We start from the raw sequence: 56106 nt of genomic DNA on the forward strand, positions 1-56106 counted from the left end.
GGAGCGCTTCTTGCGCTTGTCCAGGAAGGCCGACCACGACACCACCTCGGGGTGCTCCTTGAGCAATGCCCTGCGCTGCCGTTCGGTCATGCCACCCCAGACGCCGAACTCGACGCGGTTGTCCAGGGCGTCGGCACCGCACTGCTGCAGGACGGGGCAGTGCCGGCACATGGCGGCGGCCTGGCGCTGCGCGGCACCGGTGACGAACAGCTCATCAGGGTCTTTGGTCCGGCACAAAGCCTGCGACACCCAGGCCCGATCGCCGTCATCCTGCGCACTGCTCACCGCGACAAGGTTCAGCCGCCGCGCGGCCGGACGTGTTCCTGACACGAATGGTCCCCTTTTTAACTCCCAGCCGCGATGCGCGGCCGCCTCCCGTGGTGCTGGTCGAGTGGTCTGTGTTTCGTAGCCCGTCTCGTCACACGTGACCTGAATCTCACCGTGCTTAATAAATTAAGGGTCGAGGGGGCAATTGCGCAACAGTTCAACACGGTATTTTTGGGACTGATGTACCATCTTTTCGGTATGGTCTCGGCTGGGCTGTCTTAACCCTCGGTTTGTCCGTTCGTGCAGCGTAGGGCGGTGATGCGCGCCGGCTCAGGGGCACCAGGGCGGGATCGGGCAGAAGTTGAGACCCGGCGGCCACGGCGGGGGAGCCGGCGGATTCTCCCCGTCCCAGATGTTCTGCGCCACGTTCCCCTGGCCCGAGTAGACGTAGTAGTAGGTATGACAGACGGTCTCGTCCCACACCACCGGGTTCACCCGGAGGTTGCCGGTCTGGACCGGAGGGTCGCCCGGGCACCAGCGGCACGGGCCTTCCGGGTGGTCTTCGGGACAGCCGGGCCAGGAGCCCAGCGGCACCGGGGCCACGGGTGCGGCCCCAGCGGCGCCCGCGCCGGTCACCGCGGCGACGTCACCCGCCATCAGCACGATCACTGCCAAACCCACGATCAGTCTTCTCATGAGGACTCGCCGATCTGTTGCCGTTACCCGACGAGCGCGACGTTAGTGCGCGGGACTTGCGAAAATCTTGCGCCGGAGCCCCCGGTCAACCCACTCGGTGCGCCAATGCCGTCACCCGTCCCACCAGCCGATCCAGAAACGTCATGGGATCGACGTGAACTCCGATATGCGCGTTGGGGTTTCGAGTCCCGGTCCAATCGGTCGTGATCGCGCCGTCGGGTTCGACCTGCACCGTCGCGGCCCGGGTCGAGATCAGCTCCGGGTCCAACGCCACCGCCGCGGCCAGCGGGTCGTGCATGTACGCCAGATAGCCGTCGCCGCGTTCGCGGTGCACCTCGAAGTAGAACCGCAACGCGTCCTGGACGAATCGGAAGATCCGGGACGGCCCGGACAGCCTGGCCAGGATCTCCGGGGTCATCGCGACCTGGCGGGTCAAGTTCAGCCCGCACACCACGGGAGGGCGGTCTGCAAACGCGGCGAAGACGTCGACGGCTGCTTTCGGGTCCACCCTGATGTTCCATTCGGGCTGCGGCTGCTCGTCGTATGAGCCGCCCATCATCACCAGGCGCCGCAGCAGCATCGGCAGCTGCGGCTCCAGACGCAGTGCCAGCGCCAGATTGGTCAGCGGCGCGGTCACCAGTCCGACCAACTCGCCGGGGTGGGCGCGAGCGGCGCGCACCCATGCCGTCGCGGCGTCGTACTCGGTGACCGGATGGCCGGGGGCCGACAGCTCGGCATACCCTAAACCCTTGAGGCCGTGACCATCTCGCCGAAACGGAACCGGGCCGGTCAGTGGTTGGTCGACACCCCGGGACACCGGTATCCCGGCGGCGCCGCACAGTTGGAGCAGACCGAGGTTGTTCGCGCACACCTGGTCGACCGGAATGTTGCCGCAGGTCGAGCCGATCCCGATCAAGTCGGCCTCTGGACTGGCCAGCAGATAGATCAAGGCGATCGCGTCGTCGATGCCGGTGTCCACGTCGGCAAAGACCGCGTTCACCGACGTAACGATACGCTGGCCTGATGTCCGAACCGCCCGAAGACGCCCTGGCGCCGCACTTCGACGACGTCCAAGCCCATTACGACCTGTCCGACGACTTCTTCCGGCTCTTTCTCGACCCCACCCAGACCTACAGTTGCGCGTACTTCGAGCGCGAGGACATGACGCTGGAACAGGCGCAGATCGCCAAGATCGACCTGGCGTTGGGCAAGCTCGGGCTGCAGCCCGGGATGACGCTGCTCGACGTCGGCTGCGGGTGGGGCGCCACCATGATGCGTGCGGTGCAGAAGTACGACGTCGACGTCGTCGGCCTCACCTTGAGCAAGAATCAGGCCGATCACGTCGAGCGCCTGTTCGCGGCTTCGGACAGTCCGCGCGCCAAGCGGGTTCTGTTGCAGGGCTGGGAGCAGTTCGACGAACCCGTCGACCGCATCGTCAGCATCGGGGCCTTCGAGCACTTCGGGCACGAGCGCTACGACGCGTTCTTCACCCTCGCCCACCGCATCCTGCCCGACGACGGAATCATGCTGCTGCACACCATCACCGGGCTGCATCCGTTGGAAATGAAGGAACGCGGGTTGCCGTTGACCTTCGAGTTCGCCCGGTTCGTGAAATTCATTGTCACCGAGATCTTTCCGGGTGGACGGCTGCCCTCCATCCCGATGGTGCAGGAGCGCGCCACCGCCAACGGCTTCGACGTGACCCGGGTGCAGTCCCTGCAGCCGCACTACGCCAGGACTCTCGACATCTGGTCGGCGGCGCTGCAAGCCCACCGGGATCAGGCGATCGCGCTGCAGTCCGAAGAAGTCTACGAGCGCTACGTCAAATACCTGACCGGCTGCGCCGAGATGTTCCGGATCGGCTACATCGACGTCAACCAATTCACCTGCGAGAAGTAAGCTCACCGCGAATCGAAGGTGACCCCCAGGATGGCGCTGGGCCGCGGCGTACCGCGGTGGCGTGCGGCTAAACGTGCGCCGGCGACATGGGTCTACCAGTGCACCCCGGGCACCAACCGCACCAGTCGCCTGACCGGGCGGGGCACTCCCACCGCTCGGACCACGGACCGGGACGGGCGCTGCGGGCGTCGCGAAATGGATTGCGCCGCAATCGGTTCAGCCACGCCGCGAGCGGCACGCGAATCGGGATAACCCAGATACAGCTGATGCAGAATGCGCCGCGCGGTTCTCGGCGCGAAGTAGTTGCCGGCTTCGGCCAGAGTGCCCAACGGGGTGTCGATGCGCACCGGCTTGTCGACCAGCCCTCGGACCACCATCGCCGCGGCGCGCTCGGCGCTGATGGCCGGCACCGGGTTGAGCCGCTTCGACGGCACGATCATCGGGGTGGACACCAGCGGCATGTGGATGTTGGTGAAGGTGATGTGGTCGGACAGCGTCTCGGAGGAGACCACGTCGGAGAACGCGTCCAACGCCGCCTTGGTGGGCAGGTAGGAACTGTATTTCGGGTTGCGGGCCAGCACGCCGGCGCTGGACACGTTGACGACGTGACCGAACCGCCGCTCCCGCCAGTGCGGCAGCAACGCCAACACCATCCGCACCGCACCGAAGTAGTTGACCGACATCACCCGTTCGTAGTCGTGGAGGCGATCGGTGGAGTTGACCACCGACCGGCGGATCGACCGGCCTGCGTTGTTGACCAGATAGTCGACGTGGTCGAAGCGGCCCAGGATGTCCTTGACGGTGTGCTCCACCGACGCGGAATCGGTGACGTCGCAGGTGAAAGCGTGAGCCTTGCCCCCGTTGGCGCGGATGTCGGCGACCAGTTGGTCGAGGGCGTCTCCGTTGCGGGCTAGCGCGAAAACCGTTGCGCCGCGGTCTGCGACGGCGATCGCCGAGGCCCGGCCGATCCCGCTGGACGCGCCGGTGATGATGACGTGCCGGCCCACCAGCGGACCTCGCGGATCGTCGCGCCGGGCCCGGTCGGGATCCAGGTGCTCGGCCCAGTACCGCCACAACCCGGGTGCGTAGGAGGCGAACGGAGGGACTTCGATCCCGCTGTCGTGCAACACTTTCCGTGTCTCGTCGCTGACGAAGGTGGGCGCCAGGTCGACGACGTCGAGCACCTCGGCGGGAATTCCCAGCTGGGTGGCCGCCATGTTGCGCAGCACCTTGGCACGGCCGCTGGCCCTGAGTACCGAGGTGGCCGTCGAGCGGGGCAGCGACCCCCGCAGTGGCGGCAATCCGGCCTCCCGCGCGATCCCCCGGTAGATGCCACGCAGGCCGATCGTGGTGGGTGCGGTCAGGTGGAACGTCTGTTGATCCCGTCCCTCGGCGTGGATGAGTGCGACCAGCGCGTCGGCCACGTAGTCGACCGGGACGATGTTGGTGCGCCCGGTGTCGGGCAGCATCAACGGGGTGAACCGCGGCAACACGGCCAGCTTGCGCAACACGCCGAAGAAGTAGTACGGCCCGTCGACCTTGTCCATCTCACCGGTGCGCGAATCGCCCACCACCACCGCGGGCCGGTACACCCGGTACCGCAAACCGGGGGCGGCCCGCACCAGCGCCTCGGCCTCGAACTTCGTCTGGTGATACGGGGTCGGCAACTGCTGTCCGACGTCGAAGTCGTCCTCGGTGTACTCGCCACGGAAGTCGCCCGCCACCGCGATCGACGACACGTGATGCAGGGTGGCGTCGAGTCGCTGCGCCAGCGCGATCACCGCGCGGGTGCCTTCGACGTTGGTGGCGCGCTGCTCGGCATCGCCGGCGGTGATGTCGTAGATCGCCGCGCAGTGCACGACATGGTCGACCGTGCCGAGTTCGGCGATGATCTGGTCGGTCAGCTGCAATTCGGGCAGCTCGCCGACCAGCGGCCGCACCCGCTCATCCCACTGCAGGGCGAGGCGCTCGAAGCGCCCCAGCGACTGCCGGCGGACCAGCACCCAGACCTGCGCATCGGGTTGTCGGTCCAACAGCCGGGACACGACTCGGCGCCCGATAAACCCGGTACCGCCGGTAACGACATACCGCATGCAGCCCATCGTGGCGGCACGCGCTGCCCGCGTCAACAGTGGGTCAGGTGAAGCTGCGCACGCCGTCCCAGTCCACCAGCTTCCAGCCGGTGACCGGGTTGCCCGATATGACCACCCGCCCGACATTGGGCAGAGGGTGGCTGTTCAGCAGCGACGTCTTGGGGTTTTTGACGTTCATCAGGGTCCACACCATGATCGCCGTCCCCTGGGAGAACACGACGGGCTTGTTGTGGCCACTGTCGTAGATCTTGCGAATCGCACCGGTGAACTGGGAATTGAAATCGGTGCCGCTCAGCGAGCCCGGGATGCTGGTGTCGATATCGCCGTCGAGCCAGCGGACCGGCGCCAGCAGGTAGGTCGAACTGGCCATCGCCTCCGGCTTGCCGTTGAACCAGCCGGCGTTGATGGCCTGCAGGCCCTTCACGATCTCGGCGTGCTTACCCAGTTCGCTGGCCAACGGCGCCGCGGTCTGCTGGTCGGCGGCCATGGGCGAGGTGTAAATCCAGTCGAAGTCGCTGCGTCCCACCTGACGGGCCAGCTGTTGTGCCTGTGTCTGGCCTTCGGTGGTGAGGCTGGGACCCGGCTCCACGGTGTCGATGACACCGTCGGCGTTGGCCTGCGATTGCGCGTTCCGGATGAAGGTCAACGTGATGCTGCGTGCCTGCGGGGTGCTGCCGCCGCATGCCCCGACGAGGACCGCCGCGACGAGCACTACTGAGACAGTGAGGGCCTTCCCGATCCTGGTGCGCTTCGCCATGGCGATAGCCTGCCCTGCCGACACCGTCGGTGGGAAGGGTTTGCGATGGTTACTTCGGAGAAAGTGCCGATTTTGGAATCTGGAGGAGACTCGTATGCCGATTGACCCCAGTGCCGTAGGCGCAGTGACCGAGCCGCAGCTGTTCGAATGGACAGACCGGGACACTCTGCTCTACGCGCTCGGTGTCGGCGCCGGCATCGACGACCTGCCGTTCACCACCGAGAACAGTCACGACGTTCCGCAGCAGGTGCTGCCGACCTACGCGGTGATCTGCTGCCCGGCCTTCGGTGCGGCCGGCAAGGTGGGCAGCTTCAACTGGGCGATGCTGCTGCACGGCTCGCAGTCCGTCCGGTTGCACGCGCCGCTGCCGCCGGCCGGGAAGCTGTCCGTGGTCAGCGAGGTGGTCGACATCCAGGACAAGGGCGAGGGCAAGAACGCCGTGCTGATGCTGCGCGGCCAAGGCAAGGATCCCGACAGCGGGACGCTGATCGCCGAGACACTGACCAACCTGGTCATCCGCGGTGAGGGCGGCTTCGGCGGCGAGAAGGGGGAGCGCCCGGCAGCCCCGGAGTTTCCCGACCGCGAGCCCGACGCGCGGGTCGACCTACCGACGCGCGAGGACCAGGCGCTGATCTACCGGCTGTCCGGGGACCGCAACCCGCTGCACAGCGATCCCTGGTTCGCCACCAATCTGGCCGGGTTCCCCCGCCCGATCCTGCACGGGCTGTGCACCTACGGGGTGTCGGGTCGCGCCCTGGTCGCCGAACTCGGCGGTGGTGTGGCCGCCAACATCACCTCGATCGCCGCGCGGTTCACCAAGCCGGTGTTCCCCGGCGAGACGTTGTCGACGTTGATCTGGAAAACCGAACCGGGCAAAGCGCTGTTCCGCACCGAAGCATCCGGCGCCGAGGGACTCGGGCCCCGGCTGGTGCTCGACGACGGTGAGGTCGACTACGTCGAGCCCTGACGGTCGAGGGTCCGGTAGTAGTGCGCATAGGCGGCCGCGGGCACCACGACGAACGTGAGCACGATCAACACGATCGAGAAGTAATTCGCGCCGCCCTGCCGGGTGAGCAGCAGCGGCCGGTAGTCGAACGACACCGCCAGCGCCACCGAGATCACCACGGCCGCAACCGGTAACACCTTGTCGGTGAACCGGTTTCGTTTCACCTTCGGATGTCTGGTGGTGTCGCGCGCCAACGCGATCAGCGCGATCGGGACGATGATGAACTGGACGAACCGGGCGATCACCGCGAGACCGGTCAGGTTCTCGATGTCGAAGCGCAGCGCCAGTGGGAACGCCAGGGCCAGTGCCGCCGTGATGGCGAACGCGAGCATCGGGACGCCGAAGCGGTTCTTCCGCGACAGTCGTGCCGGCAGAGTTCTGGTGGCAGACAACGCAGTCCACAGGCGCGGCGCGCCGAACGATGCCGCGACGTTGATGCCGAACATCGACACCAGGGCGCCGAAGACCACGACGGTGCGGAAGGCGTCGTTGCCGATGGCCGCGGCGAGTTTGACCGTGTCGGTGGAATGCACGACCCGGTCGGCACCCAGCAGCATCGCCACGGTGACCGCGAGCACGTAGACGGTGGCGACGGCCAGAATCGATATCGGTATGGCGCGCGGCAGATTTCGTTCCGGCGCGTGCATCTCCTCGGCGGCGTTGGCGATCGATTCGAAACCGGTGAATGCGTACAACGCGGCCACCGTGGCCAGTACCAATCCCGATGCGCTGCTCTGGCCGAGGTGGACGAACCCGAATAACGCGTAGGGCGCGGGCGAGAAGACCTCGGGCGAACTCGCGGCGGCGTAGTCGTTGACGTGTCGCGCGACGATGATCCACAACCCGCCCAGGATGAACAGCGAAAGCGCGAATATCTTTCCCACGGTGGAGATTCCGTTGGCCCACTCGATCACCCGGTTGCCGAACAGGTTGATCACCAGCAACACCGCGACGAAGAGCAGGAACGTCAACGTCTTCACACTGATCAACTGGGTGTCATTGGCCCAATTCTCATGCGGGAAGACGACTTTGAGAAAAGTCGCCACGAAGATCGAGGCCAGCACCCCCCAGGCGATGGATGCCACGACGGCGTGGGTGACGCCGACGTAGATACCGATCCGTTGGCCGAACGCCGCCGTCGTGTAGGCGTAGGACGCGCCGTTGGTCTTGACGTAGCGGGCGGCGGTGGCGAAGACGGTTCCGACGATGCCCGCGAAGGCGGCGGCCAGCACGTAGGCCAACGGCGCCAGTGGCCCGGCGAGCCTGATCACCGCGCCCGGGGTCAGGAAGATGCCCGCCCCGATGATCGCGTTGATCCCGAGCATGACGATGCTCCAGAAGCCGAGCTTGCTGATCGCACGCCCTCCTAGCCGCATCCGGCCCAGGATCAGGGCTGGTTAGTACACGTTCGTACCACGGGCGCTGAACAGCCAAACTTGGGTGCGGGCTATGCTCCGTCGGCGCCGTTGGCGCCCGGTGTTCCGAACCAGGATCCTCCGGCGCCACCGAGGGCGCCGGCCCCGCCGGCTCCAGGTGCGGCGCCAGTTCCGCCGTCACCGCCCCCGCCGCCGTCGCCGCCGTTTCCGATGATCTGGGCGTTCCCGCCGGCTCCGCCCGGCCCGCCGTTGCCCCCGTTGCCGATGCTGCCGTTGCCGGAGGGAGCCACACCGAGGCCGGCGTTGCCGCCGTCGCCTCCGGTTCCGCCGCCGCCCCCGGCACCGGCGTTGCCGAATAGCAGCCCACCCTTGGCGCCAGTACCGCCGCTGCCGCCGCTGCCACCGTCCCCGCCATTGCCGCCGATGCCGCCGCCGGCACCGGACGTGCTACCGCCTCGGCCACCCTTGCCGCCGTTGCCGGCGTCACCGCCGGCGCCGGCGTTGCCGCCGTTGCCGGTCAGCTGTCCGCCGTGGCCGCCGCTGCCGCCGTTGCCGCCGTTACCTCCGCCGCCCCCGGTGCCTCCGGTGCCCCCCAGAACGGTGGCGGTGCCGTCGGTCCCGATCTGGGCGACGCCGCCGTTTCCGCCGGTGCCGCCGCCGCCGGCGTCGCCACCGTTGCCGAACAACCCGGCGGTGCCGCCGTTTCCGCCGTCCCCGCCCCGGCCGCCGGCGCCGCCGGCGACGCCATTGTGCGCGCTGCCGCTGGAAGTCTGGGTGTTGCTGCCGCCGGTGCCGCCGCTGCCGCCGGCCCCGGCGTCGCCGAACAGCAATCCGCCGTTCCCGCCGACGCCACCGTTGCCACCGGCGCCTCCGACCGCCCCGCTTTCCCTACCGACGGTGCCGCCACCGGCACCGCCGTCGCCGCCGTGGCCGCCGGCGCCGATCAGCCCGGCGCTGCCGCCGGCACCACCGTGACCGGCCACCCCTCCGGCGGAGTTGGTGCCGCCGGCTTTGTTGGACCCGCCGGCGCCGCCGCCACCACCGTCTCCGCCGTTGCCGTACAGCCACCCCCCGGTGCCACCGGCGCCGCCGCTCCCGGCAGCCGCTCCGGAACCCTGGCCGCCGGTCTGGTCCCCGCCGCCCCCGCCGGCCCCCCCGTGGCCGCCGTTGCCGAACATGCCGGCGCTACCCCCGACGCCGCCGCCGGCACCGGTACCGCCCATCCCGGCCGAGGTGTTCTGCCCACCATGCCCACCGGCGCCACCGGCGCCGCCACTGCCGAACATGCGTGCCCCGGCCCCGCCGGAGCCGCCGAACCCGCCGAGGCCGCCGGTAGCCCCACCACCCTTATTCGTTCCACCGCCTCCGCCCGCGCCTCCGGTGCCACCGTCGCCGTACAGCAACCCGGCTGCGCCGCCGACTCCGCCGACTCCGCCCGCGCCGCTGGTCATGCCGCTCGGGGGCGATCCGGCTGAGTTGTCACCGCCGGCCCCGCCGGCCCCGCCCGCGCCGCCGTTACCGGTGAGGTAGCCTCCGCCGCCGCCGGCCCCGCCCGCGCCGCCGGCGCCGCCGGAGGCGTTTGTCAGAGCAACGTTGTTAGTACCGCCGTCTCCGCCGGTCCCTCCGCCCCCTCCGGCACCGAACAGACCCGCGTGACCACCGGCGCCGCCGGCCCCGCCAGCTGAAGTGGCCGCGGAATTCTGGCCGCTGCCGCCGTCGGCGCCGTTACCGCCGGCACCGGCGCCACCCCAGAGCAGTCCGGCATCGCCGCCGGCACCGCCTGCCCCACCTGCCCCACCTGCGGTACCCGCATTGCCGTTGGCGCCATTCGCCCCTGCACCGCCGGCCCCACCCGTACCCAGCAGCCATGCGTTGCCGCCCGCCCCGCCGGCCCCGCCCGCCGCTCCCAGCGCGGTGGCCGCACCGCCGGCGCCGCCCCGTCCGCCATCGCCGTAGAGCCAGCCGCCGGAGCCGCCGGCACCGCCGGCCGCTCCGGCGCCACCACTGCCGCCGAGTCCGCCGTTGCCGATCAGTCCGGCGGCACCCCCGGCCCCACCGGGGCTGCCGGCCGACGTCTGCGAGAAACCGTTGCCGCCGTTGCCGTACAACAACCCGCCGGCTCCGCCGTTCGGGGCGGCGGCGGTCCCGTCTGCACCGTTGCCGATCAACGGGCGCCCCAGCAGTGTCTGGGTGGGCGCATTGATCGCGTTGAGCAGAAGTTGCTCGGCACTGGCCGTTTCCGCCGCGCCATAAGCGCTGCCGGCATTGGCCAACGCTTGGACGAACCGTTGGTGAAACGCTGTCGCCTGCGTGCTGAGCGCTTGATACGCCTGACCGTGCGCGCCGAATATCACTGACAGGGCAGTGGATATCTCGTCGGCGGCGGCGGCCTGCAGTTGTGTTGTCGGGATCGATGCCGCGGCACCCGCGGCGCTGATCGCCGCTCTGATGGCGGCCAAGTCCGTTGCCGTCGAGGTGATGTATTCCGGATTCGCGAGCACAAACGACATGACAGTCCTCCCGATAGACTGCCGCGCAGCTTACGCCGATCGCGCAGGGGTGGGCACAATTTTGCGCGATTGGTTGCGTTGTGCCGGATTGTGAAGCGGCAAGCGTTAATTCACGTCAGCGTCAGCTAATTCACGGGCCAGCCGGGCGGTGAAGTCGGCGACGTGGACCGGACTGTCCAGCGCGAACAGCGCGGCGGTGGCCCTGTCGCCGTCGTCGTTGTGCCGCACCACAATTGGGATCCCATCGTGGTGCACCGCATCGAAGGCGTCCTCGTCGGTGATGTCATCGCCGAGATAGATCGGCACCAGCGGTACCGACCCGCCGTCGGTCAAGTGCTCGATCACCCATCGCAGTGTCTTGCCCTTGTCCCAGTCGAGATCCGGACGCAGCTCGATGACTTCGCGCCCGGTCGTCACCCGCAACGCGTCGCGCCGGCCGGCCGTGCGCACCGCCGCAGCCACCTCCCCGACCCGGTCGCGGGCCGCGTTGCGATAGTGCACTGCCACGCCAAAACGCTTGTGTTCCACCACGACACCATCGATGGAGCCGAGTCGCTCGCGCAGCTGCCCCGCGGCTTCTTCGAGCACCGGGATGGCCGCCGCGGCGTCTTCGTTCTGATGATGAGTGCCGTCGGGTGCGGTCAGTTCGAATCCATGGCTGCCGGCGTACCAGATTCCGGGCAGACCCACTCGCTCGACGACGTCGGTCAGGTCGCGCCCGCTGAGCACCGCGACCGGGCACCGCGTCGCCAGTTCCCGCAGCGCCTCTGTCGTACCGGGCGCCGGCCGGGCCGCGTCGGGATCGTTGACGATGTCCGAGAGGGTCCCGTCGAAGTCGAAGAACACCGCGGGCCGCCGGACCGAGAAGTCGTCGGCCAGGCTGACGGACTGCAATGCATCCGGCAACTCCGACATCCGCCGGTCGCCGGTGCGCGCGTCGATCTCGTCGACGCCGGAGATGACCGCGTCTGCATCGTCGGACGCGGCGCCGACGGCGATCACCAGCGCGAAACCGGCGGCGCGGGCGGCCGTGACGCCGGACTCGCCCGCTGCGACGACGGCACAACGGCCCGAGCGCACCCCCAACCGTTGGGCGGCTTCGATCGCGGCGTCACCATTGGATGTGAAGACGCCGGTGCGCACGTGGATGTCGTGCAGACGGTCCGACACGGTGTCGGTGCCGGGCAGTGTGGCGTCGAACAAGACGGCATCGATGCGTCGCGGGTCGATGGTGACCGACATGCACCCACCTTCTCACGGTGGACCGCCGAGGGGTCAGCGGCGGCGCGCTCGCACCGGCACCGCCGAGGGCCGCGGCACCCGGCGCGCCGGCACCCGGCCCGGACGCTTGCGCCGACGGTCGAAAGGCAGCACCGAGTCCTGACCGAGCGCAAGCAGCCGCGCCATGCCCAGTTCGATCCCGCCGGCAAGCCGCGCGAGGTCGGCTGCGGTGTGGTAGTCGGCGATGAGACCGAACACCAGCTCGTCGGCGTAGCCGATCACCGAGATCCTGGTGCTGAACTCGGGTGCGGTCGGCGGGATCGGCAACAATCGCTCCAGTTGTCGGCCCATCAACCGCAGCCGTTCCCGCGGTCCGAAGGCATGGATGGCCAGCGTGACGGTGTGTTGTCCGGGCGGCCGTATCAAGGACTGAACAGCCTTGGCGCACAACTTGAATGGCGAGGGGAACGGCTGGCTGGCCCGGTTCGGTTCCGGGCGCACTGCCCGCAGTTGCCGCAACGGGTCCTCGTGGTCGACCGGCAGGAAGGGCAAGACTGCACCGACCGTGCGCACCGAGTCCGAGCGGGGCTGGTGGCCGTGCTGGACCAGCACGCCGCGAAAGCCCTCGGTGATGGCCGCGACCGCGACCTCGTCGGCGCTCACCCCGAACTTGCGGGCCATCCGGTCCACGGCGGCGCGAGGAACCCGCACCGCGCGGTAATGCCGAAGGGTGTTCACCGGGCCGGCCGGTTCGGGCCACGTCATCACCGTGGCCGCGGCGCTGACGGCGGCTTTCGCGATGTCCAGTGGGGTCTGCATCAGGGTGTGCACCCAGCTTGGCCTATCGGCGCCAGGGTCCGAATCCCGTTGTCCGGCAACGGTATCGGCGAATGCTTCGCTGTCAGCCTCGTCACAGAGCCGCGCCAGCAGGTGGGCCGGCGGGATGGCGTGGGCGATGCTGTGGTCGACCTTCATCAAGATCGCCCATCGATTGCCCTCGAGGCGTTCGATGACCCAGCACTCCCAGCGCGGTCCGTTCACGTCGAGGGGACGCTCGAGCGCGTGGGCGATGGCCCGGAACAGTGCTGCGTCGTCACCGGGCTGCGGCAGGGCTACCCGGTGGACCTGCCCGGGCCCGTCGAAGCCCAGCTGGATCCGTTCGGCCAGCAAATTCCTGATCAACTCGTGGCCGGGTTTGGATCCGGCGATGACGGCAACCGCACCGGTTGCCATGCCTGCGTGTCGGTCGCGTTCTGGAGTCCTGAAGGACCCCGCCTCCGAAGTCGTCGTTCCTGCCATGCCCAGTCCCCACCGTGTTTGTTCAAGTTGTACCAGTATCCGGGTGGGTCATGCGCATCGACAGAACGGTCAGGTTAAGAGTGTGTTGTCCAGTTGAAGATGCGTTTAACTGCGACGATGTGCCGCTGAGGCTATTGGCCGCAAATTGTTTCAATAGCGTTCCGAAGCTGTTCCGATGACGAACACAGACCGGTGGGTGCGCGTTCGCACATCGAACAGACGTTCGATACACTGGCGTCATGGGGTGGCACAACGGCCCGCCGAGTTGGGCCGAAATGGAGCGGGTTCTCGATAGCAAGCCGCGTCATGCCGGGATGCCCGCTCCGTTCGGTCCTCCCGAAGATGGTCCGCTGTCGCTCAAACGGGAAGCGTATTCAGCAAAAACACACGGACAACGACACCGTTCCTCCGTGGCGTACGCCGAGTTGCATGCGCATTCTGCATACAGCTTTCTGGACGGGGCCAGCACCCCGGAGGAACTGGCCGAGGAGGCCGCCCGGCTGGACCTGCGCGCGCTGGCGCTGACCGACCACGACGGGCTGTACGGGGCGGTGCGGTTCGCCGAAGCCGCGGGTGAACTCGGTGTGCGCACGGTATTCGGCGCCGAGCTGTCGCTGTCGTCGGTGGCGCGCACCGAGCGACCGGACCCGGCCGGCCCGCATCTGTTGGTGCTGGCACGGGGACCCGAAGGGTACCGGCGGTTGTCCCGGCAACTTGCCGTCGCGCATCTGGCCGGTGGTGAGAAAGGCAAACTGCGCTACGATTTCGACGCACTGACCGAGGCGGCCGGCGGGCACTGGCATATTCTGACCGGCTGCCGCAAAGGGCATGTGCGACAGGCGCTTTCCGAAGGTGGCCCGGAATCGGCGCGGCGGGCGCTGGCCGATCTGGTGGATCGGTTCGGCGCCGGCCGGGTCAGCATCGAGCTGACCCATCACGGTCAACCGCTCGACGACGAACGCAACGCGATGCTGGCCGGACTGGCGCCGCATTTCGGCGTCGGCGTCGTCGCCACCACCGGGGCGCACTTCGCCCATCCATCCCGTCGGCGATTGGCCATGGCCATGGGTGCGATCCGGGCCCGGCAGTCTCTGGACGCGGCCGCCGGCTGGCTGGCTCCGCTCGGTGGTTCGCATCTGCGCTCGGGTGAGGAGATGGCGCGGCTTTTCGCGCAGTGCCCCGAGGCGGTGACCGCGGCCGCCGAACTCGGCGAGCAGTGTGCGTTCGGCCTCGCGCTGATCGCACCGCAGCTGCCGCCGTTCGACGTCCCCGACGGGCACACCGAGGACAGCTGGTTGCGTGCGTTGACCATGGTGGGCGCGACCGACCGCTACGGGCCGGCCGGGCGGGCGGCGAAAGCCTACGACCAGATCGAGCACGAACTCAAAGTCATTGCCCAGCTGCGGTTCCCGGGCTACTTCCTGGTGGTCGACGACATCACCCGGTTCTGCCGGCGCAACGACATCCTGTGCCAGGGCAGGGGATCGGCGGCCAATTCCGCGGTGTGCTACGCCCTCGGAGTGACCGCCGTCGACCCGATAGCCAACGACTTGTTGTTCGAACGCTTTCTGTCGCCCGCCCGCGACGGCCCCCCCGACATCGACATCGACATCGAGTCCGACCAGCGCGAGAAAGTCATCCAGTACGTCTACGACAAGTACGGCCGGGACTATGCCGCCCAGGTCGCCAATGTCATCACCTACCGGCCGCGCAGCGCGGTGCGCGACATGGCCCGCGCCCTGGGTTTCTCGCAGGGCCAACAGGACGCGTGGAGTAAGCAGATCAGCCATTGGTCCGGGCAGCCCGTCGACATCGAAGGCATCCCGGAAGGAGTGGTCGACCTGGCCAACCAGATCCGGAACCTGCCTCGGCACATGGGCATTCATTCCGGTGGCATGGTGATCTGTGACCGTCCGATCGCCGACGTGTGCCCGGTGGAGTGGGCGCGCATGGAAAACCGAAGTGTCCTGCAGTGGGACAAAGACGACTGTGCGGCAATAGGTTTGGTCAAGTTCGACCTGCTGGGGCTGGGCATGCTGTCGGCGCTGCACTATGCGCGGGATCTGGTGGCCGAGCACAAAGGCATCGAGGTGGACTTCGCCCGGCTCGACCTCTCCGAGCCGGCGGTCTACGAGATGTTGTCGCGGGCCGATTCGGCGGGGGTGTTCCAGGTGGAGTCTCGGGCACAGATGGCCACGCTGCCGCGGCTGCGGCCCCGGATCTTCTACGACCTGGTGGTGGAGGTGGCGCTGATCCGTCCCGGTCCCATCCAGGGCAATTCGGTGCATCCGTACATCAAGCGCCGCAACGGCATCGAGCCGGTGGTCTACGACCATCCGTCCATGGAGTCGGCATTACGAAAGACGCTGGGAGTGCCGCTCTTTCAAGAACAACTGATGCAGCTGGCGGTCGACTGCGCCGGCTTCACCGCCGCCGAGGCCGACCAGTTGCGGCGCGCCATGGGGTCCAAGCGCTCCACCGAACGCATGCGCCGGCTCCGCGGCCGGTTCTACGACGGCATGCGCACCCTGCACGGCGCCGACGACGAGCTGATCGACCGGATCTACGAGAAACTGGAGGCGTTCGCCAACTTCGGCTTCCCGGAAAGCCACGCGCTGTCGTTTGCGTCGCTGGTGTTCTACTCGTCCTGGTTCAAGCTGCATCACCCGGCGGCGTTCTGCGCGGCGTTGCTGCGTGCCCAGCCGATGGGTTTCTACTCGCCGCAGTCGCTGGTGGCTGATGCGCGACGGCACGGGGTGCTGGTGCACGGCCCGTGTGTCAACGCCAGCCTGGCATTCGCCACGCTGGAGAACGCGGGCATGGAAGTGCGTCTCGGGCTGGGGGCGGTCCGCCATATCGGTGACGAACTGGCCGAAAAGCTGGCCGAGGAGCGAAAGACCAACGGCCCGTTCGCCTCTCTGCTGGACCTGACGTCCCGGTTGCAGTTGAGCGTGCCGCAGACCGAGGCGTTGGCGACGGCGGGGGCGCTGGGTTGCTTCGGGATGTCCCGGCGCGAGGCGCTGTGGGCGGCCGGTGCTGCGGCCACCCAACGGCCGGACCGGCTGCCGGGGGTGGGGTCGTCGTCGCACGTTCCGGCGCTGCCCGGGATGAGCGAGCTGGAACTGGCCGCCGCCGACGTGTGGGCCACCGGGGTCTCCCCGGACAGTTATCCGACGCAGTTCCTGCGGGCCGACCTGGACGCAATGGGGGTGGTGCCGGCGGTGGAGTTGGGATTGGTGCCCGACGGTGACCGGGTGCTGATCGCCGGTGCGGTGACCCACCGGCAGCGCCCCGGGACCGCTCAGGGGGTGACGTTCGTCAACCTCGAAGACGAGACCGGCATGGTCAACGTGTTGTGCACGCCGGGAGTGTGGGCCCGGCACCGCAAACTGGCGCAGACGGCACCGGCGTTGGTGATCCGCGGCCAGGTCCAAAACGCCAGCGGCGCAATCACCGTGGTCGCCGAGCGGATGGGTCGCATCACGCTGGCGGTGGCCTCGAAGTCCCGCGACTTCCGTTGATGCGCTCGCGGGTCAGTGAGCGGGCACGGCGCGGACCACTCTCCGCGCCGAACGTGTAACCACTGCGAAAAATCGCCGAATTTTTCGCAGCCACAACACGTTCGGCGTAGGGTCCGGCCGGCAGGTAGCCTCCAGAGCATGGCCTTGAACCTGACCGTCGATGAAGTCCTCAGCACCACCCGCTCGGTCCGCAAACGCCTCGACTTCGAAAAACCAGTGCCGCCCGAGGTGCTGATGCAATGCCTCGAACTAGCGTTGCAGGCCCCGACCGGTTCCAATTCGCAAGGCTGGCAATGGGTTTTCGTCGAGGACCCGGACAAGAAGAAGGCAATCGCCGACGTCTACCTGGCCAGGGCCCGCGACTACCTCAGCTCCCCGGCCCCCGAATACGACGACACCCGCGGCGAGCGGATGGGGCGGGTGCGCGATTCGGCGCGGTACCTCGCCGAGCACATGCACGAGGCGCCGGTGCTGCTCATCCCGTGCATCGAGGGCCGCGAAGCCAAGTCGCAGCTGGGCGGGGTGTCGTTCTGGGCGTCACTGTTCCCGGCGGTGTGGAGCTTCTGCCTGGCGTTGCGTTCGCGCGGGCTGGGCTCGTGCTGGACCACCCTGCACCTGTTCGACGGCGGCGAACGCGAGGTGGCCGACGTTCTCGGCATCCCCTACGACCAATACAGCCAGGGCGGTTTGTTCCCGATCGCCTACACCAAAGGCACCGACTTCCGGCCGGCCAAGCGTCTTCCTGCCGAGAGCCTGACGCACTGGAACAGCTGGTAGCCCGAACCTAGATCGCCCCGGGGTAACCCTGCTGGCGCCACGCCTCGTAGACGGCGACGGCCGCAGCGTTCGACAGGTTCAGCGAACGCCGTCCGGCCAGCATCGGGATGCGCACCTGCTGGGTGATGTGCGGATCGGCGAGGGTCGCCGCGTCCAGGCCGGTGGGTTCGGGTCCGAACATCAGCACGTCGCCGGGCCGGTAGTCGACGCCGGCGAACGGCGACGTCGCTTGCGCGGTGAAGGCGAACACCCGCTCCGGTGCCAACGCCTCCCACGCCCACTCGAGCGAAGCGTGGACCGTGACCGAGGCCAGGTCGTGGTAGTCCAGCCCGGCGCGCCGCAGTTTGGGTTCGGACAGGTCGAAACCCAGCGGCTCGACCAGATGCAGTTCGCAGCCTGTCGCGGCCGCCGTCCGGATGGCATTGCCCGTATTCGGGGCAATACGAGGCGAATAGAACAGCAGCCGGAACATGGGGTCGATCATGGCAAAGTCCGCGAGCGGCCCGGCCGAAAATCCTGTCGTTTCCGCATTCCCTCCAATTGGGTAAACAACGCCTGTCAATCGGGTTCTTAGGTGAAAGGGCGGCAAATGGCTCATGAGGGCGGGCGTTGGGACGTAGGTGCCAAAAAGGGCGAGGTGTACATCGCTCGCATCTCCGAAGAAGACGAGGCGCTGTTCGAAGATCTGATAGCACCCGACGAGGCTCGCAATCTGGTCGACCTGCTGACGAAGTACGCCGACAAGGCCGATGAGTATGACGAAGACGATGACGACGACGACGATGACGATGACGACGATGACGATGATGACGAAGACGATGACAAGGACTCCAAGGACGACTGATCGCGACGACCAGTCACACCGGCGACAGTTCTGCCCGCAGCCCGGCGACGCGTTCCTGCGCGCGCCGGGCAACCGCGGGACGTAATAAGGCACGAGCGGTCAGAATGACCGCCTTCGGCAGCTGGGCCACCACCAGCAGCGATCAGGAACAAAGCCGGTCCGCCGACCCTGGTGCGCGGAGGCGGAACGATGCCGTCTCGAGCGGCTGAACGCGCGTCCGGTTCGGTCACCTGAGAGGTTTCCAAGAAGTCTTTTAGAACTCTTCAAGCCCCCTGCAGAAATCTCGGTACCAGCAAGTGGAATGCCGAACCCGGGGGAGCCGAAGATGAGCGTCGAATCCGTGCAAGTGACCAACACCTACCCGCACGCCGACAGCCGCTACGAGAACGTCGAAGCGACCGTCACCTTCGCCGTCGACCCGACCCACCTGGCCAACCAGCGCATCGTCGACCTCGAGCTGGCTCCCCGCGACGCCGACGGCCTGGTCCGCTACGAAGCCGACCTGCGCCTGATCCGCCCGGTGAACGGCGGCAACGGCAAGTTGCTGTTCGTCGTCCCCAACCGTGGTCTGCCGACCAACGCCCCCTGGTTGAAGGGCGGCTTCCTGCTCGACCGCGGCTGGACCATCGCCTCGTGCGGCTGGCAGTGGGACGTGCAGCGCGGGCCGGCCGTCCTGGGCCTGACCGCCCCCCAAGCCGAAGTCGAGCCCGGCTTCATGCGCCTGGAATGGCGCTCGGACACTACGAAAGACGACCACGTGCTGAGCTTCACCGCACCCGAGATCGAGTCGATCCCCGGCGCCGACGTGCTGTTCAAGTTCACCGACTACCCGACCGTCGACGTCGACGACCCCGAGGCCGTGCTGACCGTGCGCACCGCACCCGACGCCGAGCCGACCGTCGTCCCCCGGGACACCTGGCGCTTCACCGACCAGACCCACGTCGCCGTGGACGGCGGCTTCCAGCCCTTCCACTGGTACGAGCTGACCTACCGGACCGCGCTGGCTCCGGTCGCCGGCACCGGTCTGCTGGCCATTCGGGATATCGTCTCCCACCTGCGCGCCGACGGCATCGAGCACACCTTCGCCTACGGCGTCTCCCAGGCCGGCCGGCTGCTGCGCCAGTTCGTCTCCGACGGCCTCAACGTCGACGAGGCCGGACTGCCGGTCTTCGACGGCATCTTCAGCGACTTCGCCAGCGCCGCCCGCGGCCAGTTCAACCAGCGTTACGCGCAGCCGTCGACCCCCGGCGGCAGCGGGCGCGGCACCGCCGACCCATTCGGCAACGCCGACCTGCTCGCCGTGCAGCGCCAACTCGGCGGGGTGCCGAAGACCATCTTCACCAACAGCGCCACCGAGTACTGGCAGGGCGACGGCGCACTGGTCCACGTCGACCCGCACACCGGCCAGGACCTGCCCGAGGACCCCGACGTCCGCACCTACCTGCTGGCCGGCACCGACCACTTCGGCAGCAGCAAGATCAAGAACGCGCTGCCCGCCGCCAACCCGGTGCACCAGCTCGACGTCACCCCGGTCACCCGGGCACTGCTCGTCGCACTGGAGAACTGGGTCGTCGACGGCATCGAGCCTCCCGCCAGCGCCGTGCCGCGGACCAGCGACGGCACCGCCGTCGCCCGCAAGGACGTGCTGTCGCACTTCGGGTACGCCAACGTCCCTTCGCCGGCCTGGTTGCCGTCGGCGCGTCGCGGCCAGTCCCACGTCGACCTGGTGTCGGCGGTCGACGCGGACGGCAACGAGGTGGCCGGGATCCGGCTGCCGGCCGTCGCCGCGCCGCTCGCGGTCTACACCGGTTGGAATGCCCGCCGGTACACCGAGGAGCTGCCCGACGTGCTCTACGAGCGGATCGGCAGCAAGCTGGCCTTCGCGCCGGGACGGCCGTCGGTCGCCGAGCGCTACCCGACCAGCGGCGACTATGCCACCGCAGTCCGCGCCGCCGCGGAAGACCTTGTGGTGCAACGGTTCTTGCTGTCCGAGGAGGTTGACTCGGTGGTCAAGAAAGCGGTGTCCGGTTACCCCGTCGGCTGATGGACAGCTAACTACTGCGTAACGATTGTGGAGACCTCGGCTGCAGGCTGCCATACTCGTCGGATCGCCACGCATCACGTTCGCGGCTATCTGTCGGCGAATAAGCAGCAGGAAGTTCGATGACTCTCTCGTTTCACGCGACGCCGCTTGAAGGCGCGATCACGTGACCATGTTCGCCCGCCCGACTCACCCGGTCGCGGCGGCACCCGCCACCCCGGCGCCGGCCAGACGGCCGGGGGCTTGGTCGCTGCGCAACTGGCCGGTGCGGTGGAAGGTGTTCGCGATCGCCCTGGTGCCGCTGCTGTTGGCGACGGTGTTCGGGGCGCTGCGGGTCGAGAGCGCCCTTTCCCGCTCCAGCGGCCTGCGGCTGGCCGCGGCCCGGGCCGACGTGATCCCGACGATCACCAAGTACATGTCCGCGCTCGACGTCGCGCTGCTGGCCGGTTCTACCGGACGCGACGTGGAAGGGGCGAAGAAGAACTTCGCCTCGCGTAAGAACGAGTTGCAGACCCGCCTGGCCGGCACCGACGTTCTCCCCGACGTCCGCACCGCGGTCGACACGCTGCTCAACAGTGGGCAGACACTGCTGGACAAGACACTGGACAACAGCATCAGCCTGCGCGACCGGATCACCACCTACGCCCCGCTGCTGCTGACCGCCGAGGACGCCATCAACGCCTCGGTCCGCGCGGACAGCGAGCAGATCCGGTCGCAGGTGCAGGGCCTGAGCCGGGCCGTGGGCGCCCGCGGCCAGATGACTCTGCAGCAGATCCTGGTGACCCGCGGCGCCGACCTGCCCGAACCTCAGCTGCGCACCGCGATGATCACGCTGGCCGGCACCGAGCCGTCGACCCTGTTCGGGATGAGCGAGGTGCTCGGCGCCGGCTCTCCGGACGCCAAGAACCTGCAGCAGCAGATGGTCACCCGGATGGCGATGCTGTCCGACCCGGCCAGCGAACTCGTCGACAATCAGGACCTGCTGCGCTCGATACAGACCACGCAGGGAATCGCCGAACAGATCATCACCAACACCACCGCCGAGGTGACGAAGTCGGTGCAGGCCCAGGCCGACGACCGGCGCGCGACGGCGGTCCGTGACGCCGTGCTGGTGCTGGCCGCCATCGCGATCGCGCTGCTGGTCGTGCTGCTGATGGCGCGGGCGCTGGTCAAGCCGCTGCGGTTGCTGCGCGATGGCGCGCTGAAGGTCGCCCACACCGACCTCGAAGGCGAGATCGAGCGGGTCCGCGCCGGCGGTGAACCGATCCCCGAACCGCTGGCGGTGTACACCACCGAGGAGATCGGCCAGGTTGCGCACGCGGTCGACGAACTGCACACCCAGGCGCTGCTGCTGGCCGGTGACGAGGCCCGGCTGCGGTTGCTGGTCAACGACATGTTCGAGACGATGTCGCGCCGCAGCCGCTCCCTGGTCGACCAGCAGCTGGCGCTGATCGACCGGCTGGAACGCGACGAAGAGGACCCCGAGCGGCTCGACAACCTGTTCCGGCTGGATCACCTGGCCGCCCGGCTGCGCCGCAACAGCGCCAACCTGCTGGTCCTGGCCGACGCGCAGATCACCCGCGACCAGCGCGACCCGGTGCCGCTGTCGACGGTGATCAACGCCGCGGTGTCCGAGGTCGAGGACTACCGCCGGGTCGAGACGGGCGCCGTGCCGGACTGCACGGTGCTCGGCACCGCCGCCGGCGGCGTCATCCATTTGCTCGCCGAGCTGATCGACAACGCGCTGCGTTACTCGCCGCCGAACACACCGGTCAAGGTGTCTGCCGTGCGGGGCAGCGAGGGCGGTGTGCTGCTGCGTATCGCCGACTCCGGGCTGGGGATGACGGACTCCGACCGGCGGATGGCGAACATGCGGTTGCAGCCCGGCGGCACGCCGGAGCCCACCCCGGAGAACGCGCGGCACATGGGCCTGTTCGTGGTGGGCCGGTTGGCCGCCCGGCACGGTGTCCGGGTGGGACTGCGTGGTCCGGCGAGCGGCGAAACGGGCGGCACCACCGCCGAGGTGTATCTGCCGGTGACGGTGCTGGTCGGCGGGCAGCCACCGGAACCGCCGCAGCGGCAATTCTTCAAGGTGAGTCCGCCCCCCGAGCCGGCGGCCCCGGCGGCCTCGCCCGTCCCCGCCGGTGGGCAAGCGGTGACTTCGCTGCCGCGTCGCAGTCCCGGGTCCAGCGGCATCACCGCCGGCGGCCCGGTCGCCACCCCGGAGCCGGAACCCAAGCAGAAGCGTCCGTTGCCGACGCCGTGGTGGGAGAAGGGATCCCAGCCGGCACCGGCCGAGCCGGCACCGCCCACCACGACGGCCTCGGACACCTCGGCGTTCTTCGCCCGGCGTCCCGCACCGCCGGCCGCGTCGCCCCCCAAGCCGGCGCCGCCGGACCTCAAGCCGTCGGGACCCGATGACGACGACGTGATCTACCAGCGGATGCTGTCGGAGATCATGGGCGACCCACACGACCTGGTCCGAAGCCCCGACCTGGATTGGCAGACGGTATGGGACCGCGGCTGGACGGCGGCCGCCGAAGCCGAGGACAAGCCGGTCGAGTCGCGCACCGAGTCCGGGTTGCCGATGCGCACCCCGGGAGCCCGGCTGGTGCCGGGAGCGGCCGACGACGACCAGCCCCGACAACCGGCGTCCAACGGCGGATCGCACCCGGGTCGCGACCCCGACGCGGTCCGGGCCAGCATCGGCAGCCACTTCAGCGGAGTTCGTGCCGGACGAGAGCACGCCCCGGAGGAAGGGGCCGATCCGCAATGACCGTCCAATCCTCCTACAGCCCGCTGGACTGGTTGGTGTCGAAGTTCGTGCGCGAGGTCCCCGGTGTGGCGCACGCGCTGCTGGTGTCCGTCGACGGGCTGCCGCTTGCGGCCAGCGAGCACCTCCCGCGCGAACGGGCCGACCAACTCGCCGCGGTGGCATCGGGACTGGCCAGCCTGGCCACCGGCGCCGCGCAGCTGTTCGAAGGCGGGCAGGTGCTGCAGTCGGTGGTGGAGATGCAGCACGGCTTCCTGCTGTTGATGCGCGTCGGCGACGGCTCGCATCTGGCGACGCTGGCCATGCCGAACTGTGACATCGGCCAGATCGGCTACGAGATGGCCATTCTTGTCGAACAGGTGGGCAACGTCGTGCAGTCCGCCCGCCGCGCCGAGCCCGAGCCGCGATGGACCGACGCGAACCACCGCTGAGCCCGAACCTGGTCCGCCCGTACACTTTGACGGCCGGACGCACCGGCACCGACGTCGACCTTCCGTTGGAGGCGCCGGTGCAGACGGTGCAGGCCGGTGAGGCGTCGCCCTGGGGGGCCGACGATGTGCGCGGCAGGATCATCGGGCTGTGCGCGGGTAGCCCGTCGGTTGCCGAAGTGTCGGCGCGGCTGGATTTGCCGGTCGGTGTTGCGCGCGTCCTGATCGGGGATCTGGTCGGCGCCGGTTACCTTCGGGTGCACAGGACCTTGACCGACCGCTCCACCCGCGATGAACGGCACGAACTCATAGGAAGGACGCTGCGTGGCCTCCGAGCACTCTGAACCGCACGGCACCGCGTCGACGAAGATCGTCATCGCGGGCGGGTTCGGGGCCGGCAAGACCACGTTCGTCGGGTCGGTCTCGGAGATCATGCCGCTGCGGACCGAGGCGATGGTGACCGACGCCTCGGCGGGCGTCGACATGATCGAGGCCACCCCCGACAAACGCACCACCACCGTCGCGATGGATTTCGGTCGCATCACGCTGGCCGAGGACTTGGTGCTGTATTTGTTCGGCACGCCCGGTCAGCGCCGGTTCTGGTTCATGTGGGACGACCTGGTGCGCGGTGCGATCGGGGCGATTGTGCTGGTCGACTGCCGGCGATTGCAGGACAGCTTCGCCGCCGTCGACTTCTTCGAGCACCGGCGGCTGCCGTTCCTGGTCGCGGTCAACGAGTTCGACGGTGCGCCAAGGTATCCCGTGGGTGAGGTGCGCAAGGCGCTGACCCTGCCCGAGCACATCCCGGTGATTTCCGTCGACGCCCGCAACCGCAGGTCGGCCACCGACGCGCTGATCGCGGTGAGCGAGTACGCACTGGCCAGCCTGGCCAGCTGACTGTTGGCCGAGCAGACGCAAAAGCCCCTAAAAAGTGCGGTTTTCGGGGGCTTTTGCGTCTGCTCGCGCAGGGAAAGCTAGCGCAGGGGAAGGCTAGCGCCGCTTGAGGCGGATCCTCCACCACACGATGAAGCTGTAGATGATGCACAGCAGCGCCAGCATCGCCATGTCGAATAGCCAGGTGCCCGGATTGTGTTTCCAGTGCGAGTCCTTCGGCTTGACCGGACCCGGTACCAGCTTCTCGATGTTGACCGTCGACGACGACGCCGAATAACCCCACCGCGCGGGGGTGGCCCACGACAGCTGGTCGAGCAGGAACCGGTCGGTCACCCAGATCATTCCGCCGGAGAACACCAGCTGCGACATGATCGCCAACACCAGCATCGGCATGATCTGGTCTTGCGATTTCGCCAACGCCGACAGCGCCAAGCCCAGAATCGCCGAGGCCACGCAGGTCGCGGCGACCGTCACGAACAGCTCGATGCCGACATTGCCCAGTAGCACAGCGTCGGTGGGCGGATAGCCCCAGCCGACCAGCGTGATGATCGTCGCGATCGCAGCCTGAACGATCGCGAACCCGCTGAACACAGCGATCTTGGCGCCCAGATAGGCCCCCGTGGACAGGCCGACCGCCTGTTCGCGATTGAAGATCGGACGCTCGCCGACCAGGTCGCGGATCGTCAGCGCGACGCCCATGAAAACAGCGCCGACGTTGAGCATCACCAGGATCTGCCCCGGCTGGTCGGGGTTGCTGCTCACCGCCTCGGCAATGCCGAACCCGGTCTCGCCGCGCACGGTCATGGCGAGGATCCCGATCAAGAACGGCAGAACCGCCAGGAAGACCGTGTATCCGCGGTCGGAGATCACCAGCCGCACCTGGCGGCGGGCGATGGTGGAGAACTGGTGCAAGGCACTGGTGTGCACCGGTTCACCCAGGTCGGCCGGGCTGCTCTTGGCGGCCGGTTGCGGCCCCCCCGCGTTTTCGGCAAGGAACCGGCGGTTGGCCTCGTCCGGGTCGGCGCCCACTTTGGTGAAAATGTCGGCCCAGTTAGTGGTGCCCATGGCCGCGCCGATCTGATCGGGCGGGCCCAGGAATGCGGTTTTGCCGCCGGGGGCGAGCAACAGGATCTGATCGCAGACGTCCAGGTAGGAGACCGAGTGCGTGACCACCAGCACCACGCGACCGGCGTCGGCCAGCTGGCGCAGCATCATCATCACCTGGCGGTCCAGCGCCGGGTCCAGACCCGAGGTCGGCTCGTCGAGAATCAGCAGCGACGGTCCGGTGAGCAGCTCCAGCGCCACCGACGCACGCTTGCGCTGACCGCCCGAGAGCTTGTCCACCCGGGTCTCGGCGTGCTTGGTCAACTCGAGCTCCTCGAGGACCTGGGCGACCACCTGCGCGCGGTCACCCTTGCTGGTGTCGGGCGGGAGCCGCAGCTCGGCGGCGTAGCCGAGGGCCTGGTTGACGGTGAGCTGCCGATGCACGACGTCGTCCTGGGGGACCATGCCGACCCGGCTGCGCAACGAGGCGTACTCCCCGTGGACGTCGTGGCCCTCGAAGGTCACGCTGCCGGTGCTGGGGCTGGTGTAGCCGGCGATCACCCGCGACAGCGTGGTCTTGCCGGCGCCGGACCCGCCGATGATGGCGGTCAGCGTGCCGGGGCGGGCGGTCAGCGAGATGTGGTCGAGCAGTTGCTTGCCGCCCTCGACGGTGAACGTGACGGAGTTGACCTCCAGCCCGCCGGACCGGGTGGCCGCTGCGGTGCGGCGTACCAGGGTGCCGCCGGCGAACACCAGGTCGACGTTTCCGATGGTGACCACGTCACCTTCGGACAGGATGGCCGACCCGACCCGCACCCCGTTGACGAACGTGCCGTTGACGCTTTGGTTGTCGCGGATCTCCGCACCCAGCGGAGTCAGGGTCAGGAAGGCGTGCTGCCGGGACGCGAGGACGTCCTGGATGACGATGTCGTTGTCGGTGGAGCGGCCGATGGTGACCGACCCGGCGGGCTTGGCGTGTGACCCCGTCCGCGTCAGCAGGGCCTGGAACATCTTGGTCGCGATGTTGCCGGCGTCGGGCGGCTTGGCGCCGATCGGCGGCCCGGGGCGCGGAGGCGGCTGTCGCGGTGGCGCATGCGGGAAATTCGGCGACGACGGCGGCGGCCCGCTGACCGGGTAGCCGGGCGGGGCCCACGGCTGGCCGCTGCTGGGGTACATGGGCTGCCCCGGCGGCGGGGGAGGGGGCCCACCGGGCTGCGGCCGCGGCGGCGGGGCGCCCCGACTGGGCAGCCGCGAGGTTGGTGGTGCTGCTCCGGAAGGCGGACCCGGCGGTCCGGCCGGCCAGCCCCCGGACGGGCCCGCCACGGCGGGGATGCGCATCGACTCGGTTTGCGGTGGGCGCCCGGCCGGTCCGCGGTGCCGTCCGACCTCGAAGATCAGCAGGGGACCGTCCGGGTTTCCGATGTTGACGCCCTGACCGTCCTGGATGTCCACGACCGGCACTCGGCGGCCGTTGGCGTACGTGCCGTTCAGGGAGTTGTTGTCGATCGCCAGCCAACGGCCCTGGTCGAAGCGCAGCAGCAGGTGGGCGCGCGAGATCAGCGGATGGGTGATGCGCAGGTCGGCGCGCAGATCGCGGCCCACCACCACGTCGTGTCCGGCTGCAAAGGTGCGCTCCGAACCGTCATGACGGACGGTCAGCGCTGGCGGGACGGGCGGAGACATTGGTGACAACCTTAGCCGGTAGGCCCGGAGTCACTCCCTGTCCGGCGCGCCGGTCAGCACACAGCGGGTGCGGGTGTAGATGGTCGGCATGCACTGATTGCAGTGCGTGCATGCGGACCGGACGGCCGCGCCGTCGCGCGCGATCTTGTTGATCAGGTCCGGCTCGGCCAGCAGCGCCCGACCCATCGCGACGAAGTCGAAGCCCTCCGCCATGGCCAGGTCCATGGTGTCCCGGTTGGTGATGCCGCCGAGCAGGATCAGCGGCATCTTCAACTCGGCGCGGAACAGTTTGGCCTCATTGAGCAGATACGCCTCTTTGTACGGATACTCGCGCAGGAACTTCTTGCCGGTCATGCGCATGCCCCAGCGCATCGGCGGCTTGAAGGCGCCGGCGAACTGCTTGATCGGAGCGTCGCCGCGGAACAGGTACATCGGGTTGACCAGCGAACTGCCGGCGGTCAGCTCGATCGCGTCCAGGCCACCGTCTTCTTCGAGCCATTTGGCGGTGGTGACCGCCTCCTCGTTGCTGATCCCGCCGCGGACGCCGTCGGACATGTTGATTTTGGCGGTCACCGCGATCTGCCGCGGACCCTGATCCACCGCACGGCGCACCGCCATCACCACTCCGCGGGCTACCTTGGCTCGGTTGGCCAGCGAGCCACCGAATTCGTCGGTGCGCCGATTGATCAGCGGCGACAGGAACGAACTCGCCAGATAGTTGTGACCCAGATGGATCTCGACCGCGTCGAACCCGGCCTCGACGGCAAACCGCGCGGCCTTGGCGTGGTCGGCGAGCACGTCGTCGATGTCGTCGGCGTTTGCCTTGCGGGCGAATCGCATCCCGATCGGATTGAAGAACCGCACCGGAGCCAGGGCGGTGGCCTGGTTGGACTTGGCGTTGGCGACCGGCCCGGCGTGGCCGATCTGCGCGCTGATCGCGGCTCCTTCAGCGTGAATCGCGTCGGTGAGCTTGCGCAACCCGGGCACCGCCTCGGGACGCATCCACAGGCCGTTGCCTTCGGTGCGTCCGCCGGGGGAGACCGCGCAGTAGGCGACCGTGGTCATGCCGACCCCGCCGGCTGCGGGCAGGCGGTGGTACTCGATCAGGTCGTCGGTCACCAGTGCGTCGGGTGTGCGGGCTTCGAAGGTCGCGGCCTTGATAATGCGGTTGCGCAGCGTCACCGGACCCAGCTTGGCGGGGCTGAACACATCTGGGGCAGCAGACATAGAGGGAGCCTATCGGCGATCGCAAGCGCGGCGAAGCCGGGCGAGGCGGGTCGCCGCCATTGGGCACAGCGGCGATCGCAAGCGCGGCGAAGCCGGGCGAGGCGGGTCGCCGCCATCGGGCACAGCGGCGATCGCAAGCGCGGCGCTGCCGGGCGCCACCGCACCCCGGCGAACGTGCGAGACTGTCAGCCGTGGGCGCAATCACGCTGGACGGCAAGGCCACCCGTGACGAGATCTTGTCCGACCTCACCACGCGAGTGGCGGCTCTGAAATCGTCGGGCCGTACGCCTGGCCTCGGCACCATCCTGGTCGGGGAGGATCCCGGCTCCCAGGCTTACGTGCGTGGCAAGCACACCGACTGTGCCAAGGTGGGCATCACCTCGATCCGCCGCGACCTGCCCGCCGACATCTCCACCGAGACGCTCAACGAGACCATCGACGAGCTGAACGCCAACCCGGACTGCACCGGCTACATAGTGCAGCTGCCACTGCCCAAGCATCTGGACGAGAACGCCGCGCTCGAGCGCGTCGACCCGGACAAGGACGCCGACGGCCTGCACCCCACCAACCTGGGTCGCCTGGTGTTGAACACCCCGGCGTCGCTGCCGTGCACCCCGCGCGGCATCGTGCACCTGCTGCGCCGCTACGACGTCGAGATCGCCGGCGCTCATGTGGTGGTCATCGGCCGCGGCGTGACGGTCGGGCGGCCGTTGGGCCTGCTACTCACCCGCCGTTCCGAGAATGCGACAGTCACGTTGTGCCACACCGGAACCCGTGATCTGGGCGCGCTGACCAGGCAGGCCGACATCATCGTGGCCGGTGTCGGGGTGCCGCATCTGCTGACCGCGGACATGGTGCGTCCCGGCGCGGCCGTCGTCGACGTCGGAGTCAGTCGGGTGGACGGCAAGCTCACCGGCGACGTGCATCCCGACGTCTGGGAAGTGGCCGGTCACGTGTCGCCCAACCCCGGCGGCGTCGGTCCCCTGACCCGAGCGTTCCTGCTGACCAACGTCGTCGAGTCAGCCGAACAGCAATGACCGTCCGGGCCATTCTGGCGCGCGCGGCCCGCGCCCAGTGGCCGATCCTGCTCGTCGGGTTGATCTTCCTGGTGGCGTTCGTGCTGGCGGGGGCGAACTTCTGGCGCCGCGGCGCGCTGCTGATCGGCATCGGCGTCGGGGTGGGCGCCGCGCTGCGGCTGGCGCTGCCCGAGGAACGGGCCGGACTGCTGGTGGTGCGCAGTCGGGGAACCGATTTCCTGACGACCGCGTCGGTCGGTGCCGCGATGGTCTACATCGCGTGGACGATCGACCCGCTGGGTACCGGTTAGCGCAGCAGCTCAGGACCCGGGCAGACCCGGTATGGCGCCCAGACCCGGGATGCCGCCGGCCAGGCCGGGTATCGCCGAGGCGCCCGGAAGCTGTTGCAGCCCAGCCAGATTGCCGCTGGCGACGTCAGCCATCACCGACGGGCAGTACATCTGGATCGCGATGGTGGTGAACATGCTGGCCATCTCCGGCGACATGCCGTTGCTGCCCCGGATGCGCGTGGCGGCCGCGGCGAAGTTGCCGCCCGGTTGAACCAGCATCGGGCAGACCGATTGCCCCAGAGCTTCGGCGTCGATCGGGTCTCCGACGTTGACACCGGCGTTGGTCAACGCGGTGATGAAGGCGTCGTCGACGGGACTTGCCTCGGCCGGTGCGGCGAACGCCGCCGCCGCAGTCAGCATCCCCGCGGCGCCCGTCAACAGACGAACCGACAACGGTTGGTGGCGCAAAGGGTTCATGTGGTCTCCTCTTGGTGTGTCCAGAACCTTTCTCTACGGCGGTCTCATTCGGGACACGATGGCGTAAAGGTTTGGTCCGGTCGGCGTTTCGCGTTCGGTAACAACACGATCGGATCACGCTGTGCCGCGACACGTTGGCGGACAACCACATTGGCTACCGGCGCGACTGACAATGCGGTCCATGATCTCTCGCCAGGCTTTTCTTCGGGGCGCCGCCGGAGCGTTGGCGACCTCCGCGCTGTTCCCGACGAGGGCATGGGCCGAGCCGACGGGCGCGTGGAGCGGGTTGGCCACCTCGATCGGTGGCAGGGTGCTGCTGCCGGCCGACGGTGCCTCCTTCACCACCGGTAAGCAGGTGTTCAACTCCAACTACGACGCCGCGAACCCGGCGGCGGTGGTGGTGGTCACCTCCCAGCAGGACGTCGAGAAGGCGGTCGCGTTCGCGGCGGCCAACAGGCTCAAGGTCGCACCCCGCGGCGGCGGCCACTCCTATATCGGGGCGTCGAACGCGAACGGGGCCATGGTGCTCGACCTGCGCGGCCTGCAGGGCGGAGTGAACGTCGACAACGGCGCCGGCACCGTGACGGTGCCGGCGGGAACCCAGCTCTACGCGATACAGCAGGCTTTGGCCGGCGCGGGCCGGGCGATACCGGCCGGCAGTTGTCCTACCGTCGGGGTGGGGGGTTTGACGTTGGGCGGCGGGATGGGCGCGGATTCCCGCCACGCCGGCCTGACCGCCGATGCATTGCGGTCGGCCACGGTGGTGTTGCCCAACGGGCAGACCGTCACCGCTTCCGCCGAAGACCACCCGGATTTGTTCTGGGCGCTGCGCGGCGGCGGTGGCGGCAATTTCGGGGTGACGACGTCGCTGACGTTCACGATGTTCCCGACCTCCGATTCCGATGTGGTGCGCGTCGACTTCGCGCCGTCGGCCGGCGCGCAGGTGCTCACCGGCTGGCAGACATGGCTTTCCGCTGCCGATCGCAACACCTGGGGCTTGGTCGACCTCTCGGTCAACGGGGCGCAGGGCAATTGTCATGTGCTGGCGACCTGCCCGGCGGGCACCGGCCAGGCCGTTGCCGATGCCATCAAGTCCGCGGTCGGCGCCGCGCCCACGGCGGCCGAGCACAAAACGCTGAGCCACATGGAGCTGGTGACCTATCTGGCCGGTGGCAGCGCGACGAGTTCGCCGCGCGGCTTCGTGGCCGGATCCGACGTGATCGGAACCCTCAATTCGGCTGCGGCGCAGGCAATTGTCGGTGCACTCGGCAAATGGCCGGCCGAAGGCGGTCGTGCCTCGGTGATCGTCGACACGCTGTCCGGAGCCGTGGGCGACGTCGACGCGACGGCGACGGCCTTCCCGTGGCGCAGCGCAGCCGCCGTCGCGCAGTGGTATGTGGAGAACGGGAACGGCCAGACGTCGACGTCCAGTACCTGGGTGGCGACCGCGCACCAAACGGTGAAGCAGTATTCGGTCGGGGGCTACGTCAATTATCTGGAGGCCAACACCTCGGCGTCACGGTATTTCGGGTCGAACCTGGCGCGGCTCAGCGCTGTTCGTCAACAGTACGACCCGAATCACGTCATGTACTCCGGGCTCGACTTTTAACTTCGCGTTTAGCTCCACCCGCTCCGGCCGCCGAGAGTGGATTCCACGACGCGACACGCCGCGGTGGCGTCGCCGGACGCACACTCGCCGGGGAAGGCTGGTCAGGAGATAAGCAGCAGAGTGGCAGTCGCGAGCATGACGGCGGCGGTGAGACCGTGGACGCCCACCGCGATCGACTTGGAGCCGCCGTGGCGGAGCACGATGAGCGCGTCGGCCAACGGAATGATCGTGGCGGCCAGGATCATCCAGCCGAGCAGGTGCGTGGCGCCCGCGGCGATCATGATGAAGACGAAAATCCCCCACGCGATGTCGCGGATCCCCTTGACGCTCAGGTAGGCGTCAGTGGATCGATCGGCTTGCACGCCGTAGCCGGCGGCAGCCACGCGCGGCGCGACGATGAATCGTGCACCGATGAAGACGATGCCCACGCCGATGAGTCCGGCGAGCGTATAGCCGATGGTTGCGGTCATGCCGAGAGCTCCTGCGCCGAAAATAGTGAGTCAAGCAGCACCGATTGGACGTCGACGATCTCCTCGACATCGAACCCGGCCATGTCGGCGGTGAACTCCGGGCTGGCCATGACCTGCCGAGTGAGTTGTTCGGGTTCGGCGCCAGGTGGATAGCGGATCAGCGCGACGAGTCGATTCGCGCCGCCGGTTCGCTCCGACCACACGCCGTGCGTAGTGATGCCGAAAGTCCGGAAGGTGGGCAGGTGCCGAGCCCAGTGAACCGTGGCGTACCGCCGCAGCGCTTCGGGTGAGCGCAGGGTGTAAATCCTCAGTTGCAACATCAGGCCGCCAGCACCACGCACAGAGCGGCCAGCGCCAGACCCTGCAGCACAGCGCGGGCGCCGATGACGCGGTCCCAACTTGCCTGCAGCGCCCGTCCGTTCGTCAGCTGGCGCCCGGCATCGGCTGCCGCGGTGAGCTGCTTGTTCAGCGGTGCGCTCACCCGCAGGTAGACCACCAGCCAGATGGACAGCGACAGTACGGCGGTGGCCGCCGCGATCGCGTGCGTCCAATGTGCGCTTGCTGCCGCCAGCACTGCGCTGACCAGGGCGGCGAGCAGGCCGAGCACTCCAGGTACCGGCATGCGCCGGTCCCCGTAGCGGTGCACGCTCCCCATCACCGTGACCAGGGCGTTGTCGCCGATCGATGCCAACGCCGGGCGCATAACCGTCGCGCAGAACACGTCAGTGCCGTAGACGACGGCGTTAGCCAGCACCGCGATCAGCGCGGCGAAGCGGGTGAGGTCAAGGGCCATGTAGTTACTCCCGTCAGACGAACTGCTAGCAATGCTAACCCCTAACGCGCAGCTGGGGCAATAGCGGTGCTAGAAATTAAAGCAATGCTAGAATGACGACATGGCAATTCAGGACCGACGGGAACGTGAGCGGGCCGCGCGTCGGCGGCTGATAATCGACACGGCCCGTAAGTTGGCCGAAACCGAAGGGTGGGACGCAGTCACCACACGTCGGCTCGCCACCGAGATCGAGTACAGCCAACCGGTGCTGTACAAGCACTTCGCCGGCATGGAACACGTCGCCGAAGCGGTGGCGATCGAGGGCTTCGGCGAACTCGCGGACGTGTGCGCAGCCGCATCAGCAGCCAGCGCCGCGGGCGATGCCCTGACACGAGTCGTGCGCGCCTACCTGGACTTTGCCCGCGACAACCCGGCCGTTTACGACGCGATGTTCACTCGAACCACCACTTTGCGCTTCGCCGCCGAAAGCACGCCGCCGCAACTGCAGGCGGCGTTCGCCCGGTTGCGAGAAGCGGTCGAGGGGACGGCCGCAGAACACGACACAGACACAGACACAGACACGCTCACCGAAGTTTTCTGGGCGGCGTTGCACGGGCTGGTCACCCTCGGCCGGACCGGACGACTACGTCCCGACCACGACTCGCAACGCGTGCAACTACTCGTCGATCAGTTCAGCGTGGCTCGCACGCACACCGTAATGTAGGGCAGCGCAAGGCCATTGGAGTTGGCTAGTGCCGGATGGGTTCTCAACAGTTCGCGCACCTTGTCCAGCGTCCGGGTGCGCACTTCGGCAGGGGAGTTGATGCAGTAGGTGCGGGACGCGACGAGATCGATAAGTGCTTGCGGGGTAAGGTAATTCGTCCACTCGAGCTGATGGCGCTGCGGCTCGGTGAACGGTGCGGGGAACGTGACGTCGAAGCGGCCGCCGTCGTCGTCGCGGCCGATGATCTCACCGAGTTCGCGCACCCAGCCCAGCCGTTCGTCGCGGGTGTTCCACACCAGGCCCAGCCGGCCTCCCGGTCGCAGCACCCGGGCGACCTCCGGAATCGCGCGGGCCGGATCGACCCAGTGCCACGCCTGCGCGACCAGCACGGCGTCAACGCTGTTGTCCGGCAACGGAATCTCCTCCGCGGTACCGAGCAGCGCGCGGGTCTGCGGCAGCGACGCGGACAGCACTTCCAGCATCTCCGGAACCGGGTCGACGGCGACGACGTCCAGGCCGCGTTCAACCAGTCGGGTGGTCAACTTGCCGGTTCCGGCCCCCAGGTCGAGCACCTCGCGGGCGTCGGACGGCAACAGCCAGTCGATGGCCTCCGGCGGATACGACGGGCGACCACGCTCGTAGGCGGCCGCCGCCGAGCCGAACGACAGGGAGCGGTCACGCCGGGATCGGGTCACCTTTGCGACCCTGCACACGTGCCCGCAGCGAGTTCCAGTGTCTCGCGGATCAATTCGCCGACGGCCTCGGTTTCGACCAGGAACCCGTCGTGCCCGCAGACCGACGGCACCACCCGCACGTCGACGCAGCCTGGCAACAGTTCGGCCAGCTCGTCCTGCAACCGCAGCGGATAGAGCCGGTCGGAGGTGATGCCGCCGACCACCACCGGCACCGGGCAACTGGTCAGCGCCGCATGCACGCCGCCCCGGCCCCGTCCGACGTCGTGGCTGTTGAGCGACTCGGTCAGGATCACGTAGCTGCCGGCGTCGAAGCGGGACAACAGTTTGTCGCCCTGATGCTCCAGGTAGCTCTGCACGGCGTAACGGCCGCCGGCCGACGGGTCCTCGCCGGTCTGGGGGTCGTTGCGGAACCGCACGTCCAGCTCGATCTCGCCGCGGTAGGTCAGGTGCGCGAACCGGCGCGCGACCCGCAGCCCGTCCTCGGGTGCGCGGCCGGTGTCGTAATAGTCGCCGCCCTGCCAGTTCGGGTCGGCCTTGATGGCCGCGATCTGAGTGGTCTGGGTGCCGATCTGGTCACCGGTGGCGCGCGCACCCACCGCCAGCAGCAGCCCGGCTCGCACCCGGTCGGGGTGACCGACGATCCACTCCAACGCTCGCGCGCCGCCCATGGATCCGCCAACGACGGCGGCCACCTGAGTTATTCCCAGTGCTTCCAGCGCGGCGATGTCGGCCTGCACCTGGTCGCGCACCGTGACCAGCGGGAACCGGGAGCCGTACGGCTGGCCGTCGCGGGCCAGCGAACTCGGGCCGGTGGAACCCCGGCAACCACCCAGCACGTTGGTGGCCACCGCGCACCAGCGGTCGGTGTCGATGGGTGCGCCGGGCCCGGCCACCCCGTCCCACCAGCCGGGCGTCGGATGCCCGGGTCCGGCGGGTCCGATGACATGCGAATCGCCGGTGAGCGCGTGCAGCACCATCACCACGTTGTCCCGTGCCGGCGACAACTCGCCCCAGCGCTGCACCGCGATGTGCACGTCGGGCAGGACCGCGCCGCTCTCCAGCGTCAGCGACCCGATGTCGACGACACCGATCTCGCCTTCGGCGGGCAACGTCTGAGTTGGCACGTCAGAGATCGTCATGTTCTACGCGGTCCTCAGAAGGCAGCCACGGCCTGCGGGTCGCTGCCGTTGGCCGCGTATACCCCGGCCGCCGCGAATCCAAGCTCCAGGTCGGCCAGGATGTCGTCGATGCCTTCGAGGCCGACGGCCAAGCGCACCAGTCCCGGCGTGACCCCGGTGGCCAGTTGCTCGGCCGCACTGAGTTGGGCGTGCGTGGTGGACGCGGGATGGATCACCAGCGAGCGCACGTCGCCGATGTTGGCGACGTGGCTGTGCAGCTGCAGCGCGTCGACGAACGCCTTCCCGGCCTCGACCCCGCCGGCCAGCTCGAAGGCCAGTACGGCCCCGGTTCCCTTGGGCGCCAGCTTCTTTGCCAGCTCGTGCCACGGCGAACTGGGCAGCCCGGCGTAGTTGACCGACAGGACGTCGTCGCGGCCTTCCAGGTATTCGGCGACCCGCTGGGCGTTGGCGACGTGGCGCTCCACCCGCAGGCTCAGCGTCTCCAGGCCTTGGGCGACCAGGAACGCGTTGAACGGCGAGGCCGCCGAGCCGAGGTCGCGCAGCAACTGCACGCGCGCCTTGAGCGCGAACGCGGGAGGTCCCAGCTCGGCGAACACGACACCGTGGTAGCTGGGGTCGGGCGTGGTGAAGCCGGGAAAGCGGCCCTGCGTCCAATCGAAGGTGCCGCCGTCGACGATCACCCCGGCGATCGCCGAACCGTGCCCGCCGAGGTACTTGGTGGCCGAGTGCACCACGATGTCGGCGCCCTGAGACAGCGGCTGGATCAGATAGGGGGTGGCGATGGTGTTGTCCACGATCAGCGGCACCCCGTTGCGGTGCGCGACCTCGGAAACCCCAGGGGTGTCCAGGATGTCGATCTGCGGGTTGGAGATGGTCTCGGCGAAGAACGCCTTGGTGTCGTCCCGCACCGCGGCCTGCCAGGACTCCAGGTCGTCGGGGTCCTCGACGAAGCTGACCTCGATGCCCAGCTTGGCCAGCGAATAGTGGAACAGGTTGTAGGTTCCGCCGTAGAGCCGGGGGCTGGACACGATGTGATCGCCGGCGCCAGCCAGGTTCAGGATGGCGAACGTCTCGGCGGCCTGCCCCGAGGACAGGAACAGCGCGGCCACCCCGCCCTCGAGTGCGGCGATGCGCTGCTCGACCACGTCGGTGGTCGGGTTGCCGATGCGGGTGTAGATGTTGCCCGGCTCGGCCAGACCGAACAGCGCGGCGGCGTGCGCGACGTTGTCGAACGTGTAGGAGGTGGTCTGGTAGATCGGCAGCGCCCGGGCATTGGTGGCCGGGTCCGGCTGCTGGCCGGCGTGGATCTGCTTGGTTTCGAACGACCAGCCCGCAGTCGGATCGGTTTCGGTGGTGCCGTCAGTGCTCACGAAATGTTCCCCTGTCTGGCTCAGGGGCCCGTCATGGCGGACCCGCGCTTGCCGCGTAGCCGGTAGTGGCTACTCAACCTGGTCATCACCCGGGGCACCCCACCGCGGTTGGAGGGTTGCCGGCCAGCGAGCCGGGGCTTGACGCTGGCGCTCATGACCGACCCGCAGCCTATCGCATGGCGGGTGTCAGCTGCCAATTGCGCGCTGACGGTGGCCGGTTAGCTCGCGCCGGGCTCGACCGCGCGAGTGTCCTGCACGCACTCATCGAGGAAATCGAGGATGACCTCGGTGACCCGGCCGGGTGCCTCGAACATCGGCACATGGCCGACGCCTTCGAGTTTGGTGAATTGATGGTCGTCAGGCAGGTGGTGGCGGAAGTGCTTGCTGAACCTCGGCGATGGCACGATGCGGTCCTTGGTGCAGATCACCAGATGCGCCGGGACGGAGTTCTCGGCCAGTTCCTGGAGGCCGGGCATCAGCAGCGCCTTGACCAGCAACTGGAAATAGGCCGGGCAGTGCGCGACGTCGTCGATGATGACGCTCAACTCCCGTTCGCTGACCCCGTCAGGAGTCGCGCTGATGGCGTAGGTGGACAGCTGGCGGCTGAACGGAATGTGCAAGGCCTTGGGCCCCAGGAGCCAAGCGACGAGCAACAGCGGAATACCGAGGATGAATTTGGCGATCACCTCGAATTTGGCTGGGCTCCAACGGGTCCAACCGCCGGCCGGCGCGATGCCCATCACGCTGCGGGCACGACCCCGGCGCTCCAACTCGAACGCGACCCAGCCGCCCAGCGAATTGCCGACGATGTGCGCGGTGTCCCAGCCGAGTTCGTCCATCTGCTTCTCGACGTGATCGGCCAAGACATGCGAAGACAGGAAGTAGGTGCCCGCGCGCGGGCCCCCGTTGTGACCGGCCATCGTCGGGGCGAAAACCTCGTAGCGGCCGGTGTCGGCCAACTGCCGGGCGACGACCTCCCACACGGTCTGGGACATCAAAAACGGGTGCAACAGCAGCACCGGCTCACCCGAACCCAGGTGGATCGGCTCGCGGGTGGCCTCTGCTTCGGACGCACCTTTGAGGAAGCTTGGCATGAATTCGACAGTAAATGCGGTACCGGGGGTATCGCAAGGCGGCCCGGTCGGGGGCGCGGCGGCGCGTGGGCCTAGAGGACAGTGATCGCTACCGATATGCCGAGCTGATCAGTGGCGCTGGCCAGGCGGCTGTCGACGGTGACCACGGCGGCGGAGTGTTCGGCGGCTACGGCGATATAGAGGCCGTCGTAGATCGATACGTTATGCCGCCAGGCCCAGGCGGTCCGCAGTAGCAGTGGATCCGGAAGCACGTACTCGATGGCAAGTGCGGCGACGGCGTCGGCGGCGGCCTCGGCGTCTTCAGGTTCCAATTGGTTGCGCGATACGGCCTTGTGCAGGGTGCGTAGCACCTCGCCCGGCATGTGGGCCGGCGCGAGCCAACCGTCGTCGCTGTTCAGGACTGCGCGTGCCGCGTCGCCTTTGGGGCTGCTGCTCGTAAGCGCCAACACCAGCGCGCTTGCGTCCACCACGATCACCGGCGGAAGCTCACCCGTCGCGGTCGGCGCGGATGACGGTCGCCACTTCCTCGGCCGTCATGGTGAGGCTGCGATGACCAACCAATGCCTCCAAGAGTTGCCGGTTGCGCCCCGCCTGGTACTCCCGTTCCAACAGCGATCGCAGATACGCCTGGGTGGACTGGCCGCGCGCCGCGGCGCGGGCCGCCAGCGCGTCGCGGATTTCCTCGGGGACATCTTTGATCTGAATTGCGACGGCCACGGTCACAAACTATCACATGCGCATGGCATGCACATGCGCAGCAGTCCGAGGCCGGCAGCGCGGGTTGTCGACGCCTGACCGTCAGCTGCTGAAATATGCCCGTGAAAAGATCGACGGCATCATGAGCACCCCTACCGCAACGCGCCGAATCTTCTCCGGCGTCCAGCCCACCTCCGACTCGCTGCACCTCGGCAACGCTTTGGGCGCGGTCGCGCAATGGGTGGCGTTGCAGGACGAGCACGACGCGTTCTTCTGCGTGGTGGACCTGCACGCGATCACCATCCCGCAGGACCCCGCCGCGCTGCGCCGCCGCACGCTGATCACCGCCGCGCAGTATCTGGCGCTGGGCATCGACCCCGCGCGGGCCACCATCTTCGTGCAGAGTCACGTGCCCGCGCACAGCCAGTTGGCCTGGGTTCTGGGCTGTTTCACCGGGTTCGGTCAGGCGTCGCGGATGACGCAGTTCAAGGACAAGTCGGCCAAGCAGGGTGCGGAGTCCACCACCGTCGGCCTGTTCACCTACCCCGTCCTGCAGGCCGCCGACGTCTTGGCCTACGACACCGATCTGGTGCCGGTCGGGGAGGACCAGCGTCAGCACCTGGAACTGGCGCGCGACGTCGCGCAACGCTTCAACAGCCGTTTCCCGGATACCTTCGTGGTGCCCGACGTCCTCATCCCGAAGGTCACCGCCAAGATCTACGACCTGCAGGACCCCACGTCGAAGATGAGCAAGTCGGCGTCCACCGACGCCGGCCTGATCAGCCTGCTCGACGACCCGGCCAGATCCGCCAAGAAGATTCGTTCCGCGGTGACCGACAGCGAACGAGAGATCCGCTACGACGTCCAGGCCAAGCCGGGCGTGTCCAACCTGCTCAGCATCCAGTCCGCAGTCACCGGCGTGAGCATCGACGCGCTCGTCGACGGCTACGCCGGGCGCGGCTACGGCGACCTGAAGAAGGACACCGCCGAAGCCGTCGTCGAATACGTCAGCCCGATCAAGGCGCGGGTCGACGAACTCACGGAAGATCTGGGCGAACTGGAAGCGACGCTGGCGGCGGGGGCGCAGCGCGCCAACGACGTCGCCGGCAAAACCGTGCAACGCGTCTACGATCGGTTGGGTTTCCTTCCGCAACGGGCATAATCCAGACATGGCAGCGGAGGCCGAACGGGTCGAGCCGGGCTTGCTGGATCGGCTGCGAGCCAGGGTTCCTTGGCTGCCCCACGTGCTCGAGGCTTATCAGCGCTTCAGCAAGCAGAAAGGCTCCTTCTTCGCGGCGGGCCTCACCTATTACACGATCTTTGCGTTATTTCCTTTGCTGATGGTCGCTTTCGCGGTGGCCGGCTATGCGTTGAAGCGCCAACCGCAGCTGCTGACCACGATCAACTACAACATTCGGTCCGCGGTGTCGGGCGAACTGGGACAGCAACTGATCGATCTGATCAATTCCGCGATCGACGCGCGCGCCTCGGTGGGCGTGATCGGTTTGCTCACTGCAGTGTGGGCCGGTCTGGGTTGGATGTGGCACCTGCGCGAAGCGTTGAGCGAGATGTGGTTACAGCCGGTCGATCCGGCGGGCTACGTGCGCACCAAGCTGTCGGATCTGATCGCCATGCTCGGGACGTTCCTGGTCATCACGGTCACCATCGCGCTGAGCGCACTGGGACAGTCCGGACCTATGAACGCGGTGCTGAGATTGCTTCGCATACCCGACTTCTCGATTTTCGACGAAATCTTCCGCGGCGTCTCGGTATTGGTGTCGCTGCTGGTGTCGTGGCTGCTGTTCACCTGGATGATCGCCCGGCTGCCGCGGTTGCCGGGCAGCTTCGTCACCTCGATGCGCGCCGGATTGATGGCAGCCGTCGGATTCGAGTTGTTCAAGCAGCTGGGATCGATCTACCTGCAGACCGTGGTGCGCAGCCCGGCAGGCGCCACGTTTGGTCCGGTGCTGGGATTGATGGTGTTCGCGTTCGTCACCTGGTCGCTGCTGCTGTTCGCCACCGCCTGGGCCGCGACCGCCTCCGACGACGAGCGTGAAACGCATGTGGAGCCGCCACCTCCGGCGGTGATCAGCCCACGCATCCAGGTCAACGACGGCCTCAGCGGCCGCCAGACCGCGGCCGCGATGGCCGCGGGAGCCGTTGGAGCACTGACGCTTTCCCGGCTGACGCGCCGGCGTCGCGACCGCTAGCCGGTCAACTTCAGCCCGACGATGCAGCCGACGACCCCGGCGATCAACAACAGCTTGACCGGGGAGGCCGATTCGTCACCCGTCGCCATGGCGTAGCCCACAGTGAGTACCGCCCCGATGCCGACCCACACCGCGTAGCTGGTTCCGGTAGGCAGGCTGCGCATCGCGAACGCCAGCCCGGCCATCGAGAACAGCAGTGCCACACCGAAAACGAGCGACGGACCGAGTCGGGTGAAGCCCTCGGACTTGTTCAGCGCGGTCGCCCACACCGCCTCGAGAATTCCAGACACGGTCAACACGAACCACGCCATCATGCACCTCCGCTTGTCGGCTGCCAGCACCCGTCGACCATCACCGCACTCACCCTCGACTCCTGATCCAGTACAACGAGATTCGCGCTGAGGCCCACCCGGATGGCCCCTACCCCGGCCAGGCGCAGCGCACGCGCCGGGGTTGTCGACGTCGTCTGCACCGCGGCGGCCAATCCCGAGCCGGCCTGCACCGCGCGGAAGAGTTCATCCATGGTGGCGGTGCTGCCGGCGATGGTGTCGGTGCCGCGCACCCGCGCCACGCCCGCGGCGACGACGACGGGAACCGAACCCAGCCGGAATTCGCCGTCGCCGCAGCCGGCCGCGGCGGTCGCATCAGTGATGACGGCGACCCGCTCGGGACCGACTGTGGCCATCACCGCCGTGACGACGTCGGGATGCACATGCACTCCGTCGGCGATCAGTTCGACGGTGACCCGGTTGTCCTGCAGCAGGGCGAGCACCGGTCCGGGGTCGCGGTGATCCAGCGGCGGCATCGCGTTGAACACGTGGGTGCCGATGGTGGCGCCCAGCGCGACAGCACGCCGCGTCTGTTCGTAGGTGGCGTCGGTATGCCCCACGGCTACAACGACATTCGCGTCGACAAAACGCCGGATGGCGTGCTCGGCGCCGGGCAGTTCGGGAGCCAGCGTGACCATCCGGATGGTGCCGTCGGCCGCGTCGAGAACCGCCTCTATCTCGGCGGGATCCGGCGGGCGGATCAGGGTGTGGTCGTGGGCGCCGCAACGGGCAACACTCAGCCACGGGCCCTCCAGATGGATGCCGGCGACGACGCCCGAGCGCGTCAGTTCGGCGAGTCCGCTTACCGCAGTGAGCAACTGCGCGGGTGGCAGGGTGACCAGACTGGCCACGGTGGTGGTGGTCCCGTGCCGGCGGTGAAACTCCACCACCCGGTGGGCGCCGTCGGTGAAGGACGCCCCACCGCCGCCGTGCACGTGCATGTCGACAAAGCCCGGTACCACAACCGAATTCGGCAGGTCGACGTCGGGCGCCGAGGGCGGGTCACCCGCGCCGCAGGCGACGATCGCGGCGCCGTCCGTCTGCACCCAGCCCGGTCGGCACACCTGGCCGTCGACGACGACGGTCCCGGCGCGGATCATCATGACGACTCGGCGGGCCAGCGTCCGCCGTTCTCCCAGAAGTACCGGATGTCCTCCAGGTCACGGCCTTTGGTCTCCGGCGCGAACCGGTGCACCACGCCGAACGCGAGCACCGCGAACAGCCCGAAGATCGCGAAGACGGTTGCACCGCCCAGCGTTTCAAAGATGGTCAGGGAATAGCCGGCGATCAGCGCATTGGCGGTCAGGTTCGAGGTCAGCATCACGCTGGACCCCATCGATCGCAGGTGAGACGGGAAACTCTCGCCGGCGAACACCCAGACCAGCGAGCCGAACCCGAAGTTGAACCCGATGGTGAACAACAGTATCCCGAAGAAGCCGAATATCGGTGCGAGGCCACCGCCATGCCCGATGTCCCTGGCGTAGACGACGACCAGCACCGCGTCGGCGACGATCATCATCGCGATCCCGGACAACAGGATTGGTCGTCGGCCCAGCCGGTCGACGAGGGACAGCGACACGCATACCGCCGCCAATCCCGCGACCTGCACCATCGCCGGCAGTGCCAGTTGCCCGAAATAGTCGGTGAATCCCATGGCCTGGAACAGTTTCGGGCTGTAGTAGACGATCGCGTTGATCCCGGTGATCTGCACCAGGAAACCGAGCGTGACGACGAACAGCGTGGCCCGCAGATACGGCCGGCGCAGCATCTCGCCGATGGTGCCCCGGCCCTCCTGGACGGCGCCCGCGATCTGCGCCAGTTCGGTCTCGACGGCGTCGTCAGGTTCGATCCGCGCGAGCGCGCTGCGAGCTTCGTCGACGCGGCCCTTGCGCAGATACCACCGCGCGGTGTCGGGCATGCGCAGCAGCAACGGCAGCAGCAGCACCGGGGGCACGGTGGCCAGACCCAGCATCCAACGCCAGCTCTGGGTGGTCTCGGCCAGCAGGTACCCGAGCAGATAACCCAGGATGATGCCGGTGAGGGTGGCGAACTGGTAGGCGATCAACAATCTGCCGCGCACCGCGGCGGGCGCCGACTCGGCCACGTACACCGGCACGACCACGAGCGACACCCCGATAGTGACCCCCAGCAGGAACCGCGCCACCAACAGCGTCGGCAGCGAACCCGCCGTCGCCCCCAGCAGCGCGAACAGCGCGTACCCGATGAGGATCGCCACCATCGACTTCTTGCGGCCGAACGCGTCGGCCAGCACGCCGCCGCCCAGCGCCCCGGCTATCTGGCCGATCACCACCATGGTGGTGACCAGTCCCTGCTGCCCGGTGGTGAGGCCGAATTCCGTGGGCAGGAACAACAGGACGCCGGCGATGCTGGACAGGTCGTAGCCGTAGATGACTCCGATGCTGGCGGCGGTGAGCCCGACCAGCAACGCCCGCCGTCGAGCGCTCAGCCCTTGACCTTTGCTTTGAGGATCTCGATGACCTTGGCCGGGTCCTCGGGGGTGACGCAGGAGCGCACCCGGCGGCCGACGTCGAGGATCAGCAGGGTGGACTTGCGGTTCCGGTGGATGTCGAGGGGGAACCAGTAGCGCGGGTCTGACGCGCCCCAGATCCGGCCCTTGCCCGATGCCCAGCTCATCGCTTGGGCCTTGATGCCCTGGATGTCGCCATACCCGATCCGCTTGGCCGTAGCGAACGGAAAGTAGTAGCGATTGATGGTGATTCCGTCCTCGTCCAGCGTGAGGCCGGGATCCTCGTACAGGGCAGTCATCACGCAGAGTCTAGTGCTGCGTCCGGCTGTTCATCGACCGTGCGATCAGGATCAACCCGAACACGACGACGGCGCCGATGAACGCCACGCCGACCCGGATCGGCAACGCGTCGGCCGGCGACATCAGCCCGTCGGCCTGGTTGTTGTCGGGGGCCCGGCTGGCCGGATTGTTGGTGGGGGTGGCAAGCGACGGGTCGGGTTCGACCAACGACCCCACCTGGGTGCCCGCCGGCGTGCTGAACCCGTAATCGAGCAGGTGCGCGGCCTGTTCCCACGGCGCGATCGGCTGCCGGGTGCCGTGCAGCAGAATCGCCATCAGCCGTCGTCCGTTGCGGTTGGCCGCGCCGACGAACGTCTGGCCGGCGTCGTCGGTGTAGCCGGTCTTGCCGCCCATCGCGCCCGGATAGTGGTAGAGCAGCTGGTTGTCGTTCTCCAGTTCGTAGCCGGGATGGTCGCCGTGGCCGGGGAAGTCGAAGGTCCGGGTGGCGACGATGTCGGCGAAGATCGGATTGCGGTAGGCGTACCGGTAAAACAGGCCCATGTCGTAGGCCGAGGTGCTCATGCCCGGCCCGTCCAGCCCCGACGGCGTGGCGACGCGGGTGTCGTGCCCGCCCAGCTTGGCCGCCAGCACATTGAGCTTGTCCAGCGCGGCCTGCATGCCGCCGAGCTGCATGGCCAGCGCGTGCGCGGCGTCGTTGCCCGAGTGCATCAGCAGGCCGTGCAGCAGCTGGTTGATGGTGTAGGTGCCGCCGTTGTCGACGCCCACCTTGGTGCCCTCGGCGGCCGCGTCTTCGTCGGTTCCGGCGACCGTCTTGTTCTGGTTGAACGCGTTGATGGACGCCATCGCGACCAGCACCTTGATGATGCTGGCCGGGCGGTGGCGGCCGTGCGGATCCTTGGCGGCGATGACCGCGCCGCTGTCGATGTCGGCGACCAGCCAGGCCTCGGCGGAGACGTCGCCCGGTACCGGCGGGGTGTCCGGGGCGGCGACGATGCCGCAACTTCCCAGGGCATTGCCGCCGATCGGGGTGGCGGGAAGCGCGAGCGGCAGCGGGGGATCACCGGCCCGCGGCACCTCCGAGGAGTCGACCGCGGGTGGGGTGTTGATCTTGTACGGGCAGTTCGGCGCACCGGGGTTCACCTCGGCGCTGGGCTCGGCATTCGCCAGCGCGCCGGACCCGGCGAGCAGGAAAGCCGCCGCGGCCAGGCTCGATGCTGCGCGTATCGAGGTCCGTAGGAAGGGCATTGGTGAGCAGCGTAGGCGATCGGCGCCCCGATCGCAGGTCGCCGCGCGGTGTCGGTTTCCCCGCACCTGCCCGGTCAGAAGTCGAACCCGTAGCCCCCGCGTAGGTCTTTGTGCGCGGCCGCCAGGATGCGGTCGCACAGGTCCACCAGGTCGCCGAGGTCGAGATCGGAATCCCTGCCCAACATGTCGAGGAACACCGTCTCCTGCTTCCTGAGCTCGGACCATTTCAGTTCGCCCTCGTAGTACACGGTCGCGTCCTCCGCGGGCGCGGGACAGGCCGTGGATTGGGCCAACTGTCGCTTGCAGGCATCCAGCTGGGTCAGTGAGTAGCCGTGTTCGCGGAACTGACGGTCCCACTCGTCGAGTAGCAGACTCACCAGCTCGCGCACCGGCGGCGCGGCGTAGACCATCAGTTCGGCCACTCCGTCGTCCAGACCCAACCGCATCCGGAAGTCATACAGCTCCCGGATGGCCTCGGCGCGCCGCTGGCTGGCGACCTCCTCGGCGGTCCCGCGTCCCTCGTATTGGGCCGCGCGTTTGACGTACATGATCGCCGAGATCAGCGACTTGAGCACGGCCTTCTTGTCATCGGCCGCCCGTTTCTCGAAGTCGAGCACACGTTCGTGCCGGCGGTCTGCCGCCTTGTTCCTGGCGTCGATGCGCTTGGTCCAGATCGCGACGGTGGCGCTCGAAATCACGGACGCGAGAGGGACGAGAGCATTTGCTATCACCGTCATCCAATTCATCTGTCGACCCTAAACTCGCGGCTCCGGGTAGCGCACGCAAACGCGGGTAGCGCGTACCCGGCTATTTGACAGTGTCAGTATCTATATGACACTGTCGGTAGTGATGGTTCTGCTGACCTTGCCCGAATTCGCCGACGCGGCCGCCAACGCCGTGCAGGCCTCCGGCGCCGCGCCGGAAAACCGGCAAGCCAAGGCCGTCCCGGCTCAGCGCATGGTGCGCTACTACACCGCGCGGGGCCTGCTGCCTCGTCCGGGAAACCGCGGACGCGCCCTCACTTACGGACGAACGCACCTGATCAGACTGGTCGCCATCAAGCGGTTGCAGGGTCAGGGCCTGTCGCTGGACGAGATCGCCGAGCGCCTGGCCGACATGTCGCCCGCCGAGGTCGAGGCACTGGCCGCCATTCCCGAGGAAGCGATGCCAGCCGACCTGGGCGATCCGGATCCCGTGCCCCAGCCCGCCCGCGCCGCGGGCGCGTTCTGGCGCGCTGTCCCCGAGCCGCCGGCCGCTGCGGCCGTCACCAACCTGCAAGCTGTCCGGCTGTCCGACACTGTCACGTTGCTGGTCGAGGGACCGCTACCGCCGATCGACTCGCTGCGCCGCGCTGCCGCGCCGCTGCTGGGCCTGCTCGACAACACCGGAAAGGAACCGCAATGACTCTGCCCCTACTCCCTGTCGAGGCCGACCAGCCAACCCGGTTGGGCTGCGGCGAGTTGACCGGCCCGGACGGCCGTTCGCTGCCGCTGCGGGCCATCGACGTCGACACCGCGATCGTCGGCATGACGGCCACCTCGACCGTTCGGCAGCGGTTCGTCAACGCCGGTGACACCGTCATCGAGGCCACCTATGTGTTCCCGCTGCCGGCGCGGGCCGGAGTCACCGACTTCGTGGCCGACCTGGCCGGGCGGCGGGTGATCGGCGTGCTCAAGGAGCGCGGCGAGGCCCGCGTCGACTACGAGCAGGCGCTGGCAACCGGGCAGCGGGCGGCGATCGTGGAGGAAGACCGCCCGGAGGTTTTCTCGGTGCGGGTCGGCAACATCGGCCCGGGGGAGGAAGCCGCGATCGAGATGCGGCTGACGGGTCCGCTGTCGTTCGAGGACGGCGAGGCCACGTTCCGGTTCCCGCTGGTGGTCGCGCCGCGCTACACCAAGGGCAGCGCCTTGCCCGGGGATCAGACCGGATCGGGCGAGGCCGTCGACACCGATCTGGTGCCCGACGCGTCCCGGGTCACACCGCCGCGCCTGCTGGACTCGGAAGAGCGTCCGGACCTGCAGATCTCGGTGCGCGTCGACGGCGCAGGCCTGGCGGTGTCGGAGTTGCGGTCGAGCCTGCCGACCGCCGTCGCGGAGAGCGACGGATTGATCCGGTTACGGGTGGAGCCGGGCGCGCGGGCCGACCGGGACTTCGTGCTGCGGTTCAAGCTCGACCGCAACCAGTTGTCGTCGTCGGCACTGCTGGTCCCGGACGCCGACGGGGACGAAGGCACCTGGTCGGTGACGTTGGTGCCACCCGCCGAGGCGTCCAGTGCGCCGCGGGACGTGGTGGTGCTGCTGGACCGCTCGGGTTCGATGGGCGGTTGGAAGATGGTCGCAGCACGGCGCGCGGCGGGCCGGATCGTGGACATGCTCGACACCGGCGACCGGTTCTGCGTCCTGGCTTTCGACAACCAGGTTGAAACACCCGCGCAGCTGCCGGAAGGTCTGGTGGCTGCGACCGACCGCAACCGGTTCGCCGCGGCGTCATGGCTGGGCTCGCTGGAAAGCCGCGGCGGGACGGTAATGGACGAACCGCTGTTGCAGGCGGCGCACATCCTGGCCGCGTCCGGAGCGGACCGGCAGGCCAGCGTGGTCCTGGTGACCGACGGCCAGATCAGCGGCGAGGACCATCTGCTGCGCACGTTGGCGCCGGCGGTCGGGGAGACCCGCATCTACTGCGTGGGCATCGACCGCGCCGTCAACGCCGGCTTCCTGGACCGGGTCGCGCGGTTGGGCAACGGCCGCTCGGAGCTGGTGGAATCCGAGGAGCGACTGGACGAGGTGATGACACGGCTGGCCCGCACCATAGGTCGTCCGGCGCTGACCGACGTGCGGGTGAGCGCCGAAGGTGTGCAGCTTCTCGATGATACCGTCACACCGGGCCGGGCGCCCGATGCTTTCGCCGGCGTGCCGTGCGTGATATCCGGGCGGTACCGGGGCCCGCTGTCCCGCGCCGCGATGCGCGTCGACGCCGACGCCGGCGACGGGCCGTTCGTCCAGGTGCTGCCAGCGCGGGTGGTGCCGGAAGCCGTTGCGGTGCAGACTATTTGGGCCCGCTCGGTGGTACGCGACCTGGAAGACGAGTACGCGTCGGATGCCGGTGACGACGAGCTGGCCGCGAGGTTGGTGGCGCACTCCATCCGGTTCGGCGTGCTCTCACGGTTCACCGCCTTCGTGGCTGTCGACCCGGAACGCACCGACGCCGCGCCGCTGACCGAGGTCATCCAGCCGGTCGAGGAGCCGTCGGGGTGGGCGCGCACCATGGGTTTCGCGCCGGTCGCACTCAGCGCGATGCCCGCACCCGCGTTGTACACCGGGGCGGCACCCGGCGGCGCGCCGGAGGGCGCTATGTCCGCGCAAGAAAGGCTCGCGCCGCCGCGAGCGCTGGACAAGCTGCTCAAGCAGGTGGAGAAGGGTGCCCAGGTGCGCCGCTCGGGCCTGGACGTGGTGCTGGCCGAGCTGGAGCGGCATCGCGACGCCGCCGCCGATCCCGAATTGCGTGCGGCGCTGGAGGATCTGTGCGACGCGCTGCAGCGGTTCCTGGCGCAGCCGACCGGGCCGCAGGGCCGGCAGCTGATGGTGATGGTCGAGGCGGTGCGGCGGGCGATGGGTCCGCCGAGCAAGCGGCGCTTCTGGCGCTGACGGTTGCCGAGCGCGCTCAAAATGCCGGCCTGTGCCGACGTTTCGCGTACATTTGGGCGCGCTCGACGGCCGGGGCGGGGCGCGTCAGATCTCGATCTCGCTGAGCACGCCGCGCAGGATGGACTCGATGGCGTCGAACTCGGCCTGACCGCTGATCAGCGGCGGCGCCAACTGGATCACCGAGTCGCCGCGTTCGTCGGTGCGGCAGTACAACCCGGCCTCGAACAGCGCCGACCCGACCCGCCCGAGCAGCTTGGTGCGTTCCTCGTCGCTGAACCTCTCTTTGGTCGCCTGGTCCTTGACCAACTCGACGCCGAAGAAGAAGCCTTCGCCGCGCACGTCCCCGACGATCGGCAGGTCATAAAGCTTCTCCAGGGTGGCGCGCAGCGCGGGGGACTGCTGCTTGACATGGTCGTTGAGACCCTCGCGCTCGAAGATGTCGAGGTTGGCCAGCGCGACGGCCGCCGAGACCGGATGGCCGCCGAAGGTGTAGCCGTGCCGGAAGGTCGTCTTGCCGTCGTTGAACGGCTCGAACACCTTGTCGCTGGCGATCATTGCGCCCAGCGCCGAATAGCCCGACGTCATGCCCTTGGCGCAGGTGATCATGTCCGGCACGTAGCCGAAGTCATCACAGGCGAACATCGACCCGATCCGCCCGAACGCGCAGATCACCTCGTCGGAGACCAGCAGCACGTCGTACTCGTCGCAGATCTCGCGGACCCGCTCGAAATAACCGGGCGGCGGCGGGTAGGAGCCGCCGGCGTTCTGCACCGGTTCCAGGAAGACCGCGGCGACGGTGTCGGGTCCTTCGAACTCGATCGCCTCGGCGATCCGGTCGGCCGCCCACCGGCCGAACGCCTTGACGTCGGTGTCGAACGGTTCCGACGCGCGGTAGAAGTTGGTGTTGGGCACCCGGAACCCGCCCGGCGCCAACGGCTCGAAGGCTTCCTTGTACTTGGGCAGACCGGTGATCGACAACGCGCCCTGGGTGGTGCCGTGGTAGGCGATGGCGCGCGAGATGACCTTGTACTTGTTGGGTTTGCCGGTGAGCTTGAAGTATTGTTTGGCGGCCTTCCAGGCGGTTTCGACGGCCTCGGTGCCGCCGTTGGTGAAGAACACCCGGTTCAGGTCGCCGGGCGCATAGCCGGCGAGCCGCTCGGCGAGTTCGATCGCCGGCGGGGTGGTGTTGCCCCAAAGCGGGAAGAACGCGAGTTTCTCGGCTTGCCGGGCGGCGGCCTCGGCCAGTTCGGTACGGCCGTAGCCGACCTGGACCACGAACAGACCGGACAGCGCGTCGAGGTAGCTCTTGCCGCGGTCGTCGTAGATGGTGACACCCTCGCCGCGGGTGATGACCGGCGGCGCTATTCCGTTGCCGTGCTGGGCGAAATGGAGCCAGAGGTTATTCGACATCGTGATTCGAGCCTAGACCGCGCGGGTTGGGGATTCCCGATCCGCCCACAGTGGCCGATACTGGCAATTCTATGAGCGATCAATCACGCGATATGGCGGTCGCGGGGGATGCGTCGGCGGAAGACGGCACAGCGTTCGGCCGCTATCGGCTGATCGAGTTGCTGGGCCGCGGCGGCATGGGCGAGGTGTGGCGCGCCTTCGACACCGCGACCGAGCGCCGGGTCGCGGTGAAGGTGCTGCCCGAGGACCTGTCCCACGACGCGAAGTTCCAGGAGCGCTTCCGCCGCGAAGCCCTCGCCGCCGCGAGCCTCAACAGCCCGCACGTCATCCCGATCCACAACCACGGCGAAATCGACGGCCGGCTGTATGTGGACATGCGCCTGGTCGAGGGGCGTGATCTGGAAACCGTCCTGGCGGACGGGCCGCTCGACCCCGGGCGCGCCGTGCGGATCGTCGAACAGGTGGCGCGGGCGCTGCAGGCCGCGCACAAGATCGGCTTGGTGCACCGCGACGTCAAACCGTCGAACATCTTGATCGCCGAGGACGACTTCGCATACCTGATCGACTTCGGGATCGCGCGCGCCACCGGCGAGGTCGGCCTGACCGGCACCAACGCCTTCATCGGCTCGTGGCACTACATGGCGCCGGAGCGGTTCAGCGGCAATGAAGCCGACGCGCGCGTGGACGTGTATGCGCTGGCCTGTGTGCTGTATGAATGCCTGACCGGTCAGCGGCTCTATCCGGGGGAAAGCCTGGAACGGCAGTACTTCGGGCACGTCTCCACCCCGCCGCCGAAGCCGTCGTCCGTCAATCCGAGCGTGCCGTCCAGTTTCGACCGGGTGACCGCCAAAGGGTTGGCTAAGGACCCCGCTCAGCGCTACGCCAGCACGGTCGAATTCGCCCGCGCCGCAAGCGAAGCCAGCACCGATCCGATACCCCGCCCGGCGCTGCCGGTCCCGCCCGTCCAACCGCCGCCCGCCCCCCGTCCGCAGCAGGCGTGGCGACCGCCGCCCGTCCCGCAGCACCGGCCGGCACCCCCGCCGGTCCCGCAGCACCGGCCGGCACCCCCGCCGGACCGGGTCACCCAGCAGCGACCCCCGCCGGCGACGAGTCCCCCGCAACTCCGCGAGCCGGTCCGCCGCCCCGCGGCTCCCAGCGCGCCGATCCCAGCGTCGGTGGCCCGCGAGATCCTCTCACTCGAGATCCTGCTGGGCGCGGTGTCCTTGTTCTTCCTCTGCTTCTTCACCGCCTATGCCGTGCACGACGGCGGCACCGACCTCGTCCTGGTCGTGGTGTTGTGGTGGGCAGGCACGATCGCCGTGCTGTTGGATGTGGTCCGCCGGATACGACGGCAGCGGCGCAACCGCGGCGGCTAGCGGCGATAGGCTCGGACGATGACCTCGACGCAGGTCGACGACTTCGAAGCGCTGCGACCGCATCTGATGTCGGTGGCCTACCGGCTCACCGGAACGGTGGCCGACGCGGAGGACATTGTGCAGGACGCGTGGCTGCGCTGGAGCGCCCAGGACGGCCGGATCAACAATCTGCAGGCCTGGCTCACCACCGTGGTGAGCCGGCTGGGCCTGGACAGGTTGCGCTCGGCCACGCACCGGCGCGAGACCTACACCGGCACCTGGCTGCCCGAGCCGGTGGTCACCGGATTCGATTCGGCCGATCCGCTGTCGGCCGTGGTGTCCGCCGAGGATGCGCGCTTCGCGGCGATGGTGGTGCTGGAACGGCTCAGCCCCGATCAGCGGGTGGCGTTCGTCCTGCACGACGGGTTCTCGGTGCCGTTCGGCGAGGTGGCCGACGTGCTGGGCATCAATGAGGCCGCCGCGCGGCAGTTGGCGTCCCGGGCCCGCAAGGCTGTCGCCGCCGCACCGCCGCCGCAGCCGGATCCCGCGCACGCCGAAGTGGTCGGTCGACTGATGGCGGCGATGGCCGCCGGCGACCTGGACACCGTCGTGTCGCTGCTGCACCCCGACGTCACCTTGACCGGGGACTCGAATGGCAAGGCGTCCACGGCAATTCGAACCATCCGCGGCGCCGACAAGGTCGTCCGGTTCATGCTCGGGCTGGCCAACCGGTACGGCGACTCGTTCTACACCGCCAATCACCTTGTCCTGGTCAACGGCGAACTCGGTTCCTACACAACGGGTTTCCCGGCTGCCGACGGGCGGCGCGAGATGGCGCCGCGGATCACCGCGATGACGGTGCGCGACGGCAAGGTCGTCGCGCTCTGGGATGTCGCGAATCCCGACAAGTTCACCGGGTCGCCGATGCGGGCGTCGCGGTAACGGCTCGGGGCTACTGCAGGACAATCCCCGTGGCGGGGCCCAGCGTGATCTGCTGCCCGCCGGGCGGCTGGTAGGGGCCGTTGGGTCCGTAGATGCCGTACAGCGGGTTGAGCGGACCGAATCCGGCGTACATGTCGTTGATCCAGCCGGTGGAGAGGGTGTGCACGGCCGCGGTGGCCCCAGGCGGGGAGAACCCGGTGAGTAGCTGGGCGGCGAAGTCGATAAGCGGGTTGCCGCCGAGCATCGCGTCGACGTGCGAGCCGCCGACGATCTCGACCCCGGTGAACTGGTTCGGCGGCGTGAGGCTGACCAGCTGACTTGTGGTGGCGCCGAACGCATTCCACGGTTGGGGCGGCGCGACCACCGCATACAGCGGCACACCGGCCGCCTGCAGGGTGTTGACCGCGGCGCCGAACGCGGCGGCGTTGCTGGCGACCCCGTCGAACATCACCACCCCCTGCAAATGGTTGGTGCCCGCGCCCAGACTGGTCAGGTAACTATTGGCCGCCATCGTGGCCAGACCGCCGCCCGCCGAGTGCCCGGTCAGCACGAAGTCCTGGGGCAGGGTGCCGGCGTAACCCGCATGATGCGCGGCGGCGTTCAGTGCGGGCTGGCCGCCCAAAAACAGCGAACCCACCCCCTGCTGCATCTCCGGACTGCTCAGCCACAGGCCGAAAGGCAACGGCACCGACGGGATGGTGGGGGTGACCACGACACTGTTGGTCTGCGACGCCAGCTCCAAAGCCAACGGCTGATAGAACCAGCCGATCGCGGCGAAGCCGTGCTGCAGATAGGTGGTGCCCTGCGCGGCGACCACGCCGTCGGCCAGCGTCGGGAAGTACCACAACGCGGGTGCCGGGAACTCGTAACCGTAGGGAATGCCGAGGAATGAACCCGTCACGGGCAGGCGCAGGAACGAGAACCCGACCCGGACCCCGGACACCCCGCCGGTCCCCGCCAGCGACACCGTCGTGGGGAACGGGTTGCCCAGGCCGACCGCGTTGGTGGCGAAGTTCAGCACCGCACCGACCGTCGCGGCGTCGCGGACGAACATCTGCTGCAGCGGCGCGAAGAGACTTTGGGCACTCGCCGCCTCGGCGCTCGCGTATGCGGCCGCCGCCTCGCTCAACGACCGCGCAAACTGGGCTTGCAGGTGCGTCGTCTGCACACTCAGCGCCTGGAACTCCTGGCCGAAGCCGCCGAAAAGCCGTGCGATGGCTGCCGACACCTCGTCGCCCGCCGCCGCCAGGATCCCCGTCGTCGGCGGCGCTGCCGCGGCGGCGGCTTCGGCCAGCAGCTCCCCGATCCCGGCCAGTTCTCCAGATGCCGCGGCCACCGCCTGCGGCGCTGCGATCAGGTACGACGGCATCACCGCATGCTAGCCAGCCGAACCCGACTTGGTACCCGAATCGGCCCACGGCACCCGGCACGCGTCGCCCGAGCTGAAGCCCTGTTCGGTGATGCCGAGCGCCGAGTACATGCGGGCGCGCATGTTCTCGATACCGACCTGGTAGGTCAGCTCGATCACCCCTGCGTCACCGAAGCGGGCACGCAGGTCCTCGACCTGGTCGTCGGTCACCGAATGCGGGTCGGTGGTCATGGCGTCGGCGAAGGCGATCCCGGCACGTTCGTCGTCGCTGAACGCCGGTGACGTCGCATAGTTGTCGATGTCGCGGAGCCGCTCGACGTCCAGACCGTCCAGCCGCTGCAGCATGGACCCGAAGTCCACACACCACGAGCAGCCGATGGTGCGCGCGGTCCAGAACACCGCCAACTCCCGCACGCTGGTCGGCAGCGTGCGCGACGCGCTCTGCAGCAGCGTCTCGTGCACGGCGTTGGCGACCAGCAGCCGCGGGTGATGTGCGGCGACGGTGAACGGCTCGGGAACCTCGCCGAAGCGCCGCTTGGCGACCCGGTACATGGTGCGGACCAGCAGGCCGGCGCGGTGGGGGGACAGGGGCTCGATGCGGGTTTTCGATGTCATACCGATCAGACGAAGCAGGCCGGCGGAGTGTGACGGGATATTCCAAGAATCCGCCAAGGATCCTTTAAGTGCGGCAGCGGAGCCTTGCCCGGTGGAACAAAGCACATCGTCTTACTGGGACATCGTCGAAGCCTCCTTGCTCAGCGATCTGGAAGAGCTGGCGCACACCGAGGTGCTGATCTCCGAGACCCGCTTGGACCAGTCCGGCATCCGAGCCGCCGTGGACGCGGTCTTCGACGCCAACCCGACGCTGGGCGCCGTCTTCGAGCCGATGGACGAGAGCTGGCTGGCCCGCCCGGGTGGCGGCTGGAGCTGGGCGGTCGAACCGCCGGACACCACCGTGGCCCAGGTCATCGCCCGGCAACGCGCCGGCTACGACAAGCGCACCGGCCGGCTGTTCGCGGTGTCGCTGATCCCCGGTGACCGCGAGCGCCTGGTGCTCACTGCCAGCCGGCTGTGCGTGGACGACGCACTCTGGCGCAGCGTGGTCGACGCCCTGGTGACGGCGTACGACGGCGCCGGCCTGGCACCCGACGTCACCTACCGGACTAAAAGTCGCGCCGGACGCTCATGGGCGTGGTGGCGGGCAGATCGCCGCCCCCAATCACCGCTCGCGCTAGTGGCGTCAATGCTGTGAACAGCGCCTGCAGCTCGTCGTCGGCCAGACCGTCGAACGCGTGCAAAGCCAGTGTGTCGGTGACGGTTTCGATCTGGTCCTTGAACTGACGTCCGGCCGTCGTCAACGAACCGTCCTCGTCGAGCAGGCCCCGGGCGGCCAGGCTGGCCTCGCAGGCGCGCCATTCGTCGTCGTCGTAGTGGCGTGTCTGCTTCATGTACTCGGCCGGCACGGGTCCGGCCGCGGTGTGCAAGACGTTGGATTCCCGCCCGGAGATGCCGGCGGCGGCCAGCACCGCCACGTGCCCGTCGCCGCGGTGCTCACGCAGCAACGTCGCCGCATGCCATAGCGCGGCCACCGGATCCGACGGCACCGGCAGCGCCACATTGGCCGCGAACAGCGGCCGGGCATCCACCGGGGTGGTCTGCGCCGCGCGAAGAGCCAATTGTGCTGCGGTGCGGACGTTTTCGTCGTCGTCCAGACCGGACCGGCGCAGGGCTGCGACGGCCGAGTCCTGGCGGGCGCGCAACGCGGCTTCGGGACCGGCCAGCTGCCAGGCGGCCGGCAGGGCTTTGGCCACCCGTGCGTGCGCGAAGTTGTAGAACACTGCGGTCACGACATGCGGGGCGACCGGGCCCAGCGGCGCCGACCGGGCCGCAAAGTAACCCATCCAGAAGCCGCGGTAACCGAGGCCGTCCAGCGCTTCGCGGGCTTCCGGCGCGAAGTAGGTGACCGCGTGGATCGGCTCGAAACGGTCGTAGAACTGCCGGGCCAGCTCGGGGGTGCGTTGCATGCCTGCAGTTTCGCAGAGCTGGCGGCCCCGGCGTTGATAGCATCCATCCACGCACGCGGAGGAGGCTGCGCTGGTGGCGGAC

At 68.5% G+C, this 56106-nt stretch carries 53 protein-coding genes, 1 pseudogene and 1 riboswitch (2 of these 55 only partly in view); of the genes and pseudogenes, 22 read left to right on the forward strand and 32 right to left on the reverse strand.

Annotation, left to right across the window (positions count from 1 at the left end):
• The 3 genes from AC5Y46_RS14645 to AC5Y46_RS14655 form a co-directional block, all read right to left on the reverse strand.
• A protein-coding gene (locus tag AC5Y46_RS14645) for a WhiB family transcriptional regulator (protein WP_499941572.1) crosses the window boundary here: on the reverse strand, nt 1–330 show its 5' portion. Its footprint begins 9 nt before the window's first position; only the first 330 of its 339 coding nucleotides appear in the window; its start codon is at nt 328–330; the stop codon falls past the left edge of the window.
• A 267-nt stretch (nt 331–597) separates the two neighbouring features.
• Nucleotides 598–963 (reverse strand): hypothetical protein, encoded by a 366-nt coding sequence (locus AC5Y46_RS14650; protein ID WP_499941574.1) that lies wholly within the window; start codon nt 961–963, stop codon nt 598–600.
• Between the two features lie 85 nt (nt 964–1048).
• Nucleotides 1049–1963, reverse strand: coding sequence for a nucleoside hydrolase (locus AC5Y46_RS14655; protein ID WP_499941576.1), 915 nt, complete (start codon nt 1961–1963; stop codon nt 1049–1051).
• Between the two features lie 23 nt (nt 1964–1986).
• On the opposite strand from AC5Y46_RS14655, the gene cmaA1 reads away from it, so the two are divergent.
• Nucleotides 1987–2862 (forward strand): cyclopropane mycolic acid synthase CmaA1, encoded by an 876-nt coding sequence (gene cmaA1, locus AC5Y46_RS14660; RefSeq protein ID WP_499941578.1) that lies wholly within the window; start codon nt 1987–1989, stop codon nt 2860–2862.
• Nucleotides 2863–2954: 92 nt separating this feature from the next.
• Here cmaA1 and AC5Y46_RS14665 read toward each other — a convergent pair whose 3' ends face one another.
• Nucleotides 2955–4955: an SDR family oxidoreductase gene (locus AC5Y46_RS14665; RefSeq protein WP_499941579.1), complete on the reverse strand. Its 2001-nt coding sequence runs from the start codon at nt 4953–4955 to the stop codon at nt 2955–2957.
• Between the two features lie 43 nt (nt 4956–4998).
• Complete coding sequence (locus tag AC5Y46_RS14670; protein WP_499941581.1) at nt 4999–5712, reverse strand: histidine phosphatase family protein; 714 nt, start codon at nt 5710–5712, stop codon at nt 4999–5001.
• Nucleotides 5713–5806: 94 nt separating this feature from the next.
• Here AC5Y46_RS14670 and AC5Y46_RS14675 point away from each other — a divergent pair, with 94 nt between their 5' ends.
• Complete coding sequence (locus tag AC5Y46_RS14675) at nt 5807–6679, forward strand: MaoC family dehydratase (protein WP_499941583.1); 873 nt, start codon at nt 5807–5809, stop codon at nt 6677–6679.
• Here the strand turns inward: AC5Y46_RS14675 and AC5Y46_RS14680 are convergent.
• The 4 genes from AC5Y46_RS14680 to AC5Y46_RS14695 form a co-directional block, all read right to left on the reverse strand.
• The gene (locus AC5Y46_RS14680; protein WP_499941585.1) at nt 6664–8094 is read right to left on the reverse strand and encodes an APC family permease; all 1431 of its coding nucleotides are present in this window, start codon (nt 8092–8094) and stop codon (nt 6664–6666) included. The two genes, AC5Y46_RS14675 and AC5Y46_RS14680, sit on opposite strands and share 16 nt — an antisense overlap.
• Before the next feature lie 71 nt (nt 8095–8165).
• Nucleotides 8166–10604, reverse strand: coding sequence for a PE family protein (locus AC5Y46_RS14685; protein WP_499941586.1), 2439 nt, complete (start codon nt 10602–10604; stop codon nt 8166–8168).
• A 105-nt stretch (nt 10605–10709) separates the two neighbouring features.
• On the reverse strand, nt 10710–11846 hold the full coding sequence (gene otsB / locus AC5Y46_RS14690; protein ID WP_499941588.1) for a trehalose-phosphatase: 1137 nt from the start codon (nt 11844–11846) through the stop codon (nt 10710–10712).
• Between the two features lie 33 nt (nt 11847–11879).
• A complete protein-coding gene (locus AC5Y46_RS14695) occupies nt 11880–13124 on the reverse strand; it encodes a wax ester/triacylglycerol synthase domain-containing protein (protein WP_499941589.1) in 1245 nt (414 codons plus the stop codon).
• A gap of 239 nt (nt 13125–13363) precedes the next feature.
• Here AC5Y46_RS14695 and AC5Y46_RS14700 point away from each other — a divergent pair, with 239 nt between their 5' ends.
• A complete protein-coding gene (locus tag AC5Y46_RS14700) occupies nt 13364–16645 on the forward strand; it encodes an error-prone DNA polymerase (protein ID WP_499991948.1) in 3282 nt (1093 codons plus the stop codon).
• 138 nt (nt 16646–16783) lie between these two features.
• Nucleotides 16784–17422 (forward strand): nitroreductase family protein, encoded by a 639-nt coding sequence (locus AC5Y46_RS14705; RefSeq protein ID WP_499941593.1) that lies wholly within the window; start codon nt 16784–16786, stop codon nt 17420–17422.
• A gap of 7 nt (nt 17423–17429) precedes the next feature.
• Here AC5Y46_RS14705 and AC5Y46_RS14710 read toward each other — a convergent pair whose 3' ends face one another.
• A complete protein-coding gene (locus tag AC5Y46_RS14710; protein ID WP_499941887.1) occupies nt 17430–17894 on the reverse strand; it encodes a tRNA (cytidine(34)-2'-O)-methyltransferase in 465 nt (154 codons plus the stop codon).
• Between the two features lie 117 nt (nt 17895–18011).
• Here AC5Y46_RS14710 and AC5Y46_RS14715 point away from each other — a divergent pair, with 117 nt between their 5' ends.
• The 6 genes from AC5Y46_RS14715 to AC5Y46_RS14740 all read left to right on the forward strand — a co-directional run bounded on the left by AC5Y46_RS14715 (nt 18012) and on the right by AC5Y46_RS14740 (nt 24405).
• Entirely contained in the window at nt 18012–18266 is a 255-nt protein-coding gene (locus AC5Y46_RS14715) for a hypothetical protein (protein ID WP_499941594.1), read from the forward strand.
• Nucleotides 18267–18591: 325 nt separating this feature from the next.
• Entirely contained in the window at nt 18592–20310 is a 1719-nt protein-coding gene (locus tag AC5Y46_RS14720) for an alpha/beta hydrolase domain-containing protein (protein ID WP_499941596.1), read from the forward strand.
• A 163-nt stretch (nt 20311–20473) separates the two neighbouring features.
• Nucleotides 20474–23083: a sensor histidine kinase gene (locus tag AC5Y46_RS14725; protein WP_499941598.1), complete on the forward strand. Its 2610-nt coding sequence runs from the start codon at nt 20474–20476 to the stop codon at nt 23081–23083.
• Nucleotides 23080–23511 carry a roadblock/LC7 domain-containing protein gene (locus AC5Y46_RS14730; RefSeq protein ID WP_499941599.1) on the forward strand — a complete coding sequence of 144 codons (432 nt, stop codon included), beginning with the start codon at nt 23080–23082 and terminating at the stop codon, nt 23509–23511. Before AC5Y46_RS14725 ends, AC5Y46_RS14730 begins: the two co-directional genes overlap by 4 nt.
• Nucleotides 23487–23852, forward strand: a complete 366-nt coding sequence (locus tag AC5Y46_RS14735; RefSeq protein WP_499941601.1) for a DUF742 domain-containing protein — start codon at nt 23487–23489, stop codon at nt 23850–23852. The genes AC5Y46_RS14730 and AC5Y46_RS14735 overlap by 25 nt, the downstream gene beginning before the upstream one ends.
• Nucleotides 23833–24405 carry a GTP-binding protein gene (locus AC5Y46_RS14740; protein ID WP_499941602.1) on the forward strand — a complete coding sequence of 191 codons (573 nt, stop codon included), beginning with the start codon at nt 23833–23835 and terminating at the stop codon, nt 24403–24405. The genes AC5Y46_RS14735 and AC5Y46_RS14740 overlap by 20 nt, the downstream gene beginning before the upstream one ends.
• Before the next feature lie 93 nt (nt 24406–24498).
• Here the strand turns inward: AC5Y46_RS14740 and AC5Y46_RS14745 are convergent, their stop codons facing one another.
• Entirely contained in the window at nt 24499–27129 is a 2631-nt protein-coding gene (locus tag AC5Y46_RS14745; RefSeq protein ID WP_499941604.1) for an FHA domain-containing protein, read from the reverse strand.
• 30 nt (nt 27130–27159) lie between these two features.
• Nucleotides 27160–28356 carry an NADH:flavin oxidoreductase gene (locus tag AC5Y46_RS14750; protein ID WP_499941606.1) on the reverse strand — a complete coding sequence of 399 codons (1197 nt, stop codon included), beginning with the start codon at nt 28354–28356 and terminating at the stop codon, nt 27160–27162.
• A gap of 191 nt (nt 28357–28547) precedes the next feature.
• On the opposite strand from AC5Y46_RS14750, the gene AC5Y46_RS14755 reads away from it, so the two are divergent.
• A complete protein-coding gene (locus AC5Y46_RS14755) occupies nt 28548–29393 on the forward strand; it encodes a bifunctional methylenetetrahydrofolate dehydrogenase/methenyltetrahydrofolate cyclohydrolase (RefSeq protein WP_499941608.1) in 846 nt (281 codons plus the stop codon).
• A complete protein-coding gene (locus tag AC5Y46_RS14760) occupies nt 29390–29683 on the forward strand; it encodes a DUF3017 domain-containing protein (RefSeq protein WP_499941610.1) in 294 nt (97 codons plus the stop codon). Before AC5Y46_RS14755 ends, AC5Y46_RS14760 begins: the two co-directional genes overlap by 4 nt.
• 9 nt (nt 29684–29692) lie before the next feature.
• Here the strand turns inward: AC5Y46_RS14760 and AC5Y46_RS14765 are convergent, their stop codons facing one another.
• On the reverse strand, nt 29693–30139 hold the full coding sequence (locus AC5Y46_RS14765) for a DUF732 domain-containing protein (RefSeq protein ID WP_499941612.1): 447 nt from the start codon (nt 30137–30139) through the stop codon (nt 29693–29695).
• 172 nt (nt 30140–30311) lie between these two features.
• On the opposite strand from AC5Y46_RS14765, the gene AC5Y46_RS14770 reads away from it, so the two are divergent.
• Complete coding sequence (locus AC5Y46_RS14770; RefSeq protein ID WP_499941613.1) at nt 30312–31748, forward strand: FAD-dependent oxidoreductase; 1437 nt, start codon at nt 30312–30314, stop codon at nt 31746–31748.
• Nucleotides 31749–31849: 101 nt separating this feature from the next.
• Here the strand turns inward: AC5Y46_RS14770 and AC5Y46_RS14775 are convergent, their stop codons facing one another.
• Genes AC5Y46_RS14775 through AC5Y46_RS14785 form a run of 3 tightly spaced genes read right to left on the reverse strand, consistent with a single transcriptional unit; the run spans nt 31850 to nt 33011 of the window.
• Nucleotides 31850–32218: a DUF4267 domain-containing protein gene (locus AC5Y46_RS14775; protein ID WP_499941615.1), complete on the reverse strand. Its 369-nt coding sequence runs from the start codon at nt 32216–32218 to the stop codon at nt 31850–31852.
• Nucleotides 32215–32538, reverse strand: coding sequence for an NIPSNAP family protein (locus tag AC5Y46_RS14780; protein ID WP_499941617.1), 324 nt, complete (start codon nt 32536–32538; stop codon nt 32215–32217). Before AC5Y46_RS14780 ends, AC5Y46_RS14775 begins: the two co-directional genes overlap by 4 nt.
• On the reverse strand, nt 32538–33011 hold the full coding sequence (locus tag AC5Y46_RS14785; protein ID WP_499941619.1) for a DUF1772 domain-containing protein: 474 nt from the start codon (nt 33009–33011) through the stop codon (nt 32538–32540). Before AC5Y46_RS14785 ends, AC5Y46_RS14780 begins: the two co-directional genes overlap by 1 nt.
• A 100-nt stretch (nt 33012–33111) precedes the next feature.
• Between AC5Y46_RS14785 and AC5Y46_RS14790 the strand changes: the two genes are divergently transcribed.
• The gene (locus AC5Y46_RS14790; protein WP_499941621.1) at nt 33112–33714 is read left to right on the forward strand and encodes a TetR/AcrR family transcriptional regulator; all 603 of its coding nucleotides are present in this window, start codon (nt 33112–33114) and stop codon (nt 33712–33714) included.
• On the opposite strand, the gene AC5Y46_RS14795 is transcribed toward AC5Y46_RS14790, so the two are convergent.
• From AC5Y46_RS14795 to AC5Y46_RS14820, 6 genes are all read right to left on the reverse strand, one after another.
• The gene (locus tag AC5Y46_RS14795) at nt 33678–34409 is read right to left on the reverse strand and encodes a class I SAM-dependent methyltransferase (protein WP_499941623.1); all 732 of its coding nucleotides are present in this window, start codon (nt 34407–34409) and stop codon (nt 33678–33680) included. The two genes, AC5Y46_RS14790 and AC5Y46_RS14795, sit on opposite strands and share 37 nt — an antisense overlap.
• The gene (gene metX / locus AC5Y46_RS14800) at nt 34406–35548 is read right to left on the reverse strand and encodes a homoserine O-acetyltransferase MetX (protein WP_499941625.1); all 1143 of its coding nucleotides are present in this window, start codon (nt 35546–35548) and stop codon (nt 34406–34408) included. Before metX ends, AC5Y46_RS14795 begins: the two co-directional genes overlap by 4 nt.
• Nucleotides 35549–35562: 14 nt before the next feature.
• Nucleotides 35563–36918: a bifunctional o-acetylhomoserine/o-acetylserine sulfhydrylase gene (locus AC5Y46_RS14805; protein WP_499941627.1), complete on the reverse strand. Its 1356-nt coding sequence runs from the start codon at nt 36916–36918 to the stop codon at nt 35563–35565.
• Nucleotides 36919–36957: 39 nt separating this feature from the next.
• Nucleotides 36958–37077, reverse strand: a riboswitch (SAM riboswitch).
• 59 nt (nt 37078–37136) lie between these two features.
• Nucleotides 37137–37934, reverse strand: coding sequence for an epoxide hydrolase EphH (gene ephH / locus AC5Y46_RS14810; RefSeq protein WP_499941888.1), 798 nt, complete (start codon nt 37932–37934; stop codon nt 37137–37139).
• Nucleotides 37935–38083: 149 nt separating this feature from the next.
• Nucleotides 38084–38488, reverse strand: a complete 405-nt coding sequence (locus tag AC5Y46_RS14815; protein WP_499941629.1) for a type II toxin-antitoxin system VapC family toxin — start codon at nt 38486–38488, stop codon at nt 38084–38086.
• Nucleotides 38489–38498: 10 nt separating this feature from the next.
• The gene (locus tag AC5Y46_RS14820; protein WP_499941631.1) at nt 38499–38729 is read right to left on the reverse strand and encodes a FitA-like ribbon-helix-helix domain-containing protein; all 231 of its coding nucleotides are present in this window, start codon (nt 38727–38729) and stop codon (nt 38499–38501) included.
• Between the two features lie 121 nt (nt 38730–38850).
• On the opposite strand from AC5Y46_RS14820, the gene trpS reads away from it, so the two are divergent.
• Entirely contained in the window at nt 38851–39870 is a 1020-nt protein-coding gene (trpS, locus tag AC5Y46_RS14825) for a tryptophan--tRNA ligase (RefSeq protein ID WP_499941633.1), read from the forward strand.
• A gap of 7 nt (nt 39871–39877) precedes the next feature.
• Complete coding sequence (gene yhjD / locus AC5Y46_RS14830; protein ID WP_499941635.1) at nt 39878–40918, forward strand: inner membrane protein YhjD; 1041 nt, start codon at nt 39878–39880, stop codon at nt 40916–40918.
• On the opposite strand, the gene AC5Y46_RS14835 is transcribed toward yhjD, so the two are convergent.
• The 6 genes from AC5Y46_RS14835 to AC5Y46_RS14860 form a co-directional block, all read right to left on the reverse strand.
• On the reverse strand, nt 40915–41229 hold the full coding sequence (locus tag AC5Y46_RS14835) for a DMT family transporter (protein ID WP_499941637.1): 315 nt from the start codon (nt 41227–41229) through the stop codon (nt 40915–40917). The two genes, yhjD and AC5Y46_RS14835, sit on opposite strands and share 4 nt — an antisense overlap.
• A complete protein-coding gene (gene nagA, locus AC5Y46_RS14840) occupies nt 41229–42347 on the reverse strand; it encodes an N-acetylglucosamine-6-phosphate deacetylase (RefSeq protein WP_499941889.1) in 1119 nt (372 codons plus the stop codon). The genes AC5Y46_RS14835 and nagA overlap by 1 nt, the downstream gene beginning before the upstream one ends.
• Entirely contained in the window at nt 42347–43714 is a 1368-nt protein-coding gene (locus tag AC5Y46_RS14845) for a sugar porter family MFS transporter (RefSeq protein ID WP_499941891.1), read from the reverse strand. The genes nagA and AC5Y46_RS14845 overlap by 1 nt, the downstream gene beginning before the upstream one ends.
• Nucleotides 43711–44034 (reverse strand): hypothetical protein, encoded by a 324-nt coding sequence (locus AC5Y46_RS14850; protein ID WP_499941639.1) that lies wholly within the window; start codon nt 44032–44034, stop codon nt 43711–43713. Before AC5Y46_RS14850 ends, AC5Y46_RS14845 begins: the two co-directional genes overlap by 4 nt.
• A 10-nt stretch (nt 44035–44044) precedes the next feature.
• Nucleotides 44045–45280 (reverse strand): D-alanyl-D-alanine carboxypeptidase DacB1, encoded by a 1236-nt coding sequence (dacB1, locus tag AC5Y46_RS14855; RefSeq protein WP_499941640.1) that lies wholly within the window; start codon nt 45278–45280, stop codon nt 44045–44047.
• Nucleotides 45281–45354: 74 nt separating this feature from the next.
• Nucleotides 45355–45978, reverse strand: a complete 624-nt coding sequence (locus tag AC5Y46_RS14860) for a hypothetical protein (RefSeq protein ID WP_499941642.1) — start codon at nt 45976–45978, stop codon at nt 45355–45357.
• 151 nt (nt 45979–46129) lie between these two features.
• Between AC5Y46_RS14860 and AC5Y46_RS14865 the strand changes: the two genes are divergently transcribed.
• Both AC5Y46_RS14865 and AC5Y46_RS14870 read left to right on the forward strand, forming a co-directional pair.
• A complete protein-coding gene (locus AC5Y46_RS14865; RefSeq protein WP_499941892.1) occupies nt 46130–46684 on the forward strand; it encodes a MerR family transcriptional regulator in 555 nt (184 codons plus the stop codon).
• Nucleotides 46681–48924, forward strand: coding sequence for a VIT domain-containing protein (locus AC5Y46_RS14870; RefSeq protein ID WP_499941644.1), 2244 nt, complete (start codon nt 46681–46683; stop codon nt 48922–48924). Before AC5Y46_RS14865 ends, AC5Y46_RS14870 begins: the two co-directional genes overlap by 4 nt.
• A gap of 84 nt (nt 48925–49008) precedes the next feature.
• On the opposite strand, the gene AC5Y46_RS14875 is transcribed toward AC5Y46_RS14870, so the two are convergent.
• Nucleotides 49009–50334: an aspartate aminotransferase family protein gene (locus AC5Y46_RS14875; protein ID WP_499941646.1), complete on the reverse strand. Its 1326-nt coding sequence runs from the start codon at nt 50332–50334 to the stop codon at nt 49009–49011.
• Nucleotides 50335–50405: 71 nt separating this feature from the next.
• On the opposite strand from AC5Y46_RS14875, the gene AC5Y46_RS14880 reads away from it, so the two are divergent.
• Entirely contained in the window at nt 50406–51710 is a 1305-nt protein-coding gene (locus tag AC5Y46_RS14880) for a serine/threonine-protein kinase (protein WP_499941648.1), read from the forward strand.
• Nucleotides 51711–51728: 18 nt separating this feature from the next.
• Nucleotides 51729–52631: a sigma-70 family RNA polymerase sigma factor gene (locus tag AC5Y46_RS14885; protein ID WP_499941650.1), complete on the forward strand. Its 903-nt coding sequence runs from the start codon at nt 51729–51731 to the stop codon at nt 52629–52631.
• Between the two features lie 10 nt (nt 52632–52641).
• Here AC5Y46_RS14885 and AC5Y46_RS14890 read toward each other — a convergent pair whose 3' ends face one another.
• Nucleotides 52642–54000: a PE family protein gene (locus AC5Y46_RS14890; RefSeq protein ID WP_499941651.1), complete on the reverse strand. Its 1359-nt coding sequence runs from the start codon at nt 53998–54000 to the stop codon at nt 52642–52644.
• Between the two features lie 9 nt (nt 54001–54009).
• Nucleotides 54010–54627, reverse strand: a pseudogene (locus tag AC5Y46_RS14895) (carboxymuconolactone decarboxylase family protein); the annotation flags it as partial.
• Nucleotides 54628–54706: 79 nt separating this feature from the next.
• On the opposite strand from AC5Y46_RS14895, the gene AC5Y46_RS14900 reads away from it, so the two are divergent.
• Nucleotides 54707–55252 (forward strand): condensation domain-containing protein, encoded by a 546-nt coding sequence (locus AC5Y46_RS14900; RefSeq protein ID WP_499941653.1) that lies wholly within the window; start codon nt 54707–54709, stop codon nt 55250–55252.
• Here the strand turns inward: AC5Y46_RS14900 and AC5Y46_RS14905 are convergent.
• Nucleotides 55164–56024 carry an SCO6745 family protein gene (locus AC5Y46_RS14905; RefSeq protein ID WP_499941655.1) on the reverse strand — a complete coding sequence of 287 codons (861 nt, stop codon included), beginning with the start codon at nt 56022–56024 and terminating at the stop codon, nt 55164–55166. The two genes, AC5Y46_RS14900 and AC5Y46_RS14905, sit on opposite strands and share 89 nt — an antisense overlap.
• 73 nt (nt 56025–56097) lie before the next feature.
• Between AC5Y46_RS14905 and AC5Y46_RS14910 the strand changes: the two genes are divergently transcribed.
• Nucleotides 56098–56106, forward strand: the beginning of a protein-coding gene (locus AC5Y46_RS14910) for a serine/threonine-protein kinase PknD (RefSeq protein ID WP_499941656.1). 2571 nt of this gene lie beyond the right edge of the window; the window shows 9 of its 2580 coding nt (coding positions 1–9); the start codon lies at nt 56098–56100; the stop codon falls past the right edge of the window.

The organism is Mycobacterium sp. NGS59 (assembly GCF_059812345.1).

Excerpts from the sequence above, each read along its gene's own strand:
- AC5Y46_RS14670 (WP_499941581.1), bottom strand. The coding sequence starts at position 5,712 with ATGGCGAAGCGCACCAGGATCGGGAAGGCCCTCACTGTCTCAGTAGTG.
- AC5Y46_RS14700 (WP_499991948.1), top strand. The coding sequence starts at position 13,364 with ATGGGGTGGCACAACGGCCCGCCGAGTTGGGCCGAAATGGAGCGGGTT.
- nagA (WP_499941889.1), bottom strand. The coding sequence starts at position 42,347 with ATGATCCGCGCCGGGACCGTCGTCGTCGACGGCCAGGTGTGCCGACCG.
- AC5Y46_RS14705 (WP_499941593.1), top strand. The coding sequence starts at position 16,784 with ATGGCCTTGAACCTGACCGTCGATGAAGTCCTCAGCACCACCCGCTCG.
- AC5Y46_RS14880 (WP_499941648.1), top strand. The coding sequence starts at position 50,406 with ATGAGCGATCAATCACGCGATATGGCGGTCGCGGGGGATGCGTCGGCG.
- AC5Y46_RS14780 (WP_499941617.1), bottom strand. The coding sequence starts at position 32,538 with ATGTTGCAACTGAGGATTTACACCCTGCGCTCACCCGAAGCGCTGCGG.
- otsB (WP_499941588.1), bottom strand. The coding sequence starts at position 11,846 with ATGTCGGTCACCATCGACCCGCGACGCATCGATGCCGTCTTGTTCGAC.
- AC5Y46_RS14790 (WP_499941621.1), top strand. The coding sequence starts at position 33,112 with ATGGCAATTCAGGACCGACGGGAACGTGAGCGGGCCGCGCGTCGGCGG.
- dacB1 (WP_499941640.1), bottom strand. The coding sequence starts at position 45,280 with ATGCCCTTCCTACGGACCTCGATACGCGCAGCATCGAGCCTGGCCGCG.
- yhjD (WP_499941635.1), top strand. The coding sequence starts at position 39,878 with ATGGCAGCGGAGGCCGAACGGGTCGAGCCGGGCTTGCTGGATCGGCTG.
- AC5Y46_RS14685 (WP_499941586.1), bottom strand. The coding sequence starts at position 10,604 with ATGTCGTTTGTGCTCGCGAATCCGGAATACATCACCTCGACGGCAACG.
- AC5Y46_RS14675 (WP_499941583.1), top strand. The coding sequence starts at position 5,807 with ATGCCGATTGACCCCAGTGCCGTAGGCGCAGTGACCGAGCCGCAGCTG.
- AC5Y46_RS14775 (WP_499941615.1), bottom strand. The coding sequence starts at position 32,218 with ATGACCGCAACCATCGGCTATACGCTCGCCGGACTCATCGGCGTGGGC.
- AC5Y46_RS14650 (WP_499941574.1), bottom strand. The coding sequence starts at position 963 with ATGAGAAGACTGATCGTGGGTTTGGCAGTGATCGTGCTGATGGCGGGT.
- AC5Y46_RS14760 (WP_499941610.1), top strand. The coding sequence starts at position 29,390 with ATGACCGTCCGGGCCATTCTGGCGCGCGCGGCCCGCGCCCAGTGGCCG.
- AC5Y46_RS14905 (WP_499941655.1), bottom strand. The coding sequence starts at position 56,024 with ATGCAACGCACCCCCGAGCTGGCCCGGCAGTTCTACGACCGTTTCGAG.
- AC5Y46_RS14750 (WP_499941606.1), bottom strand. The coding sequence starts at position 28,356 with ATGTCTGCTGCCCCAGATGTGTTCAGCCCCGCCAAGCTGGGTCCGGTG.
- AC5Y46_RS14770 (WP_499941613.1), top strand. The coding sequence starts at position 30,312 with ATGCGGTCCATGATCTCTCGCCAGGCTTTTCTTCGGGGCGCCGCCGGA.
- AC5Y46_RS14695 (WP_499941589.1), bottom strand. The coding sequence starts at position 13,124 with ATGGCAGGAACGACGACTTCGGAGGCGGGGTCCTTCAGGACTCCAGAA.
- AC5Y46_RS14870 (WP_499941644.1), top strand. The coding sequence starts at position 46,681 with ATGACTCTGCCCCTACTCCCTGTCGAGGCCGACCAGCCAACCCGGTTG.
- AC5Y46_RS14875 (WP_499941646.1), bottom strand. The coding sequence starts at position 50,334 with ATGTCGAATAACCTCTGGCTCCATTTCGCCCAGCACGGCAACGGAATA.
- trpS (WP_499941633.1), top strand. The coding sequence starts at position 38,851 with ATGAGCACCCCTACCGCAACGCGCCGAATCTTCTCCGGCGTCCAGCCC.
- AC5Y46_RS14865 (WP_499941892.1), top strand. The coding sequence starts at position 46,130 with ATGGTTCTGCTGACCTTGCCCGAATTCGCCGACGCGGCCGCCAACGCC.
- AC5Y46_RS14850 (WP_499941639.1), bottom strand. The coding sequence starts at position 44,034 with ATGACTGCCCTGTACGAGGATCCCGGCCTCACGCTGGACGAGGACGGA.
- AC5Y46_RS14735 (WP_499941601.1), top strand. The coding sequence starts at position 23,487 with ATGGACCGACGCGAACCACCGCTGAGCCCGAACCTGGTCCGCCCGTAC.
- AC5Y46_RS14785 (WP_499941619.1), bottom strand. The coding sequence starts at position 33,011 with ATGGCCCTTGACCTCACCCGCTTCGCCGCGCTGATCGCGGTGCTGGCT.
- metX (WP_499941625.1), bottom strand. The coding sequence starts at position 35,548 with ATGACGATCTCTGACGTGCCAACTCAGACGTTGCCCGCCGAAGGCGAG.
- AC5Y46_RS14710 (WP_499941887.1), bottom strand. The coding sequence starts at position 17,894 with ATGTTCCGGCTGCTGTTCTATTCGCCTCGTATTGCCCCGAATACGGGC.
- AC5Y46_RS14730 (WP_499941599.1), top strand. The coding sequence starts at position 23,080 with ATGACCGTCCAATCCTCCTACAGCCCGCTGGACTGGTTGGTGTCGAAG.
- AC5Y46_RS14745 (WP_499941604.1), bottom strand. The coding sequence starts at position 27,129 with ATGTCTCCGCCCGTCCCGCCAGCGCTGACCGTCCGTCATGACGGTTCG.
- AC5Y46_RS14885 (WP_499941650.1), top strand. The coding sequence starts at position 51,729 with ATGACCTCGACGCAGGTCGACGACTTCGAAGCGCTGCGACCGCATCTG.
- cmaA1 (WP_499941578.1), top strand. The coding sequence starts at position 1,987 with ATGTCCGAACCGCCCGAAGACGCCCTGGCGCCGCACTTCGACGACGTC.
- AC5Y46_RS14765 (WP_499941612.1), bottom strand. The coding sequence starts at position 30,139 with ATGAACCCTTTGCGCCACCAACCGTTGTCGGTTCGTCTGTTGACGGGC.
- AC5Y46_RS14715 (WP_499941594.1), top strand. The coding sequence starts at position 18,012 with ATGGCTCATGAGGGCGGGCGTTGGGACGTAGGTGCCAAAAAGGGCGAG.
- AC5Y46_RS14890 (WP_499941651.1), bottom strand. The coding sequence starts at position 54,000 with ATGCCGTCGTACCTGATCGCAGCGCCGCAGGCGGTGGCCGCGGCATCT.
- AC5Y46_RS14835 (WP_499941637.1), bottom strand. The coding sequence starts at position 41,229 with ATGGCGTGGTTCGTGTTGACCGTGTCTGGAATTCTCGAGGCGGTGTGG.
- AC5Y46_RS14665 (WP_499941579.1), bottom strand. The coding sequence starts at position 4,955 with ATGCGGTATGTCGTTACCGGCGGTACCGGGTTTATCGGGCGCCGAGTC.
- AC5Y46_RS14720 (WP_499941596.1), top strand. The coding sequence starts at position 18,592 with ATGAGCGTCGAATCCGTGCAAGTGACCAACACCTACCCGCACGCCGAC.
- AC5Y46_RS14680 (WP_499941585.1), bottom strand. The coding sequence starts at position 8,094 with ATGCGGCTAGGAGGGCGTGCGATCAGCAAGCTCGGCTTCTGGAGCATC.